62 protein-coding genes and 1 other annotated feature (1 of these 63 running past the window's edge) are annotated in these 57,671 nt (G+C 40.8%); of the genes, 14 read left to right on the top strand and 48 right to left on the bottom strand.

The genetic code is table 11. From position 1 onward, the window contains the following. The 15 genes from hisH to VCHSUH04_RS09455 form a co-directional block, all read right to left on the bottom strand. Positions 1 to 323: the 5' portion of an imidazole glycerol phosphate synthase subunit HisH gene (gene hisH / locus VCHSUH04_RS09525; protein ID WP_105086365.1), read on the bottom strand. 304 nt of this gene lie to the left of the window's left edge; 323 of the gene's 627 nt are visible here — the first part of the coding sequence; it begins with the start codon at positions 321 to 323; its stop codon lies off the left edge, out of view. Between the two features lie 53 nt (positions 324 to 376). Next, positions 377 to 1,453, bottom strand: coding sequence for a histidinol-phosphate transaminase (gene hisC / locus VCHSUH04_RS09520; RefSeq protein WP_105086364.1), 1,077 nt, complete (start codon positions 1,451 to 1,453; stop codon positions 377 to 379). A 67-nt stretch (positions 1,454 to 1,520) separates the two neighbouring features. Then, entirely contained in the window at positions 1,521 to 1,847 is a 327-nt protein-coding gene (gene hisE / locus VCHSUH04_RS09515; protein WP_005387497.1) for a phosphoribosyl-ATP diphosphatase, read from the bottom strand. Positions 1,848 to 1,942: 95 nt separating this feature from the next. Further along, positions 1,943 to 2,257 (bottom strand): phosphoribosyl-AMP cyclohydrolase, encoded by a 315-nt coding sequence (gene hisI, locus VCHSUH04_RS09510; protein ID WP_105086363.1) that lies wholly within the window; start codon positions 2,255 to 2,257, stop codon positions 1,943 to 1,945. 136 nt (positions 2,258 to 2,393) lie between these two features. Beyond that, a complete protein-coding gene (gene hisF, locus VCHSUH04_RS09505; RefSeq protein ID WP_105086362.1) occupies positions 2,394 to 3,152 on the bottom strand; it encodes an imidazole glycerol phosphate synthase subunit HisF in 759 nt (252 codons plus the stop codon). A gap of 137 nt (positions 3,153 to 3,289) precedes the next feature. Continuing rightward, positions 3,290 to 4,012: a 1-(5-phosphoribosyl)-5-[(5-phosphoribosylamino)methylideneamino]imidazole-4-carboxamide isomerase gene (hisA, locus tag VCHSUH04_RS09500; RefSeq protein ID WP_105086361.1), complete on the bottom strand. Its 723-nt coding sequence runs from the start codon at positions 4,010 to 4,012 to the stop codon at positions 3,290 to 3,292. Positions 4,013 to 4,025: 13 nt separating this feature from the next. Further along, positions 4,026 to 4,616 carry an imidazoleglycerol-phosphate dehydratase HisB gene (hisB, locus tag VCHSUH04_RS09495; protein ID WP_105086360.1) on the bottom strand — a complete coding sequence of 197 codons (591 nt, stop codon included), beginning with the start codon at positions 4,614 to 4,616 and terminating at the stop codon, positions 4,026 to 4,028. Between the two features lie 21 nt (positions 4,617 to 4,637). Beyond that, entirely contained in the window at positions 4,638 to 5,915 is a 1,278-nt protein-coding gene (gene hisD, locus VCHSUH04_RS09490) for a histidinol dehydrogenase (RefSeq protein ID WP_105086359.1), read from the bottom strand. A 47-nt stretch (positions 5,916 to 5,962) separates the two neighbouring features. Then, positions 5,963 to 7,564 carry an ATP phosphoribosyltransferase gene (gene hisG / locus VCHSUH04_RS09485; RefSeq protein ID WP_105086358.1) on the bottom strand — a complete coding sequence of 534 codons (1,602 nt, stop codon included), beginning with the start codon at positions 7,562 to 7,564 and terminating at the stop codon, positions 5,963 to 5,965. 283 nt (positions 7,565 to 7,847) lie between these two features. Next, complete coding sequence (locus tag VCHSUH04_RS09480) at positions 7,848 to 8,249, bottom strand: hypothetical protein (RefSeq protein ID WP_233188355.1); 402 nt, start codon at positions 8,247 to 8,249, stop codon at positions 7,848 to 7,850. Between the two features lie 67 nt (positions 8,250 to 8,316). Further along, positions 8,317 to 9,180, bottom strand: a complete 864-nt coding sequence (gene hisJ, locus VCHSUH04_RS09475) for a histidinol-phosphatase HisJ (RefSeq protein ID WP_105086356.1) — start codon at positions 9,178 to 9,180, stop codon at positions 8,317 to 8,319. A gap of 84 nt (positions 9,181 to 9,264) precedes the next feature. Next, positions 9,265 to 9,765, bottom strand: a complete 501-nt coding sequence (locus VCHSUH04_RS09470) for a GNAT family N-acetyltransferase (RefSeq protein ID WP_105086355.1) — start codon at positions 9,763 to 9,765, stop codon at positions 9,265 to 9,267. Positions 9,766 to 10,100: 335 nt separating this feature from the next. Continuing rightward, the gene (locus tag VCHSUH04_RS09465) at positions 10,101 to 10,769 is read right to left on the bottom strand and encodes an energy-coupling factor transporter transmembrane component T (protein ID WP_105086354.1); all 669 of its coding nucleotides are present in this window, start codon (positions 10,767 to 10,769) and stop codon (positions 10,101 to 10,103) included. A 9-nt stretch (positions 10,770 to 10,778) separates the two neighbouring features. Continuing rightward, positions 10,779 to 11,591, bottom strand: a complete 813-nt coding sequence (locus VCHSUH04_RS09460) for an energy-coupling factor ABC transporter ATP-binding protein (protein ID WP_105086353.1) — start codon at positions 11,589 to 11,591, stop codon at positions 10,779 to 10,781. Next, positions 11,584 to 13,179: a tryptophan transporter gene (locus tag VCHSUH04_RS09455; RefSeq protein ID WP_105086352.1), complete on the bottom strand. Its 1,596-nt coding sequence runs from the start codon at positions 13,177 to 13,179 to the stop codon at positions 11,584 to 11,586. The genes VCHSUH04_RS09460 and VCHSUH04_RS09455 overlap by 8 nt, the downstream gene beginning before the upstream one ends. Positions 13,180 to 13,365: 186 nt before the next feature. Between VCHSUH04_RS09455 and VCHSUH04_RS10345 the strand changes: the two genes are divergently transcribed. The 8 genes from VCHSUH04_RS10345 (at position 13,366) to rbsB (ending at position 19,742) form a co-directional block, all read left to right on the top strand. Beyond that, on the top strand, positions 13,366 to 13,476 hold the full coding sequence (locus VCHSUH04_RS10345) for a putative holin-like toxin (RefSeq protein ID WP_227720659.1): 111 nt from the start codon (positions 13,366 to 13,368) through the stop codon (positions 13,474 to 13,476). A 248-nt stretch (positions 13,477 to 13,724) separates the two neighbouring features. Beyond that, a complete protein-coding gene (locus tag VCHSUH04_RS09450; RefSeq protein ID WP_105086351.1) occupies positions 13,725 to 14,381 on the top strand; it encodes an NAD(P)H-binding protein in 657 nt (218 codons plus the stop codon). Between the two features lie 36 nt (positions 14,382 to 14,417). Then, positions 14,418 to 14,600 (top strand): antitoxin PHD, encoded by a 183-nt coding sequence (locus tag VCHSUH04_RS09445; protein WP_105086350.1) that lies wholly within the window; start codon positions 14,418 to 14,420, stop codon positions 14,598 to 14,600. Between the two features lie 317 nt (positions 14,601 to 14,917). Further along, complete coding sequence (rbsK, locus tag VCHSUH04_RS09440) at positions 14,918 to 15,805, top strand: ribokinase (RefSeq protein ID WP_105086349.1); 888 nt, start codon at positions 14,918 to 14,920, stop codon at positions 15,803 to 15,805. Between the two features lie 118 nt (positions 15,806 to 15,923). Then, on the top strand, positions 15,924 to 16,337 hold the full coding sequence (rbsD, locus tag VCHSUH04_RS09435) for a D-ribose pyranase (RefSeq protein ID WP_105086348.1): 414 nt from the start codon (positions 15,924 to 15,926) through the stop codon (positions 16,335 to 16,337). A 73-nt stretch (positions 16,338 to 16,410) separates the two neighbouring features. Continuing rightward, entirely contained in the window at positions 16,411 to 17,892 is a 1,482-nt protein-coding gene (locus VCHSUH04_RS09430) for a sugar ABC transporter ATP-binding protein (RefSeq protein ID WP_105086347.1), read from the top strand. After that, positions 17,892 to 18,827, top strand: a complete 936-nt coding sequence (locus VCHSUH04_RS09425; protein WP_105086346.1) for an ABC transporter permease — start codon at positions 17,892 to 17,894, stop codon at positions 18,825 to 18,827. Before VCHSUH04_RS09430 ends, VCHSUH04_RS09425 begins: the two co-directional genes overlap by 1 nt. Positions 18,828 to 18,836: 9 nt before the next feature. Beyond that, entirely contained in the window at positions 18,837 to 19,742 is a 906-nt protein-coding gene (rbsB, locus tag VCHSUH04_RS09420) for a ribose ABC transporter substrate-binding protein RbsB (RefSeq protein WP_105086345.1), read from the top strand. Positions 19,743 to 19,796: 54 nt separating this feature from the next. On the opposite strand, the gene VCHSUH04_RS09415 is transcribed toward rbsB, so the two are convergent. From VCHSUH04_RS09415 to VCHSUH04_RS09340, 16 genes are all read right to left on the bottom strand, one after another. Beyond that, positions 19,797 to 20,195, bottom strand: a complete 399-nt coding sequence (locus VCHSUH04_RS09415; RefSeq protein WP_105086344.1) for a hypothetical protein — start codon at positions 20,193 to 20,195, stop codon at positions 19,797 to 19,799. A 226-nt stretch (positions 20,196 to 20,421) separates the two neighbouring features. Continuing rightward, on the bottom strand, positions 20,422 to 21,750 hold the full coding sequence (locus tag VCHSUH04_RS09410) for an S-layer homology domain-containing protein (protein WP_105086343.1): 1,329 nt from the start codon (positions 21,748 to 21,750) through the stop codon (positions 20,422 to 20,424). A gap of 75 nt (positions 21,751 to 21,825) precedes the next feature. Beyond that, entirely contained in the window at positions 21,826 to 22,479 is a 654-nt protein-coding gene (gene pcp / locus VCHSUH04_RS09405; protein WP_105086342.1) for a pyroglutamyl-peptidase I, read from the bottom strand. 114 nt (positions 22,480 to 22,593) lie between these two features. Then, on the bottom strand, positions 22,594 to 23,523 hold the full coding sequence (locus tag VCHSUH04_RS09400) for a DUF979 domain-containing protein (protein ID WP_105086341.1): 930 nt from the start codon (positions 23,521 to 23,523) through the stop codon (positions 22,594 to 22,596). A 1-nt stretch (position 23,524) separates the two neighbouring features. Further along, entirely contained in the window at positions 23,525 to 24,274 is a 750-nt protein-coding gene (locus tag VCHSUH04_RS09395; RefSeq protein ID WP_105086340.1) for a DUF969 domain-containing protein, read from the bottom strand. Between the two features lie 212 nt (positions 24,275 to 24,486). Beyond that, on the bottom strand, positions 24,487 to 24,972 hold the full coding sequence (locus VCHSUH04_RS09390) for a GNAT family N-acetyltransferase (protein WP_105086339.1): 486 nt from the start codon (positions 24,970 to 24,972) through the stop codon (positions 24,487 to 24,489). Between the two features lie 352 nt (positions 24,973 to 25,324). Then, positions 25,325 to 27,292, bottom strand: a complete 1,968-nt coding sequence (locus VCHSUH04_RS09385) for an S-layer homology domain-containing protein (protein ID WP_105086338.1) — start codon at positions 27,290 to 27,292, stop codon at positions 25,325 to 25,327. A 683-nt stretch (positions 27,293 to 27,975) separates the two neighbouring features. Beyond that, positions 27,976 to 29,163 carry an MBL fold metallo-hydrolase gene (locus VCHSUH04_RS09380; RefSeq protein ID WP_060925001.1) on the bottom strand — a complete coding sequence of 396 codons (1,188 nt, stop codon included), beginning with the start codon at positions 29,161 to 29,163 and terminating at the stop codon, positions 27,976 to 27,978. A 322-nt stretch (positions 29,164 to 29,485) separates the two neighbouring features. Then, the gene (locus VCHSUH04_RS09375) at positions 29,486 to 30,025 is read right to left on the bottom strand and encodes a hypothetical protein (RefSeq protein ID WP_105086337.1); all 540 of its coding nucleotides are present in this window, start codon (positions 30,023 to 30,025) and stop codon (positions 29,486 to 29,488) included. Between the two features lie 100 nt (positions 30,026 to 30,125). Beyond that, on the bottom strand, positions 30,126 to 30,455 hold the full coding sequence (locus VCHSUH04_RS09370; RefSeq protein ID WP_105086336.1) for a multidrug efflux SMR transporter: 330 nt from the start codon (positions 30,453 to 30,455) through the stop codon (positions 30,126 to 30,128). A 73-nt stretch (positions 30,456 to 30,528) separates the two neighbouring features. After that, entirely contained in the window at positions 30,529 to 31,599 is a 1,071-nt protein-coding gene (gene leuB / locus VCHSUH04_RS09365; RefSeq protein ID WP_005381431.1) for a 3-isopropylmalate dehydrogenase, read from the bottom strand. A 246-nt stretch (positions 31,600 to 31,845) separates the two neighbouring features. Then, entirely contained in the window at positions 31,846 to 32,337 is a 492-nt protein-coding gene (locus VCHSUH04_RS09360; protein ID WP_105086335.1) for a 3-isopropylmalate dehydratase small subunit, read from the bottom strand. A 1-nt stretch (position 32,338) separates the two neighbouring features. Continuing rightward, complete coding sequence (leuC, locus tag VCHSUH04_RS09355; RefSeq protein ID WP_105086334.1) at positions 32,339 to 33,598, bottom strand: 3-isopropylmalate dehydratase large subunit; 1,260 nt, start codon at positions 33,596 to 33,598, stop codon at positions 32,339 to 32,341. Between the two features lies 1 nt (position 33,599). After that, positions 33,600 to 35,138, bottom strand: coding sequence for a 2-isopropylmalate synthase (locus VCHSUH04_RS09350; RefSeq protein ID WP_105086333.1), 1,539 nt, complete (start codon positions 35,136 to 35,138; stop codon positions 33,600 to 33,602). A 180-nt stretch (positions 35,139 to 35,318) separates the two neighbouring features. Next, positions 35,319 to 35,522, bottom strand: a binding site (T-box leader). A 222-nt stretch (positions 35,523 to 35,744) separates the two neighbouring features. Beyond that, positions 35,745 to 36,152 (bottom strand): hypothetical protein, encoded by a 408-nt coding sequence (locus tag VCHSUH04_RS09345; protein ID WP_105086332.1) that lies wholly within the window; start codon positions 36,150 to 36,152, stop codon positions 35,745 to 35,747. A gap of 117 nt (positions 36,153 to 36,269) precedes the next feature. After that, on the bottom strand, positions 36,270 to 36,899 hold the full coding sequence (locus VCHSUH04_RS09340; RefSeq protein ID WP_105086331.1) for a hypothetical protein: 630 nt from the start codon (positions 36,897 to 36,899) through the stop codon (positions 36,270 to 36,272). Positions 36,900 to 37,091: 192 nt separating this feature from the next. On the opposite strand from VCHSUH04_RS09340, the gene VCHSUH04_RS09335 reads away from it, so the two are divergent. From VCHSUH04_RS09335 to VCHSUH04_RS09325, 3 genes are all read left to right on the top strand, one after another. Beyond that, a complete protein-coding gene (locus VCHSUH04_RS09335) occupies positions 37,092 to 37,373 on the top strand; it encodes a type II toxin-antitoxin system RelB/DinJ family antitoxin (RefSeq protein ID WP_004697933.1) in 282 nt (93 codons plus the stop codon). A gap of 6 nt (positions 37,374 to 37,379) precedes the next feature. After that, a complete protein-coding gene (locus VCHSUH04_RS09330) occupies positions 37,380 to 37,652 on the top strand; it encodes a type II toxin-antitoxin system YafQ family toxin (RefSeq protein ID WP_105086330.1) in 273 nt (90 codons plus the stop codon). 224 nt (positions 37,653 to 37,876) lie between these two features. Then, the gene (locus VCHSUH04_RS09325) at positions 37,877 to 38,224 is read left to right on the top strand and encodes a hypothetical protein (RefSeq protein WP_105086329.1); all 348 of its coding nucleotides are present in this window, start codon (positions 37,877 to 37,879) and stop codon (positions 38,222 to 38,224) included. Positions 38,225 to 38,320: 96 nt separating this feature from the next. Here the strand turns inward: VCHSUH04_RS09325 and VCHSUH04_RS09320 are convergent, their stop codons facing one another. The 12 genes from VCHSUH04_RS09320 to VCHSUH04_RS09265 all read right to left on the bottom strand — a co-directional run bounded on the left by VCHSUH04_RS09320 (position 38,321) and on the right by VCHSUH04_RS09265 (position 49,573). Then, entirely contained in the window at positions 38,321 to 39,061 is a 741-nt protein-coding gene (locus VCHSUH04_RS09320; RefSeq protein WP_105086328.1) for an ABC transporter ATP-binding protein, read from the bottom strand. 1 nt (position 39,062) lies between these two features. Beyond that, positions 39,063 to 39,830 carry an ABC transporter ATP-binding protein gene (locus VCHSUH04_RS09315; protein ID WP_105086327.1) on the bottom strand — a complete coding sequence of 256 codons (768 nt, stop codon included), beginning with the start codon at positions 39,828 to 39,830 and terminating at the stop codon, positions 39,063 to 39,065. Continuing rightward, a complete protein-coding gene (locus tag VCHSUH04_RS09310; protein WP_105086326.1) occupies positions 39,823 to 41,346 on the bottom strand; it encodes an ABC transporter substrate-binding protein in 1,524 nt (507 codons plus the stop codon). Before VCHSUH04_RS09310 ends, VCHSUH04_RS09315 begins: the two co-directional genes overlap by 8 nt. A gap of 70 nt (positions 41,347 to 41,416) precedes the next feature. Continuing rightward, complete coding sequence (locus tag VCHSUH04_RS09305) at positions 41,417 to 42,226, bottom strand: ABC transporter permease (protein ID WP_105086325.1); 810 nt, start codon at positions 42,224 to 42,226, stop codon at positions 41,417 to 41,419. Next, a complete protein-coding gene (locus VCHSUH04_RS09300) occupies positions 42,219 to 43,169 on the bottom strand; it encodes an ABC transporter permease (protein WP_105086441.1) in 951 nt (316 codons plus the stop codon). The genes VCHSUH04_RS09305 and VCHSUH04_RS09300 overlap by 8 nt, the downstream gene beginning before the upstream one ends. 231 nt (positions 43,170 to 43,400) lie before the next feature. Beyond that, a complete protein-coding gene (locus VCHSUH04_RS09295) occupies positions 43,401 to 43,994 on the bottom strand; it encodes a hypothetical protein (protein ID WP_105086324.1) in 594 nt (197 codons plus the stop codon). Positions 43,995 to 44,040: 46 nt separating this feature from the next. Beyond that, complete coding sequence (locus VCHSUH04_RS09290) at positions 44,041 to 44,643, bottom strand: hypothetical protein (protein ID WP_105086323.1); 603 nt, start codon at positions 44,641 to 44,643, stop codon at positions 44,041 to 44,043. Between the two features lie 135 nt (positions 44,644 to 44,778). Next, positions 44,779 to 45,537 carry an SDR family NAD(P)-dependent oxidoreductase gene (locus tag VCHSUH04_RS09285; RefSeq protein ID WP_105086322.1) on the bottom strand — a complete coding sequence of 253 codons (759 nt, stop codon included), beginning with the start codon at positions 45,535 to 45,537 and terminating at the stop codon, positions 44,779 to 44,781. A 461-nt stretch (positions 45,538 to 45,998) separates the two neighbouring features. Continuing rightward, positions 45,999 to 47,000, bottom strand: coding sequence for an electron transfer flavoprotein subunit alpha/FixB family protein (locus VCHSUH04_RS09280; protein WP_060924160.1), 1,002 nt, complete (start codon positions 46,998 to 47,000; stop codon positions 45,999 to 46,001). After that, positions 47,000 to 47,986: an electron transfer flavoprotein subunit beta/FixA family protein gene (locus VCHSUH04_RS09275; protein WP_105086321.1), complete on the bottom strand. Its 987-nt coding sequence runs from the start codon at positions 47,984 to 47,986 to the stop codon at positions 47,000 to 47,002. Before VCHSUH04_RS09275 ends, VCHSUH04_RS09280 begins: the two co-directional genes overlap by 1 nt. 4 nt (positions 47,987 to 47,990) lie before the next feature. Further along, on the bottom strand, positions 47,991 to 48,269 hold the full coding sequence (locus tag VCHSUH04_RS09270) for a ferredoxin family protein (protein ID WP_005387378.1): 279 nt from the start codon (positions 48,267 to 48,269) through the stop codon (positions 47,991 to 47,993). Further along, on the bottom strand, positions 48,266 to 49,573 hold the full coding sequence (locus VCHSUH04_RS09265; RefSeq protein ID WP_105086320.1) for an FAD-dependent oxidoreductase: 1,308 nt from the start codon (positions 49,571 to 49,573) through the stop codon (positions 48,266 to 48,268). The genes VCHSUH04_RS09270 and VCHSUH04_RS09265 overlap by 4 nt, the downstream gene beginning before the upstream one ends. Positions 49,574 to 49,964: 391 nt before the next feature. On the opposite strand from VCHSUH04_RS09265, the gene VCHSUH04_RS09260 reads away from it, so the two are divergent. Then, the gene (locus tag VCHSUH04_RS09260) at positions 49,965 to 50,426 is read left to right on the top strand and encodes a helix-turn-helix transcriptional regulator (RefSeq protein ID WP_105086319.1); all 462 of its coding nucleotides are present in this window, start codon (positions 49,965 to 49,967) and stop codon (positions 50,424 to 50,426) included. Positions 50,427 to 50,567: 141 nt separating this feature from the next. Here the strand turns inward: VCHSUH04_RS09260 and VCHSUH04_RS09255 are convergent, their stop codons facing one another. From VCHSUH04_RS09255 to VCHSUH04_RS09235, 5 genes are all read right to left on the bottom strand, one after another. After that, positions 50,568 to 50,837: a type II toxin-antitoxin system Phd/YefM family antitoxin gene (locus VCHSUH04_RS09255; protein ID WP_105086318.1), complete on the bottom strand. Its 270-nt coding sequence runs from the start codon at positions 50,835 to 50,837 to the stop codon at positions 50,568 to 50,570. Between the two features lie 77 nt (positions 50,838 to 50,914). Continuing rightward, positions 50,915 to 52,027 (bottom strand): IS256-like element ISVat1 family transposase, encoded by a 1,113-nt coding sequence (locus VCHSUH04_RS09250; RefSeq protein WP_105085724.1) that lies wholly within the window; start codon positions 52,025 to 52,027, stop codon positions 50,915 to 50,917. Between the two features lie 286 nt (positions 52,028 to 52,313). Further along, positions 52,314 to 53,630 carry a pyridoxal phosphate-dependent aminotransferase gene (locus VCHSUH04_RS09245; RefSeq protein WP_105086317.1) on the bottom strand — a complete coding sequence of 439 codons (1,317 nt, stop codon included), beginning with the start codon at positions 53,628 to 53,630 and terminating at the stop codon, positions 52,314 to 52,316. Between the two features lie 330 nt (positions 53,631 to 53,960). Continuing rightward, positions 53,961 to 55,250: a M48 family metallopeptidase gene (locus VCHSUH04_RS09240; RefSeq protein ID WP_105086316.1), complete on the bottom strand. Its 1,290-nt coding sequence runs from the start codon at positions 55,248 to 55,250 to the stop codon at positions 53,961 to 53,963. Positions 55,251 to 55,466: 216 nt separating this feature from the next. Continuing rightward, a complete protein-coding gene (locus VCHSUH04_RS09235; protein WP_105086315.1) occupies positions 55,467 to 55,838 on the bottom strand; it encodes a CGGC domain-containing protein in 372 nt (123 codons plus the stop codon). Between the two features lie 433 nt (positions 55,839 to 56,271). Here VCHSUH04_RS09235 and VCHSUH04_RS09230 point away from each other — a divergent pair, with 433 nt between their 5' ends. After that, positions 56,272 to 56,646 carry a type II toxin-antitoxin system RelE/ParE family toxin gene (locus tag VCHSUH04_RS09230; protein ID WP_105086314.1) on the top strand — a complete coding sequence of 125 codons (375 nt, stop codon included), beginning with the start codon at positions 56,272 to 56,274 and terminating at the stop codon, positions 56,644 to 56,646. Beyond that, the gene (locus VCHSUH04_RS09225) at positions 56,624 to 56,899 is read left to right on the top strand and encodes a helix-turn-helix domain-containing protein (protein WP_105086313.1); all 276 of its coding nucleotides are present in this window, start codon (positions 56,624 to 56,626) and stop codon (positions 56,897 to 56,899) included. Before VCHSUH04_RS09230 ends, VCHSUH04_RS09225 begins: the two co-directional genes overlap by 23 nt. Positions 56,900 to 57,671 lie beyond the last annotated feature (772 nt).

The raw sequence follows: 57,671 nt of genomic DNA, 5'->3' as shown, positions 1-57,671 counted from the left end.
ATTTCTTTTACCTTGCCTGGGATGAGTCCTAAACCTGGAGTGGGTCCATATTCTTCGGACTCTTCAAATAGTAGTTGCATACCCAAGCAAATACCTAATAGCGGTATTTCTCGTTTTACCACTTCCTGAATGACATCGACGAGGCCTCGTTCCTTTAGAACGGCTACGGCCGATGCATAGGCACCTACACCTGGTAAGAGAACACCATCAGCATTTAATATGACATTCGGATCTGCTGTTAGCACTGCATCTAGTCCGATATGGGCCAACGCTTTCTGGACATTAAATGTATTACCCGCATCATAATCTATAATGGCAATCATAATACGCTCCTTTCAACAGCCTTAATTAGTATATCTGATGTATCCTATATAGACTAATTCATGAATTCTTTTAATATGCCGCGCATAACAGCTCCATCTTGAGCCATTGGAATGGTAAGTCTTAACCAACCATCCCGTTGTCCCCGGCGCACTTGATATCCTTCTTTTAGCCAAGCATCAGCTAAGCCTTCCGCATCAGGTACAGTAAAGAAAATAAAGTTCGCTTCACTCTTATAGTAGTGAATGTTTAATTCATCAAATAGGCTCTCCCATTTTGCCCGTTCCTCTGCATTTTGAGAAACTGTTCTTCTTAGGAATGCTTGATCCTCAAAAGCAGCTTCTGCAGCCAATTGGGACAAGGTATTGAGATTATAAGGCAAGCGGATAGTTTGCATGTAATTAGCCAACTCTACAGGTGTCATCATATAGCCTACGCGATAATTAGCAAGGCCATATGCCTTGGAGAAGGTACGCATGATAGCTACATTAGGGAACTCATCTAAAAGCGCTCGTGCTGTTGGAACTGCTACAGCGGTAACAAAATCGATATATGCCTCATCGATGATGACCAATGTTTCCTTAGGTATAGCTGCTATGAATTTACGAATATCTTCAACAGACTCATAGGTTCCTGTTGGATTGTTAGGATTACAAATCCACACGAGGCGTGTTGTTTCATCCACTGCTTTCACAAGGGCAGAGAAATCATAATGACCTGTTTCAAAATCGGCCTCAACCTCGCGAATTTCAGCACCTTCCACAAGACCATTTAATGCATATTCTGAGAAAGCAGGTACGCTGACCACGATGGAGTCGCCGGCGCTGATCAATGTTTTATTAACCATAGCAATGACCTCATCGAGGCCTACACCAATAACGAGCTGTTCTGGTTGTACCTTCCAATACTCTGCTAGTTTTAGGCGCAAATCGGTAGCATTACCATCAGGATAATAGTTAGCATCATTATGCGTTACATAGCTAAGGATAGCTTCACGCACCAACAGAGAAGTCCCATATGGGTTTTCGTTGGCAGACAAACGCACCAAGCGGTCCACACCGAGGCGTTCCTTTACCGCTTCAGCAGGTTCCTCAGGTATATAGGGTTTCAATGTGCGAATTATCTCTTTCATAAGCTATCCTTTCTAACTATTTGTCTTAACTCATATGAACTTATGTGAGCTCACTATACGGTGTTCATTATAAATTTGTAATTTCTGGGCGATCTGTAGTCTTACTTACTACGCCTTCACGACTAGCAAGCTCTGCCTCGATGGCTTCGTAAGGAATATTTTTCTCTGCTAGTAATACTAGCAAGTGATACAATACATCAGCCGTTTCGTATATCAATTCTTGAGGATCCTCGTTCTTTGCAGCGATAACAACTTCAGTAGCCTCTTCGCCTACCTTTTTCAAGATTTTATCGAGCCCTTTATCAAATAAGTAATTTGTATAAGAACCTTCCTTTGGCTGTGCCTTGCGGTTCTTAATAATTTCGTATAATTCGTTCAATGTTTGCTGTGCCATATATAACTCCGTTACATCTCTTATATTTATATTCTCTTTTGTCTATCCTATTGTGCCGATTCCATTGACTGCCATTATTGTTCTCTTATGGGCCGCTATGCTTCTACATCATTAAAGAAACAGCTTGTACGCCCCGTGTGACATGCAGGGCCTTCCGGTTTCACTTGAATGAGCAAGGTATCACCATCGCAATCGAGGGCCATACTCACTACATGTTGCACATTGCCGCTCGTACCGCCCTTGTGCCACAGCTCCTGACGAGAGCGAGACCAAAACCACGTTTCTTTTGTCTCTAGTGTTTTGTGAAAGCTTTCTTCGTTCATCCACGCCACCATGAGGACATCCTTAGTCGCTGAATCTTGCACAACCGTTGGCAATAAGCCATTTCCCTTTTCAAAATCAGGTTTCATATATTAATCCTTTATGAAAATAATCGTTTTAAAACTCAGTGTTTTATTAGTATCGTTACCATAGCCTTTTATGTACTGCCTTCAAGTATCTTTAAATACTGTAATTATTTAAAAACGTATGTATGAAAGCTACTTTCTATCGTACAGTAATGTCGTGAGCTCGTAATTCATCTTTGAGTTCTGGAATTTTAATCTCCCCAAAGTGGAAGATCGATGCTGCTAAGGCACCTGTCACGCCTGTTTCTGCAAAGAGGTCTATAAAATCTTGTACAGTACCTGCACCTCCAGAGGCGATGATAGGCACATCTACAACAGCTTCAATAGCCTTATATAGTTCAATATCAAAACCAGATTTTGTACCGTCCTTGTCCATACTCGTTACGAGCAGTTCTCCGGCCCCACGAGATACAGCCTCCTTAGCCCAATCAAGAGCCTTCCATTCGGTACGATTACGACCACCGTGAGTATAGGCATACCATTCACCAGTTTCTTCGTCTGTTTTTACATCGATGGCTACTACCATGCATTGATTGCCAAACTTTTGAGCTCCTTCTGTGATGAGTTCAGGTTTAGCAAGGGCTGCAGAGTTCAAGGACACCTTGTCAGCACCAGCTTTCAATAAAGCCGTCATATCATCGATACTCTTAATGCCGCCACCAACGGTGAGAGGCATAAATACTTGGGATGAAATCTCTTGCACCACATCGCGCATGGTGGTCCGTGCATCAACAGTGGCCGTAATATCTAGAAAGACAAGCTCGTCTGCTTGTTGTTGCTCATAGGATGCTGCAATATCTACGGGACTGCCAACATCCACGAGATTAACAAAGTTAACCCCTTTTTTTACGCGCCCATCATCCACATCTAGGCACGGAATGATCCGTTTCGCTAACATAATGCTCCTCTCCATTGAGTACTACCCAATATATTATCTGTTATGCCCCTACATAAGTTATAAGCTAAAAAATATTAGATATTAGATATACCTTATAACTCATTAAACTAAGAGCGTATACTACATGGTCAATTCTATTAGTTTTGCTGGTTATACTCAGCGATTTCTTCTAATGTAATCGTTCCTTCATATAGCGCTTTACCGACGATACTATCCATGACGCCTTTTGCTTCAAGTGATTTAATATCTTCTAAATTACGAACACCACCAGAGGCAACGATACGAGCTGTAGGGAATGTTTTTTGCAAATTGCCGAGCAAGTCTTCGTTAGCCCCCTGCATGGTACCGTCCCGGTCCACATCAGTAACGATAAAGTACTTTGCTCCGCCTTCAATCATAGCGCCGATTAAATCGGTCATAGGCACATCGGATTGATCGAGCCAACCTTCAGCAGCGACCTTTCCATTTTTACCGTCTACACCGATAACGATACGCTCTGCACCATATTCAGCGATAACCTGTTTCGTAAGCTCAGGATTTTTAAGGGCTACAGAACCTAAGATAACTCTGTCTACGCCTAAACCTAAATAGAGGTCAACAGCCACTTTATCGCGGATGCCACCACCGATTTCAAGGATGCCTGTGAAAGCCTGACGCACTGCTTTTACAATGTCTACATTAACAGGCTTACCTGCCTTAGCACCATCTAAATCGACGAGGTGGAGTGCGCCTACCTTGGCATCTTCATATTGTTTTGCTTGGTCCACTGGATCAGGATTGATAACCGTTTCCTGCGCGAAGTCACCTTTATAGAGGCGAACGCTGCGACCATCTTGTAAATCTATAGCTGGAAAAATCATAGGTTCTCCTTTATTAAATAACGCCCTTTGTAGAGTTTACCCCTTGAATATCTGGGTTAATCGTAACGGCCATGCGCAATGCACGGCCTGTAGCCTTAAACATGCTTTCAATGATGTGGTGTGTATTGCGACCATATAAATTGCGCACATGTAAATTCATAGCGCCACTCATGGCTAACGCTTGGAAAAAATCCTCCACCAGCTCTGTTTCAAAGTTGCCCCCAAGAACAGGCGTGCTCCATTCGCCTTGGAACACGAGGTATGGACGGCCACTCAAGTCGATCACAACTTGTGTTAGTGCTTCATCCATAGGAACCCACGCATCACCGTAACGCTCGATACCTGCCTTATCGCCAAGGGCTTTCACCAAAGCTTGACCTAACGCCAATCCAATATCCTCAACGGTGTGATGAGCATCTACGTAGGTATCGCCCTTTGCCTCAACTACAAGGCCAAAGCGGCCATGTTTCGCCAGCAGCGTCAACATGTGATCAAAAAAGCCAACTCCTGTGGAGATGGAGCTCGTTTGCGCCCCATCAAGGGTAAGTTCTACTGTAATATCTGTTTCTTGCGTGGTGCGTTGCACCGTACCTGTGCGTATCATAACGACCTCTATACTCCAAATCTATTTTTCAAAGCGTACTTCGATGGCGCGAGCATGTGCTTCGAGGCCTTCTGTACGAGCTAATGTAGTAATGTGTGTTGCTACTTCTTCTAACCGTTCTTTTGTAAATTGTGTAAAGGATGTCCGTTTTACGAAATCATATACACCAAGTGGAGAGGAGAAGCGTGCTGTACCACTTGTAGGCAACACGTGATTTGTACCGCCTACGTAGTCACCCAATGGCTCAGATGCATAAGCTCCGAGGAATACGGAGCCTGCATTTTGAACGAGGCTCATGTAGCTCATTGGATCTGGCAATTGGATTTCCAAATGCTCTGGTGCTACTTCGTTCATTACCGTAAACATGTCTTCAACGCTGTTCATAACGGCAATATAACTGTTATTTTCAATGGCTGGACGAGCGATGCTTTCACGAGGCAACAATTTTAATTGACGTTCTACCTCATCAGACACGGCGTTTGCTAGGCTTTCACTAGTAGTAACCATAATAGCACGTGCCCGAGGATCATGTTCCGCTTGGGACAAAAGATCTGCAGCAAGATGGACTGGATTTGCACTATCGTCAGCGATAACACCAATTTCGCTAGGGCCCGCAATCATATCGATATCGACTTGACCAAATACTTGGCGTTTTGCTGTAGCCACGTAAATATTACCAGGGCCTACGATTTTATCAACCTTTGGAATGCTTTCACTACCATACGCAAGAGCCGCCACGCCTTGAGCACCACCTACTTGGTATACTGCATCCACACCAGCAAGCTTTGCTGCACCTAGTACAGCAGGATTGATGCCGTCCTTTTGAGGAGGTGTAACCATGACGATTTCTTTGACGCCTGCAATTTTAGCTGGTAACGCAGTCATAATAATAGTAGAAGGATATGCTGCTGTACCGCCAGGAACATAGAGACCAACGCGAGCTAATGGGATCACCTTTTGACCGCGGATGATGCCCGGTGTATCCATGTCTACAAAGCCTTGCTCAATTTCACGGCTGTGGAACTCTGTAATATTAGCCTTTGCCTTTAATAAAGCAGCTTTTAAATCATCAGATAAGGACTCATAAGCGGCATCGATTTCCTCTTGAGGCACCTTGAAGTCTTCGATACACACACCATCGAATTTTTCAGAATACACCTTTAAAGCCGCATCACCATTGGTGCGAACGTCAGCAATGATATCGTACACGCGGCGTTCAATCTCCATGTCTGTAGTTTGTTGCGTATAATTTCGCACGATACCGAGCATCGTATCTAATGTTTCCTTATAAATTTTCATGTCATGTCCTTCTTCCTATATGCTATTCGCACTATTAGTTCTATCTCTTATTTATTAATGGCTTCTGAAAGCTGGTCTATAAGTTTGAAAATGGTATTACGCTTTTGTTTTAGTGCTAATGGATTAGCTACTAAGCGAGTAGAAATCTTTTGTAACCAGTCAAAGATTTCTAAGTTGTTTTCACGCAATGTTGTGCCCGTTTCTGTAATATCTACGATGGCATCAGCTAGCCCTACTAGAGGTGCTAGCTCAACAGAGCCTTCAATTTTAATGATTTCCACATCTTGCGCCCCAAAGTACTGTTTCGTAATGGTCGGATATTTCGTACCAATTCGTTGACGGCGCCCTTCTTTAGGATCATAGCCGGCTAGAGAAGCCAAGATAAATTGGCATTTGCCCGTTTGTAGATCAAGCATTTCATAGCTCGTATCATCTTGTTCATCTAGTACATCACTACCAACAATACCGAGGTCTACTACACCGTTTTTTAAATATGTTGTTACATCAGGGCCTTTAGCGAGTATTACCTCAATGGCATCACCTAATGGAATGATGAGCTTACGCGCCTTGTTGCGTAACGGCTCACAATCGATACCACAGGATTCCAAGAGAGGAATGAAGTCCTTCTCGACACGGCCCTTTGTAAGAGCAATACGCAATTTGCCATTATCTTGATTGTTGCTTTCACCATTCAAGGTAACATCTGTCAACACATCAATATTAAAAGCCATCCCAACGGCCGGCATCGGTGTACCATCAAAGCTAGATAACAAGCCATCATAACGACCGCCGCTGACGATGTATTGAGATACGCCATCCACGTAGCCTCTAAAGGTAAGGCCTGTATAGTATGATTGAAGCGGTTCTGTAGACACATCAATGCGAACCTGTTGCCCTGTTTGAGCCACTTGGTTGGCCATATCTACGAGATTGTCTAAAATACGTTGCGCCGCTGCAGGTAAGATGATTTGGTTGAGCTCATCCTTAATATCTCGGACCGTACCAAACAAGCGAGGCCATACAGTTAAGAATGGATATAATGCACTATTTTTAAAATCGGAAATCAACTCGTTGTAACGAGGTAAATATTTAGTAAACAAAGCGTCTAATAGCTCTGTTCTTTCCTCATCACTAAGACCTAGCGCATCGGTGATAGCACGAGAGAAACGAGCGTCCCCAATCTCAAGCAATAAGTTATTACCAAGCTGCGTTTCATTTACCTCTTTAATGATGGCAAAGCATTCTTGCTCGGCCTCAATGCCTTCATAGCCTACCATCTCGATGCCGCCTTGCGTTACTTGATTCACATCACCACGGTGCTTTTTATTTTTCATAAATACATCGCCCAAGTAGTAGAACGTGCGAGGTAGTTCAATATTTGTAGTAGCCAAAAAACGCCCAATCGGCATGGTCAAATCAGGACGAATTACGACGGACTCATCAGAACTATCCATGAACTCGTACATATGCTGACCGCGCCCCATTGCATAGCCATTAAATACATCCTTGTACTCCACAAGAGGTGTAGAGATCTTTGTGTATTGGCGGCTACGACATAGACCGAGCACATATTGGCTCACATCATCCTTGCGCTCCGCTACGGCCCCTATATCATCACGGAACCCCGTAGGTAATTGCTGCTGTACCATCGTAAACATCCTTTCTATTATTTCATTTCTCATGCCTGTGAAAGCATCATATAACTAGTTTTAAATGCGTTATATGAACCTTCTATTTACTATGAGAAAATTTTTACCTATATCGATACTTTTCTATTTTATCACTTTATCTAATTAAAGTATGAAATTATAATATAACGGTTCTATAGAATTGTCAATAGAACCGTTATGATTTCACGTTATTAATATAAAGATACTACACCTATGGCTTATATCCTCTTATATACTATAGTTAAATATATATAATTAAGGATTAATTTTGACTTTGTAACGATAGATATATAGACCTATCAACTTCATCTAAGTCTTCAATCTTATACTTCGTTTTACTTGCATCAAAATGATAATATTTCTTTACATGATCTAATAAAGCTTTGGACTCTTGGTTTTGTTTGGAGAAGAATAGAATACAATTCATATTATTATCAAAGACAATCATATTATCCTTACATAATAAGTATAGATACGAGCTGCCAGCCTTATCTTTCTCTACAAAGGCATCAAAGAAATAAGGAAATTTAGAGTTAGAGAAACTAGTATCAGATACAATAAATTGGCTACCCAATTTGCTAATATAAATTTCATTCTTAGGCCCAAACTCTAAAACTACACTACGGCCAACCAGCTCATCTGATGATGGTTCATGATAAAACATAAAAGCTATAAAAGCTGTTATTAAAGTTATGAGAATAATAATCCCAAGAAAAAACTTTCTCATCAATCTAGCCCCAAATTTTTTCTATATCTGCTATGCTATGTGCGTCAGAGCCAAGTACAAATGGCACACCGATAACGGCTGCCATACCTTGGATGAAGCGGCTTGGGTACATTTCACGGCAATCCGGTTTGAAGAAGCCACTCATATTGTAGTCTAGTTCGCGACCTTGTACGCGCATGATATGCAAGATATCGCTTACCACCTGCGCATTGCGGCGATCCAAGTGACGCTCAAAGCCAAAGTGGTGTTGGTATTTCTTAATTAAATCAAAGTGACCAATGCGTTTTGGCGTATATTCACCGAGGTCAGCACGTACGGCTTGGCGCACGGTGGAGTAATATTTATAATACAACTCATATTGCTTTTGAATCCACGGACCAAAGCCCTTTTCAAATTCTTCAGGGCTATAGTCTAAGCAATAAAAGGCATTATTCACGCCTTCCATGAAGTGAACAGACAAAATATTGTCATCTGTTAATGGACCATAACGGTCGAGAAACTCTTGAATATCCGTCTCAAAGCCTGGAATGTAATCCACCTCAAAACCGAGGGAAATATCGATATGTGTACCATAGGCACGTTGTAATTGACGACCTAGTTCTAGGTAGCTATCAACTTGGTTTAATTTCAAAGACGCTGTGTCATAAGCCTTTTGGTCACCACCGTATTCAGCTGCAAAAGCCTTTGGCAACGGCGCATGCTCTGTAAGGCATACTTTCTCAATACGCAACTCAATAGCCTTTTCGATCATCAACGCAGTCCGGTCCCCACTACCATGTGGACACAACTCTGTATGTACATGACCATCTACAAGACGGCTGCGATACTTACTGTATCCAACGAACTGCCGTTCATCTTTCATGTTCATTCAATCACCCTATTCACCCTAACCCACGGCGAACCCTTATCTATCATCTATACATTTAGTCTGTAATTTAATATCTACGTTTTATTATACCAATAATGCGTATGTTTCGGTATCCTGATATTTACCATGTTTGAAACCAACTTGCGGTGTTAGACCACAATAAGTAAATCCAAAGCGCTCATGCAATGCCGTACTCGCTGCATTCCCTGCAGTAATAACAGACACTATCGTATGTAATGTTTCCGTTTCTTTAGCATATTCTAATATATGAGCCATCAATTTAGACGCCACGCCTTTGCCGCGATATCCTTGATGAATGTAGATAGATAATTCGACGGTACTTTTGAAAGCATCCTTTGTTCTATATGGTGAAAGCGATGCATAGCCTACCACAACATCGTCCATAAGCCCTATAAAAATGCAGTGCTCAGACGTTTGATGAGCCTCATACCACTCCTGCCATTCTGGCAACGTACGAGGTTCAAGATCAAGGGTGGCTACGCCATTTACAACCTCGTAATTATAAATATCTAAACAAGATGCGATATCATTCTTTGTAATTGGTCGTATTGCTAATTCACTCATAAGAATTCCTCAAAATTGTTGGTATCCAAAATCCGGTATCCGAAACTAAAATTATTTCTATATTATATCTATATAACATAATATATAAAAATAACGCTAACACGCAAGAAAAAGGACGAGTTGCAACTCGTCCTTTTCTGTTATATTGTAGATAATTTTGTACGCTTTACTACCTATCAATAGTATACCATAAACAGATTTTTAAAAGATAATCAAAAGACACCTAGAAATTTCGCCCTTTCTAGGTGTCTTTTCAGGTGTACCAATTGAGGCACCCCATACTCTTCAAGTTAATTATAACACAATTAACTCTATGAATTTGTCTAGTTTATCTATTACACAATTACGAATAGTAGTATTGTAATAACAATCAAAGCCCCAATCACGCCGTAATCGATAGTTTTCAAGCCTACGGATGCAGCAAAGCTATGTGTAGGTCCACCAAAGCCACGTAGTTCTAGGGATAGCGCCATTGTTTCGGAGCGGCCCAAGGATTTTAAAAGCAATGGTTGGATAACGGATGCGTAAGATTTCATGCGCTTCAAGAAATTGCCTTCTAAGGATAAACCACGGCATGCTTGTGCCTCTTGTACGGCATGACTTTCAGCAATGAAATCAGGCACGAAGCGAAGTGCGGCAGTGAACATAAATGCATATTCATAAGGAATTTTGCATTGTGTTACGAGTGATGCTGTAAGGTCTTGCAATTTTGTAGTTGCCAACAAGCAGATGAATACAAGTGTCATCGCAAGCATACGTAGGCCAGATACGATGGCAGATGTTACATCACCGCTACCGAGAAATTGAACAATACCAAGGAATACAGCAAAGCTAGTCAATGCCACAACGGCTTTGCGTTGTTTGAATAGCAAACCAGCTACAAGCAATACACCGAGTTCTACAACGACTAAGGCCAATAGAGATGGCCAGTCGCGCAATAGGATGGCCCACACGGATACAGCGAGGGTCATCAAAATTTTTGTTAACGGTACTAAACGTTCCATATGTCCCTCCTATTTTCCGCTCAACTGAGCCACTAACTTAGATTTCAATTCATCCATGGATTTGCAATAGCCTAGGGATGGTACCGCTAGTGAAAGTTCCACACTTGGCGGTTTTGTAAGGCCTAGGTCTTGCAATTCGTCCGTAGACTTCTTGAATAATTCTTCTGGACTGCCATCAAAGGCAACTGTTTGGTTACCCATGATGAGTGCACGGCTACATTCGATAGCCATGATTTCCATATCATGTGTAATGAGAAGGATCGTAATACCTTCTCGATTGAGTTGACGCAATAAAGCTAACAGCTCTTTAGTTTCCTTACCATCTTGACCACTTGTGGGTTCGTCGAGAATGAGGATTTTAGATTGCATCGCTAACGCAGAAGCGATAGCAACGCGTTGCTTTTCACCGCGGCGCAATGTTGGAGGATAGGCTTCACGCAAGTGAGCGATACCTGTGCGCTCCAATACTTCATCAACGATTTGTTTTACTTCGGATTTACTGCGACCAAGTGATTCAGGGCCAAAGGCAACCTCTGTAGCTACTGTTGGTCTGAACATTTGGCGATCTGGCTGTTGGAATACATAACCAATAAATTGACCCCGTTTAGATGGCGGCATAGACGTAATGTCAGTGCCGTTATAGTACATGCGGCCTTCACTAGACTTTTCAAGGCCAACGAGCAAACGAGTAATTGTCGTTTTACCACAACCATTGCGACCACCGATGGCGATATATTCACCTCCTTCGATGGTGAAAGTCACATCTCGGAAGATGTCTACAGATGGCACATAGCCAAAGCGGATGTTTTCAACCTTAAGCATGAGCGCCACCGTCCTTTCCTTGTACATCATCAACGCGTTGAATTGGTTGCTTATGTTCTACTGTATTAGATTGATTTGCTGGAGAGTTGCTTTCACCATGTACCTCTTTTTGGATAGCGTGAGCCATTTCAATTTGGTGCAGGCCCTTGATAGCAGACTCGATGCTGAGCCAAGGTTCATCGCTGTGGAAGCCCGCTTGTTCAAGTTCCATGTACGTAGTGAACACAGATGGCAACGCATCTACGTGAATATTATGTTCGTACATGTAACGAAGCGTAGTTGGCACATCGTCGTCGCACGCAATAGAGCCATCCACCATGAGGGCCATGCGGTTTGCATACGGCAATACAGCGTGTAAGTCATGGTCGATAACAACAACGGTAATACCGTGTTTCTCATTTAAATCACCTACAAGGCGATATAATTCTGCAGTCCCATCTGGGTCGAGGGAACTCGTTGGTTCATCAAGAACTAGAACCGTTGGGTTCGTAGCCAAAACGGAAGCAATCGCCAAACGTTGACGTTGACCACCGGATAAGCTTGTAATCTTGCGATCTTCTAAGCCCACAAGACCAACTTGCTTAAACACCTCTTCAGAACGAGTTCTAATCGTTTCACGATCATAACCGCGGTTTTCCATAGCAAAGGCTACTTCTTCGCGAACTGTCATCGTTACAAGCTGTGTATCGTAATCAGCGAGAACCACACCGATATGGTTCGCTAGCTCTGGGATTTCCATTTGCGTAGTCGCTTTGCCATCTACGAACACCATACCTTCAAGGCGGCCACCGTAGAATTTAGGCACAGCCCCTACCATAGCCATGCAAAGGGTACTTTTACCACAACCTGCAGGACCTGTTACAACGAGGAAGTCCCCATCATGTACATCGAGATTGATATTTTTAAGGGACGGCGTAGTCGCTTTAGGATGGTAATAATTTACGTGCTCAATGGAAATCTTAGCTTGCCGCTCAGGTAAGATCGTCATATGACTATGGTCAGACGTCAATTGATCTGTGCTTGGCAACATGCCGCGTTTAGAGAATAAACGTTGTGCCGGAATGTACAAGATTGGTGTAATGGCACCGTTCAAAGCACCTACGATAAGAACCATTGGCCACATACCGTACATGTACACATTGTCTGGCAAACCCAATACTTTCCACAAGAGGGTAACGAAGATACCACCAGATACAACTGTGGCTAAGAAGCCAGATAGAATTGGCGTCAAATCAAAGCCACCGATTTTGCGGAACTTCACGGTCAACATAGCGCGTGTCACAAGCGCAGCTGTCAAAGCACCGCCTGGTTCAGACAACAAGTTGCCGTACGGGAATGCTGACTTAGACGTCAATACGTTGATAAGGGCCGCCACTAGGCCAATTCCCAACGTTTGACTCAAACTAGGACGAGTCAATAAAATAGCTACGCAGTACGTAGCAATCGTCCAGTTCGGCGTTACCCCAGCCACACTAGGGCTCACCAAATGCAATATCGTGCCCAATGCGAGCATCAATGTGCTGACAGTGACCCATCTAAACTGGCCACCCTGCACATGTGTATACACAAGATCTTGAATCCGTTCCATAATAGCCTCTTTTCTAAAAATGAATATATAATCTATATTTTATCACTCTTCGAGGACTTTTGCACGTACTAGCACATTATATAACGTTTAATACTTCAGTTGACTCTATTGGTCACCTATGTGACTATTAGTCACTTTTCTTTATAATACAACTAATATACGATACTGATAGGAGCCAATTAACGTGTGTTAGTTCATCTCCTTCGTACATTGAAAGGAGATGGTGATATGACTGTATTTGAAGCCATATCATTAATGATTGCGTTCGCAACATTAGTCGTTCTTATTGTAAAATAAGAATGACCTAACACCCCAAACGGGACGTTAGGCCATTTCTCATTTTCTTATTTCCTAGGAGATGAGCCTAACGCATTCCAGAACGTTAATTGGCTCTTCTTGTTTTGTATTATACCACATATATTTTTATTTTACAGCTGAGAAAAGTAACTTTTACTATCATAATTAAATTGTTATTCTCACTTTCTCGTCATATAGTTGTGATATAATGCATATAAATACTTATGCCTAGGACATAGGAGGTCTTTATGTACAAATATATTACTATTTTAGGGGCCGCAGGCCAGATCGCACAGAAGTTAACTGCTACATTATTAACATATACAGATATGCACCTTACATTATATGGTCGTCAATTATCTACTCGTTTACATCCAGAAATCTTGGAACATGAACGAGTTACTGTTATCGAGGGTTCTTTCCAAAATCCTGCAAAATTAGAACAAGCTGTAACAAACGCCGAAATCGTTTTCGTAGGCGCTATGGAGTCTGGCAGTGATATGGCATCCATTGTGAAAGCATTGAGCCGCAAAAATGTACGCCGTGTCATCGGTGTTTCCATGGCTGGTCTTTCTGGTGAATTCCCAGCAGCACTCGAAAAATGGACCTTCGACAACTTACCGATTAGCTATGTACAAGGCGAACGTCAAGCACGCAATGTATTGCGCGAATCCAACTTAAACTACACAATCTTACGCCTCACATGGCTCTACAATGATCCAGAAAATACAAATTACGAGCTCATTCCTGAAGGCGTTCAATTTAACGATGCCCAAGTTACACGAGAAGCTGTAGTAAAAGCCATCTTCGACATCTTGCATGTAGATGATGAAACACCTTTCCATCGTGCAAGCATTGGTATTGGCGAACCAGGCACACACTACGACAAACCAAGCTTTCACTAATATATAACTATATTAAGAACAAAGGCCTAACAGACTATGAATATAGCTAAAAGCTACAGTGATACAATAAATATTAATGATACTACAACTAGCATTTTACAAGCTAAGATAGATATATTATCTGCTATTGTAGAAGACCAAAATGATATTATCCAAGGGCGTACTCTATCTCTAGAGAAGTCCTTTGATAGCATAGACAAAATGTTAGAAAAAATATAAATAGTATAGTCTATTAATTTTTAATATAAGGTATATTCAAAATCTAATCGGTACATTTTTACTCATGTACTATAGATTTTGAATATACCTTTTCTTATACCCATATTTTATAGTTATTTATATAGATAAACTTCCGTATTTAGGCTATACTAATAAATGATTAAGTTATACTAATATGTGAAAGTAAACGCCTATGCGGTTATCGATACCATTTATATATAGATTTCTCCGCATAAAACATCGGGAAATTTATGTATAAAAATTAACGATATCCATTTTTAGTCCCACTTAGGGCTGAGGCTTATTAAGGAGTTATTATGAATCGCATTGTTGTTATTGGTAGTTGTAACATGGATATTGTAGTGCTCGCCGATAAACGTCCGGCGGCAGGCGAAACAATCATGGGCAACGAATTGCACATCGCCCACGGCGGTAAAGGTGCAAACCAAGCGGTAGCTGCTGCTCGTCTCGGTGCAGAGGTTACTATGGTAGGCTGCATCGGCGAGGATGCATACGGCCAAATGATTTTAGATAATTTAAGAGAAAATTTCATCAATACAGATTACATCGTTACCGTACCGAATACTACAACAGGTACAGCCCACATTACATTAGCTGAAGGCGATAACAGCATCATCGTGATTGCAGGCGCTAATGCTAAGGTAGACAAAAACGTAGTAGATAACGCTTGGTCTGCTATCGAGCAAGCGGATCTCGTAATGGTGCAAAACGAAATTCCTATTCCCACCATCGAATACATCGTTCGTCGTTGTCACGAGGCCAATGTAAAAGTCCTCTTAAATCCAGCTCCAGCGGCTGACCTCAATCCAGAGTGGTTAGAATTGGCAACCTATATTACGCCAAATGAGCATGAGCTATCTGCCCTCTACCCTAATCAATCTACTGAGGAAACCTTACTAGCTAACGAAAATAAAATTATCGTTACCCTTGGTAGCAAGGGCGTAGGTTATGCAGATAACGGCAAAATCCATACTGTATCTGGCTTTAAGGTTGAACCAGTCGATACTACTGGCGCAGGCGATACCTTCAACGGTGCCTTTGCAACGGCTATCGTTAATGGTAAAAGCTTAGCCGATGCATTACATTACGGCAACGCATCCGCAGCCCTCTCCATCCAACGCTTGGGTGCCCAAGGCGGCATGCCTACAAAGGACGAGGTCGCTGCATTCTTAGCAGAGAATTAGTCTATTGAAGACAAACCATATATTCTCATGTATCAAATTCATCTGTCCTCTATATAACAAAAGAGTTAATGACTAAGGCGTTTAAACCTCAGTCATCAAAATATAAAAGGAGTTTACCATGCAACGACACGGCATTTTAAATAGCCATATCGCTAAGGTTCTTGCCGATCTTGGTCATACAGATACTATTTGTATCTCCGACTGCGGATTACCAGTACCTGAAGGGGTTCAAAAGATCGACTTAGCTTTAGATTTCGGTGTACCAAGCTTTGAGCAAGTAGTATCCATCATCGCTAAGCATATGAAATCTGAAGCAGTTCATGTGGCAGGAGAAATTAAAGAAAATAATCCAAAGGCTTATGACTTCTTGGAGTCTACCTTCCCATCCAGTCAATACGAATGGATCGAAACGAGCCACGATGCTTTCAAAGAAGCAACAAAACAATGCAAATGCATCATTAGAACTGGTGAAGCATCTCCGTATGCGAACATTATCTTGCGCGCCGATTGTATTTTCAGCGATCGTCCCTAGAGTAGTAGATTAACTAACCATCTAATCTATTACATATATTAGAGATACTTTCACCAATCATATAGGAGTAGTTATGGAAATTGTTATGTCAGGCATTGCGAAGGCATTTGGTACGAACCAAGTACTGCGCGATGTAAGTATTACCCTCAAGGAGGGCGAGGTTCACGCCTTGATGGGCGAAAACGGGGCCGGCAAGTCCACCCTCATGAATATCCTTACGGGCATTCACAAGGCAGACGCTGGTACAATCACCATCGACGGCGTAGAGCGCACCTTCCCGAACCCGAGAGAGGCTGAGCTAAACGGTGTGGCTTTCATCCACCAAGAGCTCAACATTTGGCCAAATCTAACATTGTTAGAAAATCTATATCTAATGAGACCAAAGCGCAATAAATTTGGTATGCTCGATAAAAAAGCGATGCTCGCTGAGGCAGAAAATACATGCCACGAGCTAGGCATCGAATTGCCACTCACAACTGAGGCAGGCCTTTGCTCCGTTGGTCACCAACAAATGACGGAAATCCTTCGCATCTTGATGTTAGATGCAAAGGTTGTCATCATGGACGAACCAACAGCGGCCCTTACAGAGCGTGAAACGGCGACATTGTTTAACATGATGCGCAAAATGAAAGCACGCGGCGTTGCCATCGTATATATCTCTCACCGTATGGAAGAGGTATTTAGCGAATGCGATACGATCACAGTTATGCGTGATGGTCACACCATCATTACAAAAGCAACAGCTGAAATTTCTGTAGACGAAGTGGTACGCCACATGGTAGGCCGTTCTATCGACGAGTTCTACCCTGCTCGCACGACAACTCCTGGCGAGGTTGTGATGAGCGTAGATAACCTTAAACCAGAAGGTTTCGACAACGACATTTCCTTCTCCTTGCGCAAAGGCGAAATCCTCGGCGTAGCAGGCCTCATGGGTGCAGGCCGTACAGAAATCATGCGTGCTATCTTCGGTGTAGACAAGCACAATGGCGGTACCGTAACAGTTAACGGCGCCGTTCTGAACTGTAAAAAACCAGAAGATGCCATTAAAGCTGGCATTGCTTTCATCACAGAAAATAGAAAGAGCGAAGGCTTGATCCTCGATTTCTCCATCGGGTCCAATATTACATTGCCGAACCTTGGCGAAATTTGCCCATCTCATATATTGGATAAGGGCAAACTGAATTCCTTTGCTGACGAATTGTCTAAAAAACTAGGCGTTAAAACACAATCTATTCACGAACCGGCATCGTCCCTATCCGGTGGTAACCAACAAAAGGTGGTTATCGCGAAATGGGTTGGTAAAAAGCCATCCATTATCATCATGGACGAACCGACACGCGGCATCGACATCGGTGCGAAACGTGATATTTATGATTTAATGAACGAATTAACGAACGACGGTGTGTCCATTATCATGGTGTCCTCTGAGTTACCCGAAGTGCTGGGCATGAGCGACCGCATTATGGTCATTCATGAAGGTCGCGTAGCAGGTATCTTGGACCGCAGCGATGCAACACCAGAATCGATTATGACATTAGCCACAGGAGGACAATAATGGACAGCAAAGCTCTACAATATGTAAAAAAATTAGGCCCCCTTATCGGCCTCATCCTATTATTTGTAATTATCTCTGTCATGAATGACAGTTTCCTTGAATTCTCTAACTTGCGTAACTTGTTGCGCCAAGTATCCATCAATGCGATCATCGCCTTTGGTATGACGTTCGTCATCTTAACGGGCGGTATCGACTTATCCGTTGGTTCCATTCTTGCCCTCTCTAGTGCAGTGATGGCCAACCTCATCGTAACTGGTACTGACCCCGTATTGGCTATCGTATTAGCTGCAGGTGCGGGCCTTGTATTGGGCGGTATTAACGGTCTTGTTATCACTTATGGTCGCGTAGCTCCATTTATTGCGACCTTGGCGACCATGACCATCTACCGTGGTGCGACGCTAGTATTCACAGACGGTAACCCAATCTCTGGCCTTACACAAGATCCTCTATTCCACGGCTTTGGCCAAGGGGATATTGCAGGCCTTCCAGTTCCAGCGATCACCATGTTCCTGGCTTTCATCGTCCTCTGGTTCGTATTGAGCCGCACATCCTTAGGCCGTAAAACATACGCCGTAGGTGGTAGCGAAAAGGTTAGTTACATTGCTGGTATCAAGATTGACCGCGTTAAAATCTTCGTGTATGCCTTGACTGGTATGCTCTGTGGTATCGCTGGTGCAATCATTACTTCTCGTCTTAATTCTGCACAACCTACAGCAGGTGCAGGCTACGAACTTGACGCTATCGCAGCCGTAGTTCTTGGCGGTACAAGCCTTGCTGGTGGTCGTGGTCATATCGTTGGCACATTGATTGGTGCCCTAATTATCGGTACCCTCAACAACGGGTTAAATATTCTCGACGTTTCCAGTTTCTATCAACAAGTCGTAAAAGGTATTGTTATTTTACTGGCTGTTCTTGCAGACCGCAAGAAAGCCTAGGAGGTTCCTATGAAAAAACTATTGTTACTGTTGGCGATGGCTATCATGGTTATCGGTCTTGTAGCAGGCTGTGGTAAAAGCGCTGATAATGGCGGCGGCGATAAAAAATCCGGCACCATCGGCTTCTCTGTTTCCACATTGAACAACCCATTCTTCGTATCTATGAAAGAAGGCGTTGAGGCTCAAGCTAAAGCGCTTGGTCTTAAAGTTAAAATCGTTGACGCTCAAAACGACCCTGCAAAACAAGCAAACGATATTTCCGACTTAATTGAAAGCGGCGTATCCGTATTGATCATCAACCCTGTAGACTCTGCAGCTATCTCTACTTCCGTAGAAGCAGCAAATGCTAAAAATATTCCTGTAATCACTGTTGACCGCTCTGCGGATAAAGGCAAAGTAGTGTCTCACATCGCTTCCGATAACGTAAAAGGCGGCGAAATGGCAGCTCAACTTATCGTTGATAAAGTTGGCAAAGGTTCTAAAGTAGCTGAAATCGAAGGTATCCCTGGTGCATCCGCAACTCGTGAACGCGGCCAAGGTTTCCACAACGTAGCTGACAAAGACTTAACAGTAGTAGCAAAACAAAGCGCTGACTTCGACCGTACAAAAGGTTTGAACGTAGCGACTAACATCTTGCAAGCTAACCCAGACGTACAAGCTATCTTCGCTCATAACGACGAAATGGCATTGGGCGCTATACAAGCAGCTAAATCCGCAGGCAAAACAATCTTCATCGTAGGCTTCGACGGTACTGCTGACGCAGACAAAGCTGTTAAAGACGGCACATTGGCTGCAACAATTGCGCAACAACCAGACCAAATGGGTAAAATCGCTATCGATACAGCTCAAAAAATTATCAAAGGCGAAGCTGTAGAAGCTAAAATCCCTGTAGATCTTAAAGTTGTTACAAAATAATTGTATATAGAAACTGGGTACAAAAAAGAGTCGCATCCTTTGATGCGACTCTTTTTATTTGGGCTCTCGTTCTAAAAACTCTTTGAAAAACGCAATAAACCTCGGCAAGTATGTTTGATCTAAACTTTCAATAGTCATATTACATTTGTAATTCCAAGTGGTACAGATAGTAACATCCACTGTCAAAGTACCCTTTTGGTCTAAAGAGAATGTTAGCGTATCCCCTTCTCCCGTCAGAATATTGGTAAAGGTTGCTTCCCCTTTGCAGTTTTCATACAAGTTAACTAGTGCTTTGTAACCAGCATGAATCCCTGACCAATCACTAGGGTCAATATATCCAGAACAAATATTATAGCCCTGTTTAATATATATACCAAACACACCAAATTCAGATAGTTCTACATCCATATCAAAAACAATTATTAAATTAGGCTCATTTACGATTTCATACATCCTATTCACACTCCACAAATAGTAATATTTTCATTTATTATAACATTACAGGCATTAACAAAGTAGTAACTATAGGTAAAAAAAGCCCGAGCTATATCTTTTCTAGATATAACTCGAGCTTTATTTAGATTATGTGTTACGTAAATGTTATACGCTATGTAACCATGAGCTGTTATATAACTATTATGTATTATATAACTATTATGTATTATGCAAACAACATATATTAGAACATGAAGTTTACATCTGTACGCCAGTAATCACCTAATTTATTGCCGTCCATGTCTTTGTTACCGAAGCCATAGTAAGCACCGATGGATACATTTTGGAATGGTACGTAGTTTACATTAGCTACGAAGCCTTTAAAGCCATTACGTACATGGCCGACACCCTTATTATCTACATAGTGTTGATTGTAGAAGCTATAGGCAGGTGCAAAGGCACTACTGAAGATTGGAGAATTTGCTTCTTCATAGTAGTATTGACCGCGAACGCTATAAGTATGAGCTTTCTTAATGTCATAGTTACCATAACCAAGGCTAGCCATCCACGCATGAGAATCAGATACGCCTGGTGCTGTAAGCCATTCGCCGAAGACGTTCCAACGTTTAAAGTTCATGTTTGCGTTGAGGCCCCAAATGTTTTTGTATGGAGAATCAATAAAGGATTTAACTTGTTTGCCAGTAAGTGCATCCACATCTTGGCCTTGGTACAATTTACCATCGTGGAAGCGACCATACATACCACCAAGGGTAACATGTTTATTGAGTTTACCCTTAACTTCAACCATAGCGGCAGTAATAGTATTGTCTTTAGTTTGGTATGTAGGAGCGCCGCCCAACCAGTAACCATAACTAGCGGACACATCAAGCTTGCCATGTTTGTACATAAGACGAGCACCGTCAACGAGATCATCATACATAAGACCTAGCGCTGGTGTATAGAGTTGACGACCTACGCGCAATGTTGTGTCTTTACCAAAATGATGATCTACATAGGCAAGATTAATTTTGCCTTGTGTTGCATTGCTATTACCAAGTTCACTAGAGCCTTGAATACGTACAACAGCATCAGTTTTATCATTAACTTTAGCATTAAAGATAACACGGGCACGATAATCAAAGGAAGAATGTTTACCATACGCATAGGTATCATTTTTCAATTCACTGCCACGGTAACGCAATCGATAGTTACCAGTTACCTTTACATTCCCTACTTGATTTTCTAATTTTGCTACTCGTACACCTAATGTGTTGAGTTCTGAACCGAATTCATCGGCCAAACGATTAATCATCGCTTGTTGTTCCGCATTGGCTTTATCTTGGTTAGCCATCGCTTTAGCCACCATTTGAGCCATTTCATAACGCGTAATAGGATTGCTGCCTTTGAAAGTTCCATCAGGGTATCCATTAATAATACCTGCATTTGCTAATTGCTCAACAGATTGATACGCCCAACTAGAAGCATCTACATCGGAAAATGGATTGGCTGCATACACACTTACAGAACCCAATACCATACAGGAAACTAAACTTGCTACCAACTTTTTATTCATTAAAAAGACCTTCTCTCATATAGATATCACACAATATCTTATATATTAATATTACTTTAATTACATCTGAGTTTTTTATTCGTGAGGTGTTGTATAGTTAATATCTTGTGCTTCGTAGCTTTCACCATGAGCTAATACGCGAACGATGGTTTCCAATGTGGCACGTACAGTTTCAACAGCCATACTTGGTTGATTTGGTTTATCCACCACTTGGGATGGCAAGTACGGAATGTGCATGAAGCCCGCCTTAATATTGCCTTTTTGTGCTGCATAATGACACACTCCATACATCAAGTGATTGCATACAAAGGTACCAGCTGTATTAGAAACCTTTGCAGGAATGCCATTTTGATGCAATGCGTTAACAATGTTTTTTATAGGCAACGTTGCAAAATAGGCGCTAGGACCATCGGCTACAACAGGTTCATCTTCAGGTTGGTTGCCTCCATTATCTGGAATGCGGAAGTCATCACAGTTAATAGCAACACGTTCCACTGTAATATCTGGGCGCCCCCCTGCTTGACCTACACATAGAATAAAGTCTGGTTGGCATTGTTCAGCCGCTGCTTTCACAGTATCAACAGATTTGTAACGTATAGTAGGAACCATTTGAGTCACTACCTTATAATCACCATCGGTATAGCCATCCATTGTTTTTACCGCTTCCCAAGCTGGGTTAATAGGTTCACCGCCAAAGGGATCAAAACCGGTAATCAAAATTGTTTTCATCACACTACCTCATAACGATATCTTATGGTGCATTAGAATAATCAAACATGACACGTAACCTTAAAAGGATTTATCATATTGTTTCATAAGAATATCGTACTTTCACAAAATGAGTTAAATAAAGTAATACATCAATAAGATGTTTAATACGAGCATAATCAATGCAATTGGAAGTTGAGCTTTAATAACGCCGTATTGATCGCGCATTTCAAGGAGCGCTACCGGTACGATATTAAAGTTTGCCGCCATAGGGGTCATCAAAGTACCGCAATAGCCAGCAAGCATTGCGATAGCACCAACAGCAGCTGGGTTTGCACCATGAGCTACAACGAGCATTGGAACACCGATAGCACTTGTAATCATTGCAAAGGCTGCAAAGGCATTACCCATGATCATTGTGAAGATAACCATACCGATGCAGTATGCAACAACTACGAGGAATACATTATCTGCTGGCACTATACTTGCTACGGCACTGGAGATAATTTTACCAACGCCAGCCAAATTAAATAGATAGCCTAGAGCCGCTAGTAATTGGGACAAAATAGCAGTCCAACCAATCGCATCGATAAGACGACGACCTTCATGGAATCCTTGGTTAAGTTTGCCTTTTGTAATGTAAAGAGCGGCACACATTGCGATGATTGCTGCAATACCTATCCCTACAAGAGCACCTAGCTTAGTAAAGAAGCCAATTACGAAGGTAATGATACCAACAAGTAAAGCTGGTACAAAAATAATATTACCGATACGAACTGCTTCATCTTTTTTAAATTCGATAGGAGATTCGAAGTAATGACCTTTACCGAGTTGTTTTACCAAAACGATAGCTGCCATGCCAATTACGAGCCAACCATTGATTTCTTTAGAAAGATAAGAGCCAAAGATAAAGGATACGCTGTACAATAACCAGAATAAGCCTGTACCAATACGATATTTATGTTCTTTATCTAAAAACGATTGAATTGCGAAAATAAATAGAATAATACCTACAAGAAGGTATACATAATCTAAAGGCTGCATTTTATAGAGTATTTCTAACATATTAATTAGCCTCCTTCTTTAATTCTTCTGGAGTAACGAGGATATTAAATTCATTTGGTACTAATTTACCAGCTTTCATATCAGCTTCGTCACGAGCTACAGAGGCTTGAATTGTTTTATCAAAAATAATAAAACGAATAAAGTTAACGATATATGCACAAACAGCTGTTGGCAATCCGTACAGTACCATATCTGTTAATTCCACAGAATAACCTAATTGTTCCATAACACCTTTGATGAGTAACAATCCACCAGCAGCAAGGAATAAGTTTTGACCAAAGAAGTTACCAACGTTATCTGCAGAAGCAGCTATACCGCGTACCTTATCAAGTGTACGTTGAGATACAGGACGACCTTGGGCTACCGCAGCCTCACTCATAGGTGCGATCAAGGGACGTACCATGGCAACCATACCGGACATGTTAATACCAAAAGCTACAGTTACTTGGCGTACAAATAAGTAAATCATAAAGATACGACCAGCCGTAGCAGCGTTGATCTTGCCGATCAAAATTTCTGCCCGTTCACGTAAGCCATGACGTTCCATAAGACCAATAACAGGTAAAATCAAAATAAATAATGACATATAACGATTTTTAACGAAAGCCTCCCCAATGGCACCAACGATATCGTTGATACTGAGACCACCTGCAAGGCCCGTTACAAACCCAGCGGCTACGACAACTAACAAGGCATTAAAGCGTAGCATCAGGCCGATGACCATCACTAAAATACCAGATAAGACTAACATAGTCTCACATCCTTTCAACAAACCATCTATAAACTCATAGTCTACAGATAAACTATATATAGTTTATATTATATACCTAAATATTCATTTTTTATATAAATAAACCTTACACATTAACTCCATTTAACGTAGCTTTTAAATCTTATTATTAAGACACGCTCTATTAAATGAAATTATGTATAAGGTTTAGTTAGTATATATAGAAAGATTTACTATAGTAAATCTTTTTTGAAAAGTATTGTAGTATGTTGTTTGCCTCTAAAATGAACTTTATCATAAGCTTTAAACCCAAAAGATTCATACATTTTAGGCAACCATGGATGCTCTTGTGCTGTACCTAATGTAACAGCAGGAGTTTTAAATTGATTAATCAACAACTCTTCCGCATAGCCTAATGTTTCCCGAGCATAGCCTTTACCTTTAAACTCAGGCGCAGTTACAAAGTGAGCAATATGCGGAAATTTATCTGGTGTTGAATATTTGACCCAAGGCATACAGAACGTAATAGAACTAACAAGTTGCCCATCAATATACAATCCATATACAGGATAGGTTTCGATCCACTCCTTGGATTCTTCTTCTGTAAAGTCAATGGCATCGAATGTGATTGGATAGTCTTTAATCGCCGCATAGCCGTCGATTAATACCTTATGATATTCTGCTGTATCCGCTACTGTTAATTGTCTAAATTCTTTCATGGTCTTTCCCTCGTCTTTATATTTTTATTCACAAACTATGTATATTTATTTATCTGATAAAAGTTATTATACACCTATATGAATTTACTTGCAATATTTTCACATAAATATTACATGAAGTTTTAATACCCAATAAGAAAATAGAGGATGATATATTGTAATATTAATATATCATCCGGCATCAACACTTCTCTATTATAAAAGTTATCCAATATACATAGACTGTATAAATATTACTATTTTAGAGGCAATATATTAATATCTATATAAGTACAAAAAAACAGGATGTATCACAAGGATACATCCTGTTTTTGAGCTTTCACGAGCTCGAGGGGAAGTTGTTATCAACGTATTATTGGTTAATGCGGGAACCGTATACGTCACGTTGATTTTTTGGTTCGTTGTTAACACGAACACGTTCTGTTTTATGACGATCGTTGTCAGTACCAGAAATACGGTCAATACGGAAGTGGTTAAGACGAATATTTTGTAATTCAGGACCAAATTCGTTCATAGCACGTTTCATGTTGTCATCGATAGGAGCACCATTTTGAAGTGCACGGTACAACATAGTAGCGAATTCGTAACGAGTCATTTTAACGTCGCCTTTGAATGTGCCATCAGGGTAGCCAACAAGGATACCATTACCAGCCAATTGGCTAATGTATTGGTAAGCCCAGTGATTACGAGGAACGTCTGGGAATTCCGCAGTTTTGCTAGGATCGATTGCATGTGGAGTCAAGATTTGTAACAAGTTGTTATATTTGTTTTCCATATCTTGAAGACGTGCATTCAATTCAGCAATTTCACGACCCATAGCTACGCGGGAACGGGACTCAGGGGAACGTTTACCAAGACGAATAGATACACCAGCGTTCAATTGAGTTTCGCCAGTACCTACTGTACCACCAACGGAGAACATTGTATCTTCGTTAGGACGGTAGAAAGCGCCCAATGCAGCGGAGTTAGCATTGTGGTAGTGACCATAACCAGCAGCGATTGTCCATTTGTCATCTGGGTTGAAGTCCAATGGATGTAAAGCAGCCAATGCAGCAGAACCTGCACCTACTTTATTAACGCGTTTTTCAACATTACCAACACGGTTGTTCAAGTTAGTAATATTGTTGTTGATTGCACCTGGTGTAGAATTGTTAATTTGAGTTTGTAAATCGTTTGCTACGGAGTACAATTGGCTACCATTTACAGCATCTGTAGAATCAGCGGAAATTTTACCAGCTGCTACGTTGTGAATTTGGCGTTCTTCGCCAGCTTTACCAACAGATACAGAGCCTACAGGGCTAGTACCAGCGAAGCCACCATATGTATGACCAGCTACAGTTGCGCTAGTTACATTTGTTGCAGAACGAGTAGTAGAATTAGCACCTAATGCGATGGAGTTTGCAGTGGATGCATTAGCTTTGTTACCGATTGCAATGCTGTAATCAGCAGTTGCAGCTGCATCAGAACCGAATACGTTAGTACGTAGGCCTGTTGCTTGAGCACCAGCACCGAATGCTTGTGCATGATCACCAGTAGCTGTTGCAGAGGAACCAATAGCATTAGCATGGTTGCCATTAGCTGTAGCATCAGCACCGATAGCATTAGCTTTGTAACCAGCGGATTTTGCTTGGTGACCAAGAGCTAAAGAACGTACATCGGAAGCTGTTGCACGAGTACCGATTGCAATGCCCCAAGTTTTGTCAGCTTGAGCTTCGTGACCGATAGCAATAGATTCGCTCATTTGAGCTTTTGCTTCATTACCTACTGCCAATGCGGAGCTACCTTTTGCAGTATTTTTAGAACCAATAGCTACAGAGTTGCTATTCCAAGAACCGTTTAATAATGTAGCAGAATCAGGCTCATTATCGAAAGTACGATCACGGAAGTTTGTAGTTGTACCTTCTACAGTATTGTTATAACCATAACCGATAGCATTTGTACCACTGATCACGTTGCTATCACCGAAAGCTTGTGCAAACGCACCTGTTACAGTGTTACCATCACCGAAAGCATTAGCTTGGTTACCATTAATAGTATTTTGGTTACCGTATGCACTGCTAGAACCATTAGCGCTTGTAATTGTATTACCTTGACCAACTGCAATACTAGTAGCTGTACCATTTGCAACAGTACCATAAGAAACACTATTATGTGTAATATCTGGAGTTTGACCAGCTTGATCACCTACGGCTGCAAAAATAAAACCATCTGCTGTAGATACAGGTGTTGCTGCACTAACAGGAGCAACAGCAGTACCTACTGCTGCAGCTGCAGCTAATACAGCAAATGCTAATTTTTTGGAATGTTTGTTTTCTCTCATCTTACACCCTCACTAAATTAAAATTCTTAACCAAACACAATACAATTTTTCATTCTCTCTAAGTTCCGCCTCTCTCCTCGGGCTGATAAAATATACTTCTTATTCTAAGCTAAGAAATATATTCAATTCATTTTAAGAAAAATTTATATTGTTGATTACTCGCATAGCATATCAAAGTTTTACGATATAAACAAGACTTTTTTCCATATAAAGTTCATTAATAGCTCTTCATAATAGCGAAAAATAGCATGATTACTGGTATTCTTTATTATATTAATATACTCATCAACTTTATTGATGAGTAAGAAAAATCACAGCTTTTTAAGGATTCTACAGAATATATTTTGTACGACTTATAAATAATCATAACTTTAATAAGCATTGTAAATATTTCAAATTATGCATCAGCCCTTATTCACATTAATTTCATGAACGCTTTCTGAAATTCCGATAAGAGAATAATTAATCATTTTTCTGGATTTTATAATAATTTTATTTTTATCATTAATAATATTCTATATCTACTTAAATAAGTTGATAAGTATGCACATATCACCCAAAATATCCGCATAAGTTTACAAAACAAGGCTTAATCTATATATACAGCATCCATATTCTTTCCATAGCTATCATAAAAACCAAAAAGCTCCTACGTTATATGAACGTTAGGAGCTTTTTGTATATTATGCCAACAAGGCTTTTACAAGTTCTTCTGCTTTACCAAAATCATCTGTATCTGGATTCCAGTTACATTTAATTTCAGGTTCTACCACGGAGAAACCATATTTAGTTAATTCTTCACGAAGTACCTTCGTAGATTCACCAGACCAACCGTAGGTACCAAATACGGCAGCCTTTTTATTTTTGAACTTCAATTCACGCAAAAAGTCGAGCCAACCAGCTACAGAAGAAATAACACTATTCCCTACTGTCGGAGAACCAACGGCAATCGCTTTTGATTTGAATACTTCTGTCATGATGTCGTTTTTATTTGTTTTACTGATGTTAAAGATCTTAACCCGTGTATCAGGAGATTGTTTAGCAATCTCATCAGCAATTTTATGGGCTAATTTCTTTGTACCATCCCACATAGTGTCATATACGACTGTAATTTGATCTTCTTGGTATGCTTGAGACCACTCATAGTATTTCTCTACGATTTGCAATGGATTTTCACGCCAAATTGCACCATGGCTAGTAGCGATAATATCAATTGGCAAGTTGAGCTTTTGAATTTCTTCAACCTTAGCTTTTACCAATGGAGAGAATGGATTCAAAATATTAGCGTAATATTTCATCGCCTCTGCCCATAGACGACATTGATCAGCCTTATCGGCCCACAATTCTTCTACCGCGAAATGTTGTCCGAACGCATCGTTAGAGAACAAAATATTGTCACCAGTCATATAGGTTGCCATAGAGTCAGGCCAATGGAGCATGCGCATTTCTACGAATACCAAAGATTTACCGTTACCGATATCTACGGAATCACCTGTCTTCACAGTTTTAAAATTCCATTCTGGATGATGATATTGACCAACCAAGGACTTAACGGCATTTTCTGTGCAGTAAATCGGCGTATTAGGGATTTTTTCCATCAAAGCTGGCAAGGAACCGCTGTGATCGACTTCGCCGTGATTACATACGATAAAATCAATCTTGTTTAGATCAATTTCAGATTCCAAATTATCAATAAACTCTGAGGAATGAGGTTTCCATACGGTATCGATGAGGACGGTTTTTTCCTCTTCAATCAAGTACGCGTTTTGACTAGATCCATTATTAATGCTGTAATCAGAACCGTGGAATTCTTGCAATTCCCAATCAATTTTACCAACCCAAGATACGTTATTTTTTATATGCTTTCTCATAATAACCTCCATAATTCTTGTGAAAGTCTTTCACAATTAACAATATGTATGGCCTATGTGGTATTTGTGTATATGTACCTATCTATATACCTATGCATATATCACAACTCGGTCATTAACTATGGTTTTATTATACCCATATCGCATAGTTAAGTCTGTATCTGTAGGTACAGATTTGATAATTATTCTAAAAAACCACTCATGGGTAAGCAAATACTTTATATTAGTATACCATTGATACACCATGAGTGGTTAGAAACATATGCAGTTTTAATAGCGGGTTGTTTATTATCTAACTTAGATAAGCTAGGATAACGTCCGATTATTTATTCTCAGGCTTAGATAATCCTGGGATAGCTTTATAGATATATAATGCAATATATCCATCAACCATACTATGAACGATAGTACCGCCGCCTACCAGAACGAATACGACATAAATTAGATCGATATTAGGTATCGTAGTTGTCGTATAGAATAATAGACACGCAAGCACTTCACCAATAGCGTGAATAATGGCACAGACAAGGTTAAATGCAGCGAAAGATAACGCCCCTGTTAATACGCCTGGATGGTGTTTAATATAATAAGCACCCATCAAGGCAAAGATGATATGAGATGCAGCGCGCATAACGATAACAATAGGGAAGCCAGCTACAAAGAAACCTAGCGTAGAACCGATTACGACACAAGCAGCCATCTTACGGGACAAGAACATGGCTAGGAATATAGGTACATGACTCGCTAGTGTATACGAAGCCGGTGGAATGACAACTTTCAGAGGCATCATAATAGGAATCATGATGGCTAATGCCATCAATAACGCAGTAATGGTTAAATTTCGATACATGGAAGAATTCATAAAGGCCTCCTTATTAGCTCTTCTCTCATCTAACAATATGATTATGGTAATTATAATATAAGACCAATCTAATGAATGGCTACGTTAACAGTCTTATAGATTAGTGACCTACGTTCCCCCACAAGTTAAGGATGACAACACCAACTACAATAAGACCTATTCCAAAAATAGTGTACATATTATAGCCCTCACTAAAGATAAAAACAGAAATGAGTGCTGTCACCACGAGACCTACGCCAGACCAGGTAGCATAGGTAACACTGAGTGGAATATATTTCAGTACATGCGTCAATGTATAGAAAGATCCTACATAGCCACATACGCAAGCAATAGTCTGTAACGGCCGCGTAAAGCCATCAGATGCTTTCAACATAGTCGTAGCAAATAGCTCAAGCCCTATAGATAAAGCAAGTAAAAAATAAGATAACATAACGCCTCCCACAAAAAAGAGAGGGCCTTACTACCCTCTCTTCAATACATAAGTACGCACTCAATCGCACCTATTATAAACGTTCGATTACAGCTTGCGCCATTTCTGTGGTACCTACCCGTTTCAACCCTTCACGGTAGATATCGCCTGTGCGGTAACCGTCAACGAGCACTTGTTCCACAGCTTTTTCAATAGCGTCAGCCACTTGAGGTAAATCAAGGGAATGACGGCACATCATAGCTGCGGACAAGATTGTGCCCAATGGGTTCGCCAAGTTTTGGCCCATAATATCTGGTGCAGAACCGTGGATTGGTTCGTACAACGCTGTGCCAGTACCCATGGATGCAGATGGTAAAAGCCCGATGGAACCAGAAATAACAGCGCCTTCGTCAGACAAGATATCGCCGAACAAGTTTGTTGTGACGATAACGTCGAATTGTGCAGGATTTACAACGAGTTGCATTGCTGTGTTATCTACGTAGAAGTAATCTGTTGCGATGTCTGGATTAGCTGCCGCTTTCTCTTGAGCGATTTTACGCCACAAACGAGAAGAAGCCAATACATTTGCTTTATCTACGGATACAACCTTTTTGTTACGCTTGCGAGCTGTTTCCATAGCGATGTCCATGATGCGCTCTACTTCGTAACGGCTGTATGTTTCTTTATCCCATGCAAACTCGTTAGCACCTTCCCCTTGTGCCTCTTCGCGTTCGCCGAAATAAATACCGCCAGTCAACTCACGAACGATAACGAAATCTACATCTTGTACGAGTTCCTTTTTAAGAGGAGAATACTCTTGCAAGGATGGATAGATTTTTACAGGACGCAAGTTACAGAACAAACCAAGCTCTTTACGAAGACCTAAGATTGCTTTCTCAGGACGAATAGCAGGATCTACATTATCCCATTTAGGACCGCCTACAGCACCAAGCAATACAGCATCAGCAGCTTTACAAGCCTCAATCGTATCCTCAGTCAACGGCACACCGTATGCATCAATAGACGCACCGCCCGCTTTTTTATCAATCCAATTAACCTTTACATTAGCTTTCTCAAAAGCCACATCACACACAGCCTTCGCTGCAGCAATAATCTCAGTACCGATACCATCACCAGGAATCAATACGATATTCTTTTCGCTCATATTACCTCTCCATATAACCAATATTATGGATGAACCACAAACTTATCTTTCCTTCAATTCCCCCGCCACAAATTCATTAAAGATTTTAGTAGCGGCTAGGTTTTTAAAGTTTTAACTAAAGCCGAATAATAAAACACGTAGATCCGAGGTGCATGCGCTAACGCGACTTTAGTAGGTCAAGGCTATGCCGCAGACCGTTAAGCTAGCTGGAGCGGCAGCGCATCACCGAGGATCGGCAACGTAGTATTATTTACGGTTTTTCGCAAAGTTTACAAGACCGCCAGCTGCCGCAATATCTTGAATGAATTGTGGCAACTCAGTCCCTTGGTATTGTTCGTTTTTAGTCAAGTTGTACACGATACCTTTAGACAAGTCTACGCCGATAGCATCGCCTGCTTCAATGCGATCAACTTGTTCACCGATTTCCACTACTGGCAAACCGATGTTGATAGCATTACGGAAGAAGATACGTGCAAAGGAGTGTGCTATGATAACAGGCACGCCTTTCGCTTTGATAACGCCTGGTGCATGTTCACGGGAGGAACCGCAACCAAAGTTTTTGCCTGCTACCATGATTTCGCCAGCTTTTACATTAGGAGCGAAAGTAGTATCAATATCTTCCATCGCATGTTCAGCCAATTCGTTCCAGTCAGCAATCGCCAAGTAACGAGCCGGAATGATTACGTCTGTATCTACATCGTCGCCGTAGCGCCAGATTTTTTTGCTTTCAAAATCCATATTAAACCTCCTCAGGGCCTGCAATGCGGCCTAATACAGCACTTGCTGCCGCCACGTAAGGGCTTGCCAAATATACTTCAGAATCAACGTGACCCATACGACCACGGAAGTTCCGGTTTGTAGTGGAAACAGTGCGTTCCCCTTCAGCCATGATACCCATGTAACCACCTAGGCAAGGACCACATGTTGGCGTGGACACTGCGCAGTCAGCTTGAATGAAGATGTCCAATAAACCATCTTTCATAGCTTGATCGTATACATCTTGGGAACCAGGAATTACGATACAACGAACGAATGGAGCTACTTTGCGACCTTTGAAGATTTCCGCAGCTGCCACCAAGTCTTCGTAACGGCCATTTGTACAGGAACCGATGATAACTTGGTCGATTTTAATATCTTTGTCGATCTCGTTGATGTAATGTGTGTTGGATGGCAAATGAGGGAATGCTACAACTGGTTGCAATTTAGACAAGTCAATTGTAATCGTTTGAGCATACACTGCATCAGGATCAGGATTAATCGGTTCTACAGGACGATTTACGCGGCCTTTGATGTATTCTTCAGTAATTTCATCGTAAGGGAATACGCCACATTTACCGCCAGCTTCGATGGCCATATTACAGATTGTAAGACGGTCAGCCATAGTCATATGTTGTACGCCTTCGCCTGCGAATTCAAGAGCCATGTAACGAGCGCCATCTACGCCGATTTGACCGATTAAATCAAGGATTACGTCTTTACCAGTTACCCATTTGTTAGGTTTACCGATAAGCTCAACCTTAATTGTTTCAGGCACTTTGAACCAAGTTTTACCTTCAGCCATAGCAACGCCCGCATCAGTGGAGCCTACGCCTGTGGAGAATGCATTCACCGCACCATATGTACAAGTATGGGAGTCAGCACCAATCATCATTTCCCCAGGGCCGATAAGACCTTTTTCTGGCAAAATAACGTGCTCAATACCCATTCTACCCACTTCAAAGTAGTTTGTAATGCCATGTTCGCGTACGAAGTCGCGCATTACTTTCGCTTGTGTAGCGGATTGAATATCTTTATTTGGTGTGAAATGGTCAGGTACCAAGTAGATTTTATGACGGTCAAATACAGGTTTGCCGATTTTCAAAAACTCTTTACGGGCTGGTGGGAATGTGATGTCGTTCATCAACACCGCGTCCAAATGACATTCGATGATTTGGCCCGGTTTTACCACATCAAGACCCGCGTGGCGAGCCATATTCTTTTCAGTAATGGTCATACCCATATTATTGTTCCTCCTGTTGTTCTAGCTCCATAGCTAGGAATACTGAGTTAACTGCATTAATATATGCGTTCACACTTGATTTAACGATATCGGTGCTGATACCACGACCATGGTACAAGCGACCGTTATATTCTACCTTAAGGGTTGCTTCCCCAAGGGCATCTTTACCTGCTGTAATAGCACGGATTTGGTAATCTTTTAAGCTAATTGGCAAGCCAACCACACGTTCAACTGCTTTAAGGGATGCGTCTACTGGGCCATCGCCAACGGCAGCATCTGCTTTTTCGCCTTCTGGGGTCATGAGGCGTACGTCTGCATAGGCATAGCCTTTTTCACCCAATTTATAGTATTGAGCCACAAGCTCGAATGCTTTTTTGTGATGTAAGTTATCTACTACAAGCGCGATGATATCATCATCGTATACTTGTTTTTTACGGTCTGCCAATTCTTTGAATTTAGCGAAGAGGTCGTTGATTTTCTCTTCTATGAAAGATTGGAAACCAAGTTTTGCCAAATGATCAGCGAAGGCATGACGACCAGAGTGTTTACCCAATACGAGGTCTGTTTTTTCAGCCCCTACGGACTCAGGAGTCATGATTTCATACGTTTCAGGGTTGCTCATCATACCATGTTGGTGAATACCAGACTCATGAGCAAAAGCGTTAGAACCTACGATTGGTTTGTTTGGTGGAACTACGACACCTGTCAAACGACTTACTAGTTTAGAAACTTTTGTAAATTGTTTTGTATCAATGTTCACTTGAAGGTCACCGAAGTAATCATGGCGTGTTTTTAAAGCCATTACAACTTCTTCAATCGCTACGTTACCAGCCCGTTCGCCTAGGCCATTAATTGTGCCTTCTACTTGGCGTGCACCTGCTTTAATAGCAGCTAACGTATTTGCATTAGCAAGACCTAAGTCATCATGACAATGAACGGAGATTATGGCATTTTCAATACCTGGTGTATGTTCTTTAATATAGCGGATTTTATCACCGAACTCATTAGGGTTCATATAACCTACTGTATCTGGTACATTAATAATTGTTGCACCACCAGCAATGGCAACACCAAATACTTGGCATGCGAAATCTAAATCAGAGCGTGCCGCGTCTTCACCAGAGAACTCGATTTCATCAACCTTACCTTTGGCATATGCCAATACGGACTTAACCTTATCCAATACCTCTTGGCGAGTCATTTTTAATTTATATTCCATATGAAGTTCAGAAATAGCAATGAATACATGCAAACGGCTACGTTCCGCATCTTTCAATGCATCAATCGCTTTTTGTACGTCCTTTTCATTAGCACGTGCCAACGCACAAATTGTTGCACCTTTCACTTCGCGTGCAATCGTTTGTACTGCTTCAAAATCCCCAGGGGATGCTGCTGGGAAACCAGCCTCGATTACATCGATGCCGAGGCGTACTAGGCCTTTCGCAATTTCAATTTTTTCAGGAGTTTGTAAAGATACACCTGGTGTTTGTTCCCCATCACGAAGGGTTGTATCGAAGAAATATACGCGATTTTGATCCATAATCTTCACCTTTTCTATACTAATAAAACATAACACTTTATTATATCTATCAATTGTGAAAGTTTAGTAAAACCGCCGATTTCAACGCTATTTCGTCTAATGCCAACGCAAATACATCAAATCAGTATTTTTACTAGACTTTTACAATAAAAAAAGCCCCTCAGAACAACTGTCGTTGCTCAAAGGGGCGTTATATACATAACACGGTACCACCCTAATTGGGACTCGTTGCGGGTATAACGGAACCACCGTCGATGACTACTGCTGTATTCGCCACCAAAGCTCACGGGAGAGTGTCAGCGTACAACCTCTATTGCCTCGCACCAACCGGCAACTCTCTGAAAGCAGGATCTGTAAACCTTTATACCCATTCATAGCTCGTATTTAAGATATAAGGGTATTGTACTGTATTCTATAGAGTTATGTCAATTAAAATAAGATGAATATGATACATTCTCATTTATAACTAGCACAATAAAAATAGCAGGGTGGCCGCCCTGCTATTTTTTCGTTCATATGAGACTATGTCACATATTGACATCCCTTGTCATATATAGAATAACACTTCACTATAGTATAGTCAATGCACCCTCTACACAATCAGTCTTAAAAGCTTGTCCACTCTAAATTCTCAAAATTATTTAGGATTCGTTTATCCATTTTTACAACTTGATTAGTAAGCTCTATTCGATTATTAACAAATGAAATATCTGTATACCATTCCTTAAGACTAGCATATACTTCATTCTCTAAATCAATAAACATAGTTTCTATGGGATCCCAGGCTTTGCATCTTACAGACTCCACCATAACCATGCTATTGCCTATGAAAGTAACATCCCTACCATAAATCCAAAATGGCAATGCTTTCTCCTTTATAGAAATAGAATATATAGCATCACCATGCGGCGGTTCCGTTTCATATTGTGCACGTATTTGGTACCTTTCCATAAATTTATTACTACTGTTTTCTATATATGGTAACTTTGAAATCTTGTAATTTTCTAAGTTCATTAGTTTATCTCCACCATCTAGCAAAAATCCCCCAGAGCTGCAACTCTGAGGGACTTCGTAGTTAATTGCACAACTATCAATTGCCTATCTAGAATATACTACACTTAAAGTGTTTTTTCAATATTCTACACTGTTAATCATTTCTCTAGCCCATTTAACAGAAACTGGCTCATTAAATAAGAACACATGGTTCTGCCCCTCATGTTCCCAAGATGCTAAGTAAACAGCGTCATCCACCATTCGATAGGTTATCGTCATTCCATTTACAACATCGTTTTTCTGAGATAAGTAATCCTTATAATCGCCTGCGATATTACCTGATAGAGTCGATACACGATACTTAATATATTTCGGCATATCATCGACACGGTCAAAATATGTTCCTTTTAAAAGCTCATGATAGGCATACACGAATTGTAATACATCGTGATCCACAATGGATACATGTACAGGACGTAATCCCTCTAACCCACTTGGCAACTGCGGATTAAAGTTCAGATGTTGCTTAGCCTCATCAACAGTATTAAATACCTCTAGCAATTGACCTTTACGAGTGCTTGTATAATCGCTATCAGTTATAGTACAACTGCCAAGTCTGTCCGGACATGGAAACTCATTTTTGTCACCATAGGGCTGGTCATAAATAGAATTACCATTAAGACGAAACCGCATCAAGTCATCTGCGGACACAACATTGATGGAACCTATGAGAGCCAACATAGCCAGTGCAAATACAACCTTTTTCATAATACATTCCCCTGTAAACGAACTACATTTATTAAGTAAATTATATCACCTAAAATCCTAATATTTTTATATTCTTATATTTATAAGGATTTTCTCTCCAGAAAAGAAAAAGCATTTTGCTTGCAAATTGTAATCAAGTGATTGCGAATATAAAGTATTTGCAATACAATATAAGTAACAGGAGGTGATACTATGGCTAAAACAGCCTCTATCAGTTTGCGTATCGAGCCAGCTGTAAAAGCACAATTAGAAGCATTATATGCTAGCTTTGGCATATCCGTAACTGATGCGATTAATATTTTTCTCCACACATCACTAATGGAAGGTGGATTTCCATTTCAACCTAAACAACCTCGTTATAATGCAGAAACAGAAGCTGCTATTCAAGAAACGAAAGATATATTAGCAGGAAAAGTAAAAGCAAAATCATATGCTAATGTAAAAGAAATGATTGAGGATTTAGGATTGGAGTAATCAGTTATGTTGAGATTAGTGCTTAGCAGTAAGTTCAAAAAGGACCTAAAGCGCTCCAAGAAACGCGGTAAAGATCTCAATAAACTCTATTCAATCATCACTAAATTACAGAATCAAACGCTATTAGATCCTAGTTATAAAGATCATCCATTAACAGGAAACTACGAAGGCTTTAGAGAATTACACATCGAGCCAGATTGGCTTCTAATTTATGCAATTAAAGATGATATCTTAGTATTATCTTTAACTCGCACGGGTAGCCACTCAGATTTATTCTAACTAAGATAAAGAGGAATGTGAAAGCATTCCTCTTTTCTATGCCCCCAAAATTAAACCAGCTATCATCATAAATCTATCACATTTGATAGTATCTATCTCAAATCATTCCACTATTCAAAATAACTGTAGGTGCTATAATGAACTCAACAAAAGGAACAGGTGCTCATATGATACTAAATGCACTATTCCAACCTATAATTAGTAGTTATATGGAGGAAATAATCATGACACATACACAAGTAAAAGAACTCGTACAAGCTTTATTAGACGCTCCTACATGCAATCCAGCTGTAAAAGAATTCGCTCAATCTTGGATCAACGCAGAAGGTAAACCTGAGCAAGAAGAGCTTACTAAACAACTCGTATCTGTAGCAGAGCAAAATATTGCACTCATCGATGAAACTATCGGCTTTGCAGGTTCCGAACTAGCTGTCCAAATCCTCGGCGAAGAAGGTGCAGCTAACCTATTACAACATGCTAAAGACATCAAAGCACAAGGCGCTGAATTCTGCGACTGCCCTGGTTGCGTAGCTGCTAAAAATATAATTGATTTGAAATCAGAAATTAAATAATACTATATATTACTTACTACCTACTAAGTGGTTGTCGATTCAACATTAATAACTATTGTTGCAAGAAAAAGCCCCTGTTTCAAACAGGGGCCTTCTTTATTCTCCAGCACTAACTAGTGCTTGTGTATATGGATGTACCGCTTCTTTTAGTCGTTTTGATTCAATAGTTTCTACGATTTGTCCGTCTTTCATGACAATGATTCGGTCTGTTACGGCTTGTAATAGTCCGATGTCATGGCTAACGAATACGTAGCCGAAGGGTTGTTCCTTATGTAGTTTTTGTAAGAGGTCTAGCACTAGTTTTTGGTTCACCGCATCAAGGGCTGATGTAGGTTCATCAAAGAGCACTAGTTTTGGGTTCATCAGCATAATTCGTGCTAATACAACGCGTTGTAATTGACCGCCGCTGACCTCATGCGGGTATTTGTTAACGATCGTTTCAGGCAGGTCTACATGTTGAATCCATTTGCGGATATCGTCCTTTGCTGCCGCTACATCCATGAGACCATAGTTGATATAGGGCTCTAAGAGAAATTCTTCTAAGTTCATCCGCGGCGGAATCACCGCCAAGGGATTTTGGAACATCATCTGCATAGAGCGATATATTTCCCTATGATGTTTAATGGAATGGATGTCCTCACCAAGGAGACGCAAGGTGCCAGAGGTAGGTTTTTCTAACATAGCAATCAGTCTAAGGAGAGTACTTTTACCAGAACCACTGCCACCTGCAATACCTACGCGTTCATTGGGAGCCACGGAAAAGGATACGTTATCAACGGCATGGACCGTATGATGGTGGTTCGTATATTGTTTACAGATTTTCTCGAGTTGAATCATACTACACCACTTTCGTTACGGAATCTAACAAGATACGAGTATACTCATCCTTTGGATGGGCCATGACCTCTTCAGAGGATCCCACTTCAACGAGTTGCCCCTTATTCATAACCCCAATGCTATTGGCAATGCGAGCAGCCGCCTTGATATTATGGGTTACAATAATCACCGTTGCCCCAAGAGCCTGCGTAACCTCTTTCATAAGGTCTAGTACGGAAGCTTGCACCAGCATATCTAAGGCGCTAGTCGGTTCGTCAGCAAACACGATGTTAGGCTTTAAGATGAGGCTTAAGGCTATTGCTAACCGTTGTTGCATACCACCGCTCAACTGAAACGGATAGGACTGCAAGATACGTTCTCCATCGGTTAAGTGAACGAGATTAAGCATATCTATAACGCGACTTACATCATAGCTTTCACCATGGGCATGAAATAAATCTTTGAAGTGATTTTCTACGGTTCGATTTGGGTTTAAATAGGCGCTAGGATTTTGAAAGATCATGGAAATCTTTGTACCCCGCAATTGTCGCCAATCACCATCACTTAAGGTGGAAACATCGGTGCCATTTAGCAAAATTTGGCCGCGAATGTTAGCTTGTTTCAACATGCCAAAGGCGGCACGAACTAACGTAGATTTACCAGAGCCGCTTTCACCAACGATGGCAAAGACCTCACCATTGGGCACGGAGAAGGATACATCACGCACCGCTTGCTCCGCACCGTATGAAATTGTAACCTTATCAAATACGATACAATCAGATTTATTCAATAGTAGAATCCTTTGTTAATAAGTAGTAATCGATTGGATGTACTGGAACATTTTTAACTTTTGTAGTAGATACAACCGTTGCACTTGGATACAACAAATAAATATCTGCTACGTCATCAACTAAGATTTGTTGTGCTTGTTTAGCAATATTAGAGCGTTCGTTTTGATCAAATGTTACAGACAATTGGTCGATTAACGCATCTACTTGAGGGTTAGAGTAGCCACCAACATTTGCTTTCGCACCAGTTTTGTAGAACAAGCTGAGGAACCAATAAGGATCATTTGTAGACATAGTAACTACATTGCGTTCTACTAAATCAAAACCATCTGTACCAAGTGTATCTACTTCATCAGGGCTTTGTAATTTCTTAAGAGTTACAGCAATACCTGCTTTTTTCAATTCTTGTTGAATTTCTTCGTATAAGCTTGTATCTTTCCCCCAAACAGCAAGAGTAACAGCTAATTCCTTACCGTCTTTTGCGTACATGCCGTTTGCATTCTTAGCATAGCCAGCTTGAGTCAAGATTTGGTCAGCTTTCGCTACATCTGTCATCGCTTTATTAGCAATCGCGTCATAGCCTAAGTTGGCAGATGGCGGGAATGGTGCCGCACCTGGTGTGGAGCCATTGCCAATAATTTTTGCCATAGAATCATAATTAATAATATGAGCAATCGCATTACGTACAGCTTTATCATGCAACGGAGAAGATTCTGTGTGGTTTACTTTCAGCATCAATACACGAACGCCTGCGATATCTTGAATATTGAAACCGTCTTTGAACAAGCTGCGGTTAGCAGAGTCCACTTTTTGAATCACGTCTACGTCTTTAGATTGTAACGCCATAGCGCGTTTATTGTTGTCTTCGATGTCTTTTACAGTTACAGAATCAAGACCTGGTTTACCGCCCCAGTAATCTGCGAAGGCAACGAGTTCAATTGTTTCACCTTTTTTGAAATTAGTGATTTTGTAAGGGCCTGTAAGAACTGGTTTAGATGCTACATCTTTAAGGTCTGCAGTATCCATGATAACGAAAGCAGGTTCAGTCAAGCTGGATAACAAGGAACCATTAGGCTCTGTAGTTTTAATGATCAAGTTTTGACCATCTACTGTGATGGACTCGATTTTAACTGCTTTAGCGGAACGAGCACTTTGTTTCATCGTATACTCGATGGACTCTTTTACCTTTTGAGGTGTCATCGGTGTACCATTGTGGAATTTAACGTTTTCACGGATATGGAATTTCCATGTTGTAGGGTCCACATTTTCCCAAGAATCTGCCAATTGTGGGGCAAATTTCATATCTGGTGTTACAACGGCTAAGTTTTCACCTGCACCGATACGAGTCAATGTCCACGCATCCCATTCGTGAGTTGGATCTAATGTTTCACCAAACCAATACAAACCAACATTCATATGCTTCCCTTGTTTGCTGTCTTTAGCAGTATCATTGCCACAGCCGACCAAGAGAGCTACCATGCACAGCATAGTTAGACACGCTAATAACCAACGTTTCATAACTTCTCCTTTTTTTGAACATCGCCTCTGTGAAAGAGGCTTTCACCATAAAACTCTATACACAGCGCCGTTAGCGAGATACATCGAGGGCATCGCGCAACGCATCGCCAATATAGTTAAATAAAACGACAGTAATAAAAATAGCGAGACCTGGGTAAATTAACAGCCACGGTGCCGTTTGTAGGAAATCTCGGGAACTCAACAAGATAGCGCCCCACTCCGGATCTGGCGGTTGCACACCGATGCCAATGAGCGAGAAACTGGCTACCAAGATGATCGTCTCCCCTAGATGTTGAATAATGACGATCACCAACGGTGGCAATACATTCGGCAGAATATAGCGCCACAGAATTCGTAGATTTGAAGCACCCGACATGCGAGCAAAGGTAATATACTCTGCATGGCGTTCAATCTGTACGAGGCCTCTCGTGATACGGGCATATTCCGCCCATTTCGTAATGCACAGGGAAATGATGACATTCGTAATGCTCGGTCCCATGATACCAACGAAAGCAATGGCAATGACCATATTCGGGAAACCAAGTACTAAATCGATTAAACGAGATAACCAACGGTCAACGCGAGGTGTAGAGAATCCTGCTAATCCACCAATAACGATACCGATGGCTCCACTAATGCCAATGATGGTGAAAGCAATCCCTAAAGAGGCTTTACCACCGTACAGAATACGAGACCACACATCACGACCGAGTTGGTCAGTCCCTAATAGATGGGTACTACTGATATCTTGTAAGCGGTCCGCAACACTCGTCGTTTCAGGATCAAAGGGTGCTATATACGGAGCACACAGGAAAAATACAATCCACAAAGCGGATAATACCAACATAGCGTATAAAGTATAAGGCTTTTGTCTATTCATAAGAGCCTCCTTTTATAGCGGCTCTTCGCTTCGGATTCAGCCAAACACTCAATACATCAATGATAATATTAATCACGATGAACACCATAGTAATCCAAATAATGTAACCTTGCATCAATACATAATCGCGAGCCATAATGCCTTGCACCATCATGTAACCAATACCTTTTATGGCGAATACCGTTTCAATAACGGCAGATCCACCTAGCATAGCGCCCATCGTTACCCCCATCATAGGCAATAACATAAGTCCTACATGAGGGAATATGTAACGGGTGTAGACCATCCATTCTGGCAAGCCTAATGCTCGTGCCCCCTGTACAAAGGGCTGTCGCGACACTTCTAAAATAGCATTGCGCAATCGACGAATGTAGAGACCACATATCCATAAAGCAAGGGTTACCGCGGGCAGAACATAGGCAGAAAAGCCAGTGGTATTTGTTACTGACACTAACTGTAATTTAACACCGAATAAGTACAGTAATAATAAACCGACCCAGAAGCTAGGGATTGCTAACGCTAAGAATGTAACGAGACGAACCCCATGATCAATCCATGAGTCTTGATACTTTGCAGATAGCATACCGAGCGGTATAGTCACCACTATCCCCATAACAAGAGCTAAGGATACGAGCCCTAAGGTATTAGGCAAGGCGCCACCAAGAATGGTCGCTACTGGTAAAGCGTACAGAATAGACTCACCAAAGTCCCCTTGTACAATTTGACCTAACCAACGTAAGTATTGCTGCCACCAAGGATCATTGAGCCCCAACTGCTCTCGTATCTGTGCAACTACAACTGGATCTGGTGTAGCTCCTAGAAGATTAAACTTCATCGACACGGGATCAATAGGAGATAATTTTATCAATACAAATGTACCGATGGTAACAACCAATAAAATACCTACAATACCTGCCAGACGCTGTAGTATTAATCGATACAATACATCACCTGCCTTCTTCATCAAATAATAACCATATTATATTATAACAATGATTCTTATTTTTAGATATACCCCTATGTATATATTAGAATGATTTTCATTATGAAATTTTAGCATATATACTAAAACGGCCCCTCATGAGAGGAGCCGCTTCTTATATAACCCTTACAGTGTCCATGCGAGTATTTCACCACAGCTCGCATGCCTATCCCACTAGGCTGGACTGTTATATTATTTTGTATATGCTGTATGTGCTGTAGGTGCTACAGTGTTAGCAATGATGGCTTTTGCCATGTCGCGAGTTACAGGGCGTTCAAAGTACATCGCATGTGTTTGACCATCTTTCGTCCAACCTGCGAGGTAGACCATTTTTTCGCCACCTTTGAAAGTAACCTTTGTACCGTTTACCTTTTCTGTAGCTGTAACGCGATAATCCTTATGATTACCACTGATATCACCTTTTGTAGTACCTACGCGATACACAATACGTTTGCCTGCCGCTTGGTTCCGCGTTGTATCTTCACCAGCTTGGTAAACATACACAACTTGCAAAACATCTTTATTGATTGTGCTTACAGACTCAATATTATAGCCTACAGGTAATACTTTAGGTAGATGAGGCATAATATTCATGTATTTAGCAGCTTCATCAATAGTAGCAAATTCATGAATTGGGCTTGGCATACCAACCATTGGAGCTGCCTGTTCTGCAACTACAGGTTTAGCTGAATCTGGTTTTACATCAAAAGTACCTTGCGCACCAGCAACAGTGTAAGAACCTACACAAGCACACGCAACTGCTAGTAATACAAATTTTTTGACCATGGGTATAATCTCCCTTCGCGTAACATAAAAATTATTAAAAACACATTTATTTTGTATGTGATTTTTCCTCAACAATATTACGGATAATAGCCTTCGCCATATCTCGTGTAACGGGGCGATAGAAATCTAAAGAATGATTTTGTCCATCTTTTATCCACGATGCAAGATAAACCATTTTCTTACCACCTTTGAAAGTAACCTTTGTACCATCTACACTTTCAGTTTCTATAACCTTATGAATCTTACGGTCATCGCTGATATCACCTTTTAATGTAGTAGATGTACGATAAAAAATAAGAGCACCACCGGCCTTATTTACGTACGGATCTATACCGGGTTCATACACGTACACAACCTGCAAAATGTCTTTCTCAATAGTAATGACAGATTGAATATTAAATCCTACTGGCAACAGCTTTGGCATTTGAGGTCTAAACCCTATATATTCAGACGCTGCTTCTACAGTGGTGAACACATGTACAGGACTCGGCATAATAAAATTTGGTTCCCTAGGTTCAACTGAGATTCCACCAGTCATAGGCACAGAACGATTCCCAACAGATGGATCGTGAGCACTAGTAATGCTATAGGAACCAATAGCTACACATGCTAAAGAAGCCACTAGTAATGTCTTTATCTTTGTTGTCATAACAACAATCTCCAAAAACAAGTTTTGTAAAATTATATTTATTAAAATATGCTTAATAAGTATATCCTAAATGATATAGGATTTCAAGTAATAAATAGTACCTATATCATTTTAACAAGCTTAGTATTTAGCCTATTATTTCTTATGTACCATAAAGCCTGCCGCTTGTTGGTTTGCCATGATTGTTACGTCAGAGATTTGCAAGCGTTTAGGTTGGTTCGTTACATATAGTACAACATCGGCCACATCCTCTGGTTGAACAGCCTCAATGCCAGCGTAGACAGATTTAGCTCGTTCCGCATCACCGTGGAATCGTACTTCACTAAATGGAGTTTCTACGATCCCTGGTTGAATGGTAGTAACCTTAATATCTGTAGCTATGGTATCCATGCGGATGCCATCGCTTAATGTCTTTACCGCCGCCTTTGTAGCGCAGTACACTGCACCATTAGGATATGCATAAATGCCTGCAGTAGAACCCATATTTACAATATGACCTTCATTTTTATCAATCATAAAAGGTAGCACTGCTTTTGTTACATATAAAAGGCCTTTCACATTGGTATCAATCATGGTCACCGCATCATCAACAGCACTATCTTGGAAAGGATCAAGCCCTTGTGCAAGACCCGCATTATTAACGAGCACATCGACGCCACCAAAAGCCTCGATAGCTACAGGAACCTTACTTTCAACATCCTCGCGACTACGCACATCAAGAACTAAAGTCTCAACACGCACGCCATATTCCTTAGATAGACGAGCCTGTACCTCGCCCAATAACTCAGCACGACGACCAGAAATCAACACATTATCGCCATGCTTGGCATAAGCCTCAGCAATACAAAGACCGATACCAGACGTTGCACCAGTGACAAAAACATTACGAGCCATAAAAGCCTCCTCATCATCAATCCGTTCTATTCTAATAAGTTAATTATACCATTATAAAAATCAAAAAACGCTACCCTACCACCTATAAACGATAAAAATAGTGTATACATTGGAGCGCTGCGCGTACCATTCTCTCCTTTTCCCCTAAATGATATATCGGCGCAGATAGGATTTAAAAGAATACATAAAGTGGCTTATGGATTTATGAATATGATAATAAAAAGAGGATACCCTTTCTGAAAACGACTTAGCTCGCTTTAGAGCCTTCTACTATTCTCTAGAATGATATACTGGCACATCTACATTTAATACGCTGATATTTGAGCTCTACCACAGCTAGAAAGCAAATAGGGATACCTATTCGAAGCCGCCTTGGGCGCTACGCGTACCCATGAAGGCTGAGGATAGGTATCCCTATGGTTTATTAAGTTTTACGAGGAGAGCTCAAATACTCTTGCTCTTTATTTCAGATGCGCCAACATATCATTTAACACTTCCATGCAATCCCCCACGATGCCATAGTTAGCGTGCTGGAAGATTTCTGCGTTTGGATCGTTGTTGATAGCCACGATTGTGTCAGCACCGGAGATGCCGCTCACGTGTTGGATAGCGCCGGAGATACCGAATGCCAAGTATAGTTTAGGGCTTACAGTTTTACCTGTTTGACCTACTTGGTATGGCAATTCAATCCAGCCTTTTTCAACGAGTGGTCGTGTAGCACCTACTACGCCACCGATAGCGTCGGCTAGTTCATAAAGCTTATCGAAGTTTTCTTTAGAGCCCATGCCACGGCCACCAGCTACGATGATATCTGCTTCTTGGATATTGTAACCATCTTTACTGAATGGAATGAAGTCGAGGCGTTTCATACGAATGTCCTCAGGCTTGAGGTCGAATTGCTCAATTTGGATGCGACCCCAGCTATCTGCAATACGTTCAGGTTTTTTAAATACGTTAGGACGTACAGAACCCATTTGAGGACGATGGTTTGGAGAAATGATTTCCGCCAAAATATTGCCGCCCAAGGCAGGACGTGTCCATTCAACAAGACCTTCATTCGTATCTACTGTCAAGATCGTACAGTCCGCAACAACGCCGTTTTGCATGCGACCAGACATGCGAGGCGCCAAGTCACGACCATTGTTAGTGGCACCAATCAAGAGGATATTAGGCTTATGATCTTCAAAGAAGTCTGTTAACACCTTAGTGTAGCCATCCGTTGTATAGTATTTCAGAAGCGGACTTTCAAAAACGTGAACAATATCAGCACCATGTGCTACCAGTTCCTCTGCTTCGGTTTGAACATTCTCACCAAGGAGCATAACTTGAACGAGCTGGCCCAATTCCTTAGCAATGCGGCGAGCTTGACCGATCAGTTCATATGTAACCGGATGTACCACGTCATCGATAGTATCGGCTACAACAAAGACGTCTCTATATTCATCAAAATTTGTTACGGCCATTACCGGTCACCTCCTTTAGAACCTTCATTACCTTTAGCAGCTGCTACCGCCTTAAACTCACTAGGGGAGACGCTCTCAACAGATGCAGCTCGTTGCACAGGGTCTTTTACATCTACACCCTCATCATTGTCCTCAACCACTTCAACAGGTGCATCATTTGGCACTAATAGATGAGCAAATTTTTCTGGCTTAATATGGTACGCCAATTCAAGAACCTTTTTAGCCCCTTCCTCTATGGATGGTAACATTTCTACCTTACCACGGAGAGGTGGTTGGTATACTTTGCGTACCCGCGTAGGGGAACCGTTAAGGCCGATACGGCTTTCATCAATATTAGGCATATCTCGCAATGTAACATGAGAAATTTCATAACGTTTCGCGTAAATAGAGCTCCAGAGACCTGGTTGACGTGGCTCATTGAGCTCAGCTGTAGCCGTTACTAATAATGGCAATGGCACTTCCACGATTTCGTAACCATTTTCGTGCTCCCGTGTTACAGTTGCTTTTTGAGCCGCTGTATCTACGGAGAATTTACAAGCATACGTTGCTTGCGCCATACCGAGTTCTTCTGCAATTTGAGGGCCTACTTGTGCAGTATCGCCATCGATAGCCTGTTTACCGCAGAAAATGATTTCAAACTGACGATTCATAGTCTTTTGAATATGACGGATAGCAGATGCAATGGTATAGCTAGTAGCCAATGTATCGGCGCCACCGAAAGCACGGTCTGTAACGAGTACCGCATCATCAGCGCCGAGAGATAAACATTCGCGAAGAGCATCCTCAGCTTGAGGAGGACCCATCGCCAATACCGTTACACGGCTACCTTCATATTGGTCTTTTACCACAAGAGCCGCCTCTAACGCATGCATATCGTCAGGGTTTACAATGCTAGGCAAGCCTGTGCGGATGAGATTATTTGTTTCCGGATCCAGCTTAATCTCAGATGTATCTGGAACCTGTTTGATACATACTAATAACTCCATACACTCACCCCTGTCTAAATTCTACGCCCTTAGCGTTACGCGGATATTTCCATGTTTTTACGATTGTTTCGCCACAAAGAACGCGGCATGTACCGCACTCTAAGCAACCAGCAAAATCAAAGGCTAAATCGCCATTCTCTTGTAATGTATATAAACCAGCAGGACAGCCGTTTACGAGTTTCATTTTCTCTTCGTGGCTAAAACCAGCGCCATCCACAAGGATATGAGGAGACGTTTCATCTACATAGTATTTATTGGCGCCCAATCGCTCTTCTAATTTCATAGGGAACGCACCCCTTTCAAAGCATCACGAATTAAGGTAAATAGGCCAACGTCACCAACGCGACCCATCAATTTTTTCATCATTGGTACTGCACCATCACCGTTAACAGTGAATACATCGCGCATCACATTATTTACGAGAGATGGATATTCCTTGAATATACGAGGATTGGATGCAAGGAATGCAGGCATATTCTTATACAATTTCAAATCTTTATGCAACCAAGAATTCTTGATTTGACGTTCATACAACTTAGCCACACGGTCCATATTTTCGTCGCGCAAGGCTACGTTAACCGCATCTGCTGCACACATACCGGACTCGATGGCAAGGTCCATACCACGAATAGTATAGCCAAGATTCATACACATACGCGCCGCATCACCGACGATAATATAACCATTACCGCCCAATTGTGGCATCGCTTTATAGCCACCTTCTGGAACGAGATGGGCACTATGCTCTTTCAATTGGCCATTTTTCAATAATGGGGCAATTCTTGGATGGCTTGTGAAAGCTGAAAGCATATCGTCTACAGAACGATCGGCTTTACCAATATCTTCAAGGCCTACAACCATACCTACAGAAAGGCTATCTTTATTTGTGTAAATAAAACCACCGCCTAATAAACCAGAGGTCATATCGCCTAAAGTAAGCCATGCCATACCGTCATCACCAGACAGCATGAGGCGATTTTCAAGATCTTCTTTCTTTAGTTTGTATACCTCTTTTACACCTACTGCCATTGTACTTGGATCGGTAGGAGCTGTGAGGCCAGTTTTTTCTAATAATAATGTATTGGAGCCTTCTGCGATGATAACGAGTTTTGCATATACTTCATCATCGTGGCACCGAACGCCCACAACGCGTTGTTTTTTGCCTTCTCCTTCAGTAATGAGATCTGTTACTTGCACATTGGATACGAGAAGAGCCCCTTTTTTCTCAGCCTCTTCAGCAAGCCATTTATCGAATTTAGCACGTAATACTACGTAGGACTCTTCATTCGGTTGACCATCTTCGTAGCTATACTCAATAGTCGTCATTTCATTGCCTGCGCCAATAGAAATGCGCTCTTTTGTCACCTTACGTTCCAATGGGGCTCGTTCTCTAAAGTCCGGTACTAAACGCTCTAAAGAATGTGTGTAGATACGCCCACCCATCATATTTTTAGCGCCTGGTGCGGTGCCGCGTTCAATGAGTAAAACTTTTACCCGCTGTTCTGCGAGGCGTAATGCCGCCGCAGAGCCCGCTGGTCCTGCACCAACGACGATAACATCAAATGTTTCATTGCGATCAATTGCCATATACTCAGCTCCTTTAAATGAAAGCTTAACTTACATAAGTTTATACAGTATATATATATTCTCTATGAAGAACGAAAACACCTTTAAAAAATCGGCAAAAAAAATAAATATATTCTATATTTTACGAAATTGTGTTATATATCACTCTATATGATGTATATATACTCATTATAAACTCATACTATTGCACACTAGGATTTTTAATTAAGTGCAATAAAATTCATCAATTCGTGAAATTTATAAGTTTTTTGTAGCTTTCACCGTGAAAGTAGCGTATGATAAAAGTAGGAAAAACCCTATACGGAGCAACACGCGTATAATACGACCGCATAATGCAAGACCACGGTCAAGGTTAGGCACTCATTATTTTGGAATTACCAGAGGAGGCCATATGGACCCGTTAAGAATCTTGAAAGCATTATCAAATCCACATCGGTTAGATATTATATTGTGGCTAAAGCACCCAGAGAAAGAATTCGGTGTACAAGTACACACTAAAACTCTTATCGATTTCCCTAACAGTGTAAGTGTTAAGAGTATTCAAAAGCGCTGTGGTGTATCTCAATCTTCCATCTCTACATTTATGAGCATCTTGGAAAATGCAGAGCTCGTAGAGTCTCGCAAGATTGATCAGTATACCTATTTCCGCCGTAACGAAGAAGTAATTCGTGAATTCGGCGAATGGTATAACAAAGAGGTATCCATCCAATCGGATGATATCGATAAATTATTAAAAACGGTTAACTTAGAAGACACTTCGTATCCTATAACAGAGGAAACCTCTGAGCCTGGCGAGCAACTCGCTGCCGAAATCAATACTAAGGGATCCGATCATGATGAAAACAGAAAATAAAATTCTCCCTTATTCACTATACTTAGGGATAAAAGAAAAAGAGCTATAATACATGTAATTATAGCTCTTTTTGATTTTTAATCATCTAATATATTTTGTAAATCTCGCCGATTATAGTAAATTAATGGTAAAATCGTAAGTTTATATTTCCGCTCCATCGATTCTCTCCCTTACTCGACGAAATACATCGGCACCAGAGCATCGAATTTTACTTTCTTTTGCTGCAGAATCGGCTTCATCCAAGGCATACTCAATAGGATCTGTTAATGCTGAATATTGTTCAATACTCATTAACACCATTGTTCCATATCCATTCTTAGTTAAAAATACAGGTGAATTCGTTGTAATAACGGTTTCTTCAACTTCAGGAAATTTATTACGCAAGTCTGATACAGGTCTAATATTAATCAATATATACACCTCCTTATATCATAATTCTATCATTATTTTATTAATTTTACGGGTTATAGGACAAAAAGTGTGTGTGACTAATCCCAATAAGTTGGAAAATCTGTAGACATATGTAGCTCATTCCAAACAGGAGCATCACCCCATTGAGGGATTGAACGATCTATTTGGCAATAATCAGATAACCGTTTGTAGATAGCAGCAATCGATTCATCTGTAGGCATACAATTTAATATATCTGAAATAGAAAGCGGTCTTGGTGAGTGCATATAGCACCACCAATAGACCGCTTTTAGTCTTCTTTCAAGTGAAAGACCCCTATGAGCCCGTAACATGCTTCTTAGTTGAGCATTTACTCCACCTTCAATACGATTATTTGTTGTAGGTACTGTAATATCAATGCATTCCAAAAATGTAAATAAAGTTTGTTGCCTAATCAGGCGCCATAATGATGATTCAGCTTTAAGCAAACGCTCATGTGTAGAGCGTTTGTTTCCAAATTCATCAATCGTCATTTCTCGTAAAAAATCAGAATATGTCATGCGCCACGCTGAAAGCTCATTAATCCATATAAAGGCTTGATCCATTGTTTTCACATTAAATAAAGCTTTGGCAAGACTATAAAGGTCCTTCCCAGCTAACGTTTTAGGTCTACTTGTCGTATATCGTCTAACCTGACAAAAAATATGAAATAGGCATCTTTGGTGGCTACTATGAGGCCAAACTTTTCGTAATGCTTTAGGTAAACCATTAGCACCATCAGACACAACGACTTTAGGTTCAACAATCCGTTCCATTAAGCACTGCCAAGCTCTAGCATGCTCATAACGGCAGACATACCATCCTAGAACATGAGTATCATTGCAACAAATCAACACACATAAATTCCTAGATAAGTAAATTCCATCAAGATATACCACATCATGTACTTCTTCCACTTTTGGTGGCAATGGCCATATGGACCAAAATTTAACGGTTTTACGCCTAAATGTACGACCTTTACCAGGCATATCAGCTTGAATATCGGTACTAAATAACCAATTCAAGAATAGGTTTAACTCTTTACTTAAATTATTAATTTTAACGGTAAATGCCACCTTACAATGTTTGCAAAACCAACGCTGAGAACCAGATTTTAAAACACCATGTTTAATACATTTTTCATTACAATCAGGACATTTTATTTGTCGCATAAACTCTTCCTCCATATTTGTTTATATATAGGAAGATATAACATCATTTTAGTCAGTAATTACAAGGGTTAATTGATGTTTTCACCCACACTTTTTGTCCACCCTCAAACTTCTCCAGAAAAAGATTAAACCCTTATAACACTAGTAAATATCTAGTGTTATAAGGGTTTTTACACACACTTTTTGTCCTATAAGCCAATTTTACTAACAATATTATGGTAATAATAATTCAACTAAAAATGCCCTCCAAAAGGAGGGCATCTGTTATATTAGAATTATACTTCTTCTATCGTTGTGCTTCGTAGGCTCTGAACAGTTTAGATAGTAATTCAGGTGCCAAGCGCAATAGGTCTGGATTTTCACAGAAGGATACGCGCAATTGTGTTTTGCCGGGATTCTCTTCACCTTTTTTTCCACTATAGAAACCATTGAGTGGAGCCATGAGAAGTGTGTACTCCTTGCCATCTTCAAGGCTTACCGCACCATGTTCAGCACACCACGATGCAAATTCTACACCGTCAAAGCCAGGTTTTGCTACCTTCCGTACGTCGATAACAAAGTAAATAGACGCTTCTGGACGAGATACGATGAAATCAGGTTCTACCGCTTTAAAACCTTCATGGAGTTCAAAGATCATCTTACGATAGTAGTCCCGTTGTTGCTCATACCAGTTATGAAGCTCTGCGTGGCTTTCATGAGCCAAAGCACCAAAGATATATTGGCCTAGTGTATTAGCACTAAGGTTTGCTGTATATTCAGCTACAGATTTTTCATAGCATAATTTATTATCTGTAATGATGGCGCCAATGCGTAGACCACAAGCATTCCATACTTTACTAGCCGTTTCAAGGCTGATACGACGGCCTTCAATGCCAGGCACATCCTTATCAGTTAAAGCCCAGATACTAGATGTTTCTTTCCCTTTTTCGTAAGCCAATTCGCGGTACGCTTCGTCAGAAATAATCCACAAATTATGTTTAACACATAATTTTGCATATTCAATCAACGTTTCTTTACTGAATAATTGACCTGTTGGATTATCGTAAGGAATGATGAGCAACGCACCTGGTTTTGTATCGATAATACGTTGTTCTACTGTTTCAACGGATGGTAACTCAAACTCACCATCTTCGTTAAGTCGACGTTCAACAGTTACAGTTTTACGACCGATACGAAGACCAACCGCATCATAGTTTGTATAAGATGGGTTGAACATTAAAAGAGGGCGTTCCTCTTCGCCTGCACCTCCACATACGCCAAGCATGATGATTTCCATCGCCATGGATGCACCGTCTGTTACGAGTACATCAAGACCAGTTGTATCAAAACCTTGGCTGCGTAAAATGTGAAGGAATGCTTCGCGACATTCATCAGTACCTGTAGTTGGTACGTATGGCACGATGCCATTATGGAACGGGCTATTCACACCGCCCAAATCGAACAACCGACGCTGCATGGCGGGATGCATAGGACGCATTACATTACCAATAGAACCATTCACCAAAATTGGTGGGTTCTTACGTTCCAAGAATTTAATTTGTCCTAAGCGAATGCCAGATGGCTTTCGAGCCATCATATACGGCGACAATTCTGGTTGTTTCATTCAGATCCAACTCCTCTAAAAAAGAAACGGCCTCGATGAGAGGCTATGCTAACTGTGAAAGTAACAAGCGCAATGTTAGACGCACAACTACGGGTAACAAGCTTGCACATCACAAAGATAATATTCTTATATATTAAAAAATTCCCAATATATTGATATATATAGATACTTAATATTATAGTGCTTTTGTTATAGAAAATCTATAGTTTTATAACATATACGGACTCACATATATACTATTCGTACCATAAAGCAATACAGTAGCCTTCAAGGCTTACAAAAAAGACCGAGCTATTTATAGCCCGGTCTTATATAGCGGTAACAATTAAATTATCTATCGATTGTTTTACGTCCACTGTTCGTAGAGTTTGAATGATTCGTAGCTTTAGCTGTATGTTTAGTTGTAGAAGCCTTAGTAACAGGTTTTACTTCTTTACCTTTAGCCGGTTTAGCTTTTTCCGTTTTTACAGGTTTAGCCTTTTCTTGTTTTGCCTTTTTAGATTTCTCTTGTTTTACTTTTACAGGATTTTTAGCATTAACCGCTGCACCTGCTGGTTTAACAAAGGCATTATTAAGGTTTGTCGCCACTTGTAATGCTACGTCAGAACTTGGGGTAGATACGATGGATTGGCCTGCAACCGTTACAGTGCCACCGCTGTAAGATGCAGCGCCTGGCGTAATTTGGTTGTTATGGTACAGACGTGCTAATTTACCAGCCATGTAATACGCACGTTCTTCCCCTGTATAGCGTCCGCTACCTGCTGGACTATAGATATTATCACCGTTCACGTAAACTGCGCCATTAGACACGTTTACGTGGTTTCCAGAGTATGTGTACATGCGGGAAATATTGTTATTTACACGATCAGACAACTTAGGATGGTTATTAGGTGCCACTACTTGTGAAAGCCCTTCACGATAGTGTTCCCCAACTTTGTTGCGTAGTACCGCCATAGAACCAGCTGCACCGCCCACATTGTATGGAGATTCGCTTAAAATCTTGAAGCCTAATTCATCGGCTGCTTTTTCTTGGCTCATTGTAAATACTTGGTTAGACAAGTAGTTGCCGGCTACATTAGATAATAACGCTGCCCCTTCACTACCACCAGCTGCAATACCGACTGCTGTAGAAAGGCCAATTTGCTTTTTAGCGCCATTAATAATATCTTTATGCTCACCATGAGCAATTTCATGGGCCATTACATAAGCCAATTGATCATCATCAAGAGTATCTAAAGCACCTTTATTAACAGACATAACGCGACCAAGCGTTGCAAAGGCATTAAACTCTGTATCAGGATTTGCATATACTACATAAGAACGCTTTACACTAGGAGAAGCCTCTAATGTTTTCAGAATGCGTTGCACGCGCTCTTGAGCTGCACTATCGTTTAAGTAGCCTGTTTTTTCTTTTGTACGAGCCAAGCTCTCTTGTTGGCCTTGTTCGGAATTATCCATTTTATTTAATGCAGTAGATACATAAGCCATGGCAACAGCACCACCCGCCAATGTTTGTACTGCACTAGATGCGGCATTCACAGGAGCTGTTTGCATGATTGCCGGTGCAATAGTTGCCGCCATAGCTACAGATAACGTAGCTGCTGTAAGTTTCTTGTTCATTCTCTCAACCTTTCAAATGATATAACCATATCATAATCAATCAAAATAGTACTCTAACATTTACACACTATACATATAGTATCTCTGCATCGTAAATATAGAATGAATAAGAGAACATCTATTCATCTATTATCTATATGTCAATTATGGAGCGCTATTTAACAATTATGAACCATTCCTCTATGGAAAATTAATCAAAGATTTTAGAATTATTCATTATTCATTATCCACTACAGGTTTTGCTGAAAGTATAACGGCTTCTTTACCGTCTTTAGAAACGGCAGCACCATGGGTATAGCCCACTACATCAAAGCCCGCCTCTGCACACTGCTCTGCGATGCTTTCATAATTTTCATTCTTACCACGCGTACAGGTAGATAAATGAACCGTAGTAACCCCTTTTTTCTTGAAAGACTCAATTTTCTTGGCTAGATCACCACCACTATGGGTGAAACCTACCAACTCAATATCCTCATCTGCATAACGCTCAAAGGAATCCGCTTTATTCATAAATGCTTTTAAGCAACCGCCACAAGAACAGCGCTGCATTGTATCCTCATTCACGAGGACCGCAATTTTCTTAGTCATAAGACCTCCTATGAAAATATAGTATTAGAATTAGTATAACATAGCTATAAGGAAAAAACGTATCCTAAAGCACGTTCATTAATGATAATTATAGATAGTTTGACCTATACAATTAAAATCTTGAAAGCTCATTAATATCTTCATCACACATATATACATCTAGCCAAAATACCAAGTATTAACATCAGTTACATTTAACTAATAACAATAAATGATACAACTTGATTTCTTTTAATTATAGACCTTTAAGAATAGTTAAATACCTTAAGACTTGAATAGTGAATACAAGCCAAACAAATTGTACTTATTATTTCTTTAAGCTACAAAAAGCTACTAATTTAACTATATAGTAAAAATAAGAATTCAGATAAGCAATCACTTTAAAATTGAGGTTTGAACGCATATATGCTATCATGTAGGAAGAAGAATTAGGATGGAGAAACCGAAGTTTATATCTTATACTAGACCAAATGGTCATAACGAGTTTGAAGAGTTTTATAACTCACTCCCTGTTAAAGACAGAAATAAATTACGTGCCACAATAGAAATGATTGAAGAAGCTGGTATACAAGCAGCAATTCAACTTGAATGGGTAAAAAAATTAGATAGCGAAATAAACGAGATACGATCAAAAGTTTCGTCAAATATTCAAAGAGCCTTATACTTCCATGTAAAAAACAACCAATATATTATCACTCATGGATTTACTAAGAAAACGCAAAAAACACCAATAAAAGAAATAGAAAGAGCAAAACAAATAAAATACGAATTTGAGGAGGAGTATTATGCCACTAAAAACATTAGATAAGATATTTGAGAAAGATAGAAATAATCCTACTTTAACAGAACACTATTTAGAAGAAAAAGCTAGATTAGAAAATGCCTTGGCCGTATTAAAAGCAAGAGAAGCTGCGGGTTTAACACAACGTGATTTAGCAAAAAAATCTGGTGTGCCGCAGTCTACAATCGCACGTATAGAGAAAGGTGCAAATACTAGTTTAAGTACTATGTGTAAAATTGCATTTGCTTTAGATAAACAAGTGAAGATTAGTTTAGTATAAGAATATAACCCCTATAAGCTAGTTAAGATGGCTTATAGGGGTTTTATGCGTTCTCTTATAGTTATTTCCATAATTGTTTTATTTACGTAACTTTATCCATGTAACATACAGTGAATTTACAAAACCTTATAGATACTCAACTAATATACGGTGCGATACCATAGGTGCTACGCACCGCGGTATCGTTTAGAGGTAATTTGCCTCCTACCACTAGCCGCGGCTTCCTATCACACTCGCCCATGACGGCATTTAAAATAATCTTTTAATGTACGGTGCTTATATTAGGGCTTCGTCGAACCTGATGCAATGGACGTATGCGTCGCATAGATCTAATTGCTTTTCGGTGGCCCTACTTGCTTCCTCACTGTGGATTTCCCTTCTCTGCTTCGCAGCTCGGTAAATCTTACGTTCGGAAGAAAGTGATGCAGTGAATCTGTCGTCGTTTCACTCCTCCATCTTCTACTGCCCTACTTTTCCCAAGCCATCTCTATTGATAAATACACATAGATGAAACTTGTACAACCTTGGCCGAAGACGGCTCTAGCAGGTATGAAAACTGTGCTCGTTAGAGCACAAAAATAGAGGGCCAACCCTCTAGGGTTGACCCTCTATTCCGTTAATCAGCAAGTTCTCATGTACGGTTCTGCCCTCCAGGATACTGGGTGTTCGTCGCTGTGGATGGACTTATGTAGCTTCGCTACATGTCCATCTTACGCTCCGAACTAAGCGATGCAGTGAATCTGTCGTCATTTCATTCCTCCATCTTCTACTG

This window comes from Veillonella sp. T14073-2, assembly GCF_002959875.1.
Lineage (GTDB): Bacteria > Bacillota > Negativicutes > Veillonellales > Veillonellaceae > Veillonella > Veillonella infantium.
Note: the sequence above shows the minus strand (reverse complement) of the source record. Positions and strands in the feature narration are given on the sequence as shown.

Coding starts and splice junctions, on each gene's coding strand:
- hisC (WP_105086364.1), bottom strand. CDS start 1,453: ATGAAAGAGATAATTCGCACATTGAAACCCTATATACCTGAGGAACCT.
- hisE (WP_005387497.1), bottom strand. CDS start 1,847: ATGGCACAGCAAACATTGAACGAATTATACGAAATTATTAAGAACCGC.
- hisI (WP_105086363.1), bottom strand. CDS start 2,257: ATGAAACCTGATTTTGAAAAGGGAAATGGCTTATTGCCAACGGTTGTG.
- hisF (WP_105086362.1), bottom strand. CDS start 3,152: ATGTTAGCGAAACGGATCATTCCGTGCCTAGATGTGGATGATGGGCGC.
- hisA (WP_105086361.1), bottom strand. CDS start 4,012: ATGATTTTTCCAGCTATAGATTTACAAGATGGTCGCAGCGTTCGCCTC.
- hisB (WP_105086360.1), bottom strand. CDS start 4,616: ATGATACGCACAGGTACGGTGCAACGCACCACGCAAGAAACAGATATT.
- hisD (WP_105086359.1), bottom strand. CDS start 5,915: ATGAAAATTTATAAGGAAACATTAGATACGATGCTCGGTATCGTGCGA.
- hisG (WP_105086358.1), bottom strand. CDS start 7,564: ATGGTACAGCAGCAATTACCTACGGGGTTCCGTGATGATATAGGGGCC.
- VCHSUH04_RS09480 (WP_233188355.1), bottom strand. CDS start 8,249: ATGTTTTATCATGAACCATCATCAGATGAGCTGGTTGGCCGTAGTGTA.
- hisJ (WP_105086356.1), bottom strand. CDS start 9,180: ATGAACATGAAAGATGAACGGCAGTTCGTTGGATACAGTAAGTATCGC.
- VCHSUH04_RS09470 (WP_105086355.1), bottom strand. CDS start 9,765: ATGAGTGAATTAGCAATACGACCAATTACAAAGAATGATATCGCATCT.
- VCHSUH04_RS09465 (WP_105086354.1), bottom strand. CDS start 10,769: ATGGAACGTTTAGTACCGTTAACAAAAATTTTGATGACCCTCGCTGTA.
- VCHSUH04_RS09460 (WP_105086353.1), bottom strand. CDS start 11,591: ATGCTTAAGGTTGAAAACATCCGCTTTGGCTATGTGCCATCTGTAGAC.
- VCHSUH04_RS09455 (WP_105086352.1), bottom strand. CDS start 13,179: ATGGAACGGATTCAAGATCTTGTGTATACACATGTGCAGGGTGGCCAG.
- VCHSUH04_RS09450 (WP_105086351.1), top strand. CDS start 13,725: ATGTACAAATATATTACTATTTTAGGGGCCGCAGGCCAGATCGCACAG.
- VCHSUH04_RS09445 (WP_105086350.1), top strand. CDS start 14,418: ATGAATATAGCTAAAAGCTACAGTGATACAATAAATATTAATGATACT.
- rbsK (WP_105086349.1), top strand. CDS start 14,918: ATGAATCGCATTGTTGTTATTGGTAGTTGTAACATGGATATTGTAGTG.
- rbsD (WP_105086348.1), top strand. CDS start 15,924: ATGCAACGACACGGCATTTTAAATAGCCATATCGCTAAGGTTCTTGCC.
- VCHSUH04_RS09430 (WP_105086347.1), top strand. CDS start 16,411: ATGGAAATTGTTATGTCAGGCATTGCGAAGGCATTTGGTACGAACCAA.
- VCHSUH04_RS09425 (WP_105086346.1), top strand. CDS start 17,892: ATGGACAGCAAAGCTCTACAATATGTAAAAAAATTAGGCCCCCTTATC.
- rbsB (WP_105086345.1), top strand. CDS start 18,837: ATGAAAAAACTATTGTTACTGTTGGCGATGGCTATCATGGTTATCGGT.
- VCHSUH04_RS09415 (WP_105086344.1), bottom strand. CDS start 20,195: ATGTATGAAATCGTAAATGAGCCTAATTTAATAATTGTTTTTGATATG.
- VCHSUH04_RS09410 (WP_105086343.1), bottom strand. CDS start 21,750: ATGAATAAAAAGTTGGTAGCAAGTTTAGTTTCCTGTATGGTATTGGGT.
- pcp (WP_105086342.1), bottom strand. CDS start 22,479: ATGAAAACAATTTTGATTACCGGTTTTGATCCCTTTGGCGGTGAACCT.
- VCHSUH04_RS09400 (WP_105086341.1), bottom strand. CDS start 23,523: ATGTTAGAAATACTCTATAAAATGCAGCCTTTAGATTATGTATACCTT.
- VCHSUH04_RS09395 (WP_105086340.1), bottom strand. CDS start 24,274: ATGTTAGTCTTATCTGGTATTTTAGTGATGGTCATCGGCCTGATGCTA.
- VCHSUH04_RS09390 (WP_105086339.1), bottom strand. CDS start 24,972: ATGAAAGAATTTAGACAATTAACAGTAGCGGATACAGCAGAATATCAT.
- VCHSUH04_RS09385 (WP_105086338.1), bottom strand. CDS start 27,292: ATGAGAGAAAACAAACATTCCAAAAAATTAGCATTTGCTGTATTAGCT.
- VCHSUH04_RS09380 (WP_060925001.1), bottom strand. CDS start 29,163: ATGAGAAAGCATATAAAAAATAACGTATCTTGGGTTGGTAAAATTGAT.
- VCHSUH04_RS09375 (WP_105086337.1), bottom strand. CDS start 30,025: ATGAATTCTTCCATGTATCGAAATTTAACCATTACTGCGTTATTGATG.
- VCHSUH04_RS09370 (WP_105086336.1), bottom strand. CDS start 30,455: ATGTTATCTTATTTTTTACTTGCTTTATCTATAGGGCTTGAGCTATTT.
- leuB (WP_005381431.1), bottom strand. CDS start 31,599: ATGAGCGAAAAGAATATCGTATTGATTCCTGGTGATGGTATCGGTACT.
- VCHSUH04_RS09360 (WP_105086335.1), bottom strand. CDS start 32,337: ATGGATTTTGAAAGCAAAAAAATCTGGCGCTACGGCGACGATGTAGAT.
- leuC (WP_105086334.1), bottom strand. CDS start 33,598: ATGGGTATGACCATTACTGAAAAGAATATGGCTCGCCACGCGGGTCTT.
- VCHSUH04_RS09350 (WP_105086333.1), bottom strand. CDS start 35,138: ATGGATCAAAATCGCGTATATTTCTTCGATACAACCCTTCGTGATGGG.
- VCHSUH04_RS09345 (WP_105086332.1), bottom strand. CDS start 36,152: ATGAACTTAGAAAATTACAAGATTTCAAAGTTACCATATATAGAAAAC.
- VCHSUH04_RS09340 (WP_105086331.1), bottom strand. CDS start 36,899: ATGAAAAAGGTTGTATTTGCACTGGCTATGTTGGCTCTCATAGGTTCC.
- VCHSUH04_RS09335 (WP_004697933.1), top strand. CDS start 37,092: ATGGCTAAAACAGCCTCTATCAGTTTGCGTATCGAGCCAGCTGTAAAA.
- VCHSUH04_RS09330 (WP_105086330.1), top strand. CDS start 37,380: ATGTTGAGATTAGTGCTTAGCAGTAAGTTCAAAAAGGACCTAAAGCGC.
- VCHSUH04_RS09325 (WP_105086329.1), top strand. CDS start 37,877: ATGACACATACACAAGTAAAAGAACTCGTACAAGCTTTATTAGACGCT.
- VCHSUH04_RS09320 (WP_105086328.1), bottom strand. CDS start 39,061: ATGATTCAACTCGAGAAAATCTGTAAACAATATACGAACCACCATCAT.
- VCHSUH04_RS09310 (WP_105086326.1), bottom strand. CDS start 41,346: ATGAAACGTTGGTTATTAGCGTGTCTAACTATGCTGTGCATGGTAGCT.
- VCHSUH04_RS09305 (WP_105086325.1), bottom strand. CDS start 42,226: ATGAATAGACAAAAGCCTTATACTTTATACGCTATGTTGGTATTATCC.
- VCHSUH04_RS09295 (WP_105086324.1), bottom strand. CDS start 43,994: ATGGTCAAAAAATTTGTATTACTAGCAGTTGCGTGTGCTTGTGTAGGT.
- VCHSUH04_RS09290 (WP_105086323.1), bottom strand. CDS start 44,643: ATGACAACAAAGATAAAGACATTACTAGTGGCTTCTTTAGCATGTGTA.
- VCHSUH04_RS09285 (WP_105086322.1), bottom strand. CDS start 45,537: ATGGCTCGTAATGTTTTTGTCACTGGTGCAACGTCTGGTATCGGTCTT.
- VCHSUH04_RS09280 (WP_060924160.1), bottom strand. CDS start 47,000: ATGGCCGTAACAAATTTTGATGAATATAGAGACGTCTTTGTTGTAGCC.
- VCHSUH04_RS09275 (WP_105086321.1), bottom strand. CDS start 47,986: ATGGAGTTATTAGTATGTATCAAACAGGTTCCAGATACATCTGAGATT.
- VCHSUH04_RS09270 (WP_005387378.1), bottom strand. CDS start 48,269: ATGAAATTAGAAGAGCGATTGGGCGCCAATAAATACTATGTAGATGAA.
- VCHSUH04_RS09265 (WP_105086320.1), bottom strand. CDS start 49,573: ATGGCAATTGATCGCAATGAAACATTTGATGTTATCGTCGTTGGTGCA.
- VCHSUH04_RS09260 (WP_105086319.1), top strand. CDS start 49,965: ATGGACCCGTTAAGAATCTTGAAAGCATTATCAAATCCACATCGGTTA.
- VCHSUH04_RS09250 (WP_105085724.1), bottom strand. CDS start 52,027: ATGCGACAAATAAAATGTCCTGATTGTAATGAAAAATGTATTAAACAT.
- VCHSUH04_RS09245 (WP_105086317.1), bottom strand. CDS start 53,630: ATGAAACAACCAGAATTGTCGCCGTATATGATGGCTCGAAAGCCATCT.
- VCHSUH04_RS09240 (WP_105086316.1), bottom strand. CDS start 55,250: ATGAACAAGAAACTTACAGCAGCTACGTTATCTGTAGCTATGGCGGCA.
- VCHSUH04_RS09235 (WP_105086315.1), bottom strand. CDS start 55,838: ATGACTAAGAAAATTGCGGTCCTCGTGAATGAGGATACAATGCAGCGC.
- VCHSUH04_RS09230 (WP_105086314.1), top strand. CDS start 56,272: ATGGAGAAACCGAAGTTTATATCTTATACTAGACCAAATGGTCATAAC.
- VCHSUH04_RS09225 (WP_105086313.1), top strand. CDS start 56,624: ATGCCACTAAAAACATTAGATAAGATATTTGAGAAAGATAGAAATAAT.